The sequence below is a fragment of the Rhodopseudomonas sp. WA056 genome (assembly GCF_010906995.1).
GTDB classification, from domain to species: domain Bacteria; phylum Pseudomonadota; class Alphaproteobacteria; order Rhizobiales; family Xanthobacteraceae; genus Rhodopseudomonas; species Rhodopseudomonas palustris_G.
Map to the genome: position 1 here is coordinate 1 of NZ_QPFS01000002.1, position 56697 is coordinate 56697.

Annotated in this window: 55 protein-coding genes and 1 pseudogene (1 of these 56 only partly in view); 23 read left to right on the forward strand and 33 right to left on the reverse strand. The window is 65.8% G+C overall.

The window, feature by feature from the left end; translation table 11 throughout:
• Positions 1-78 precede the first annotated feature (78 nt).
• Entirely contained in the window at positions 79-939 is an 861-nt protein-coding gene (locus tag DU475_RS00655; RefSeq protein WP_082315541.1) for an ABC transporter ATP-binding protein, read from the reverse strand.
• A 47-nt stretch (positions 940-986) separates the two neighbouring features.
• Here DU475_RS00655 and DU475_RS00660 point away from each other — a divergent pair, with 47 nt between their 5' ends.
• On the forward strand, positions 987-1781 hold the full coding sequence (locus DU475_RS00660) for an ATP-binding cassette domain-containing protein (protein ID WP_246700200.1): 795 nt from the start codon (positions 987-989) through the stop codon (positions 1779-1781).
• Positions 1778-3325 carry an ABC transporter permease/substrate-binding protein gene (locus tag DU475_RS00665; RefSeq protein WP_164630091.1) on the forward strand — a complete coding sequence of 516 codons (1548 nt, stop codon included), beginning with the start codon at positions 1778-1780 and terminating at the stop codon, positions 3323-3325. The genes DU475_RS00660 and DU475_RS00665 overlap by 4 nt, the downstream gene beginning before the upstream one ends.
• A 21-nt stretch (positions 3326-3346) precedes the next feature.
• Here the strand turns inward: DU475_RS00665 and DU475_RS00670 are convergent, their stop codons facing one another.
• The 6 genes from DU475_RS00670 to DU475_RS00695 form a co-directional block, all read right to left on the reverse strand.
• Positions 3347-4198, reverse strand: coding sequence for an SDR family oxidoreductase (locus DU475_RS00670; protein ID WP_164630093.1), 852 nt, complete (start codon positions 4196-4198; stop codon positions 3347-3349).
• 124 nt (positions 4199-4322) lie between these two features.
• Positions 4323-5555: an ABC transporter substrate-binding protein gene (locus DU475_RS00675; RefSeq protein WP_164630095.1), complete on the reverse strand. Its 1233-nt coding sequence runs from the start codon at positions 5553-5555 to the stop codon at positions 4323-4325.
• Positions 5556-5653: 98 nt separating this feature from the next.
• A complete protein-coding gene (locus DU475_RS00680) occupies positions 5654-6388 on the reverse strand; it encodes a FadR/GntR family transcriptional regulator (protein WP_164630097.1) in 735 nt (244 codons plus the stop codon).
• A gap of 376 nt (positions 6389-6764) precedes the next feature.
• On the reverse strand, positions 6765-7784 hold the full coding sequence (ilvC, locus tag DU475_RS00685) for a ketol-acid reductoisomerase (protein ID WP_013503162.1): 1020 nt from the start codon (positions 7782-7784) through the stop codon (positions 6765-6767).
• A gap of 147 nt (positions 7785-7931) precedes the next feature.
• Positions 7932-8534, reverse strand: coding sequence for a LysE family translocator (locus tag DU475_RS00690; protein ID WP_013503163.1), 603 nt, complete (start codon positions 8532-8534; stop codon positions 7932-7934).
• 9 nt (positions 8535-8543) lie between these two features.
• Entirely contained in the window at positions 8544-9419 is an 876-nt protein-coding gene (locus tag DU475_RS00695; protein WP_164630098.1) for an EamA family transporter, read from the reverse strand.
• Positions 9420-9630: 211 nt separating this feature from the next.
• On the opposite strand from DU475_RS00695, the gene DU475_RS00700 reads away from it, so the two are divergent.
• Positions 9631-10029, forward strand: a complete 399-nt coding sequence (locus DU475_RS00700) for a host attachment family protein (RefSeq protein WP_013503165.1) — start codon at positions 9631-9633, stop codon at positions 10027-10029.
• 30 nt (positions 10030-10059) lie between these two features.
• Here the strand turns inward: DU475_RS00700 and DU475_RS00705 are convergent, their stop codons facing one another.
• From DU475_RS00705 to miaA, 5 genes are all read right to left on the reverse strand, one after another.
• Positions 10060-10428 carry a type II toxin-antitoxin system PemK/MazF family toxin gene (locus DU475_RS00705; RefSeq protein WP_164630100.1) on the reverse strand — a complete coding sequence of 123 codons (369 nt, stop codon included), beginning with the start codon at positions 10426-10428 and terminating at the stop codon, positions 10060-10062.
• Entirely contained in the window at positions 10406-10756 is a 351-nt protein-coding gene (locus DU475_RS00710) for an AbrB/MazE/SpoVT family DNA-binding domain-containing protein (RefSeq protein WP_164630102.1), read from the reverse strand. The genes DU475_RS00705 and DU475_RS00710 overlap by 23 nt, the downstream gene beginning before the upstream one ends.
• 60 nt (positions 10757-10816) lie before the next feature.
• Entirely contained in the window at positions 10817-11359 is a 543-nt protein-coding gene (gene ilvN / locus DU475_RS00715) for an acetolactate synthase small subunit (protein ID WP_013503166.1), read from the reverse strand.
• A gap of 224 nt (positions 11360-11583) precedes the next feature.
• Positions 11584-13362 (reverse strand): acetolactate synthase 3 large subunit, encoded by a 1779-nt coding sequence (locus DU475_RS00720; RefSeq protein ID WP_164630104.1) that lies wholly within the window; start codon positions 13360-13362, stop codon positions 11584-11586.
• 370 nt (positions 13363-13732) lie between these two features.
• Entirely contained in the window at positions 13733-14683 is a 951-nt protein-coding gene (gene miaA, locus DU475_RS00725; protein ID WP_164630203.1) for a tRNA (adenosine(37)-N6)-dimethylallyltransferase MiaA, read from the reverse strand.
• Here miaA and serB point away from each other — a divergent pair.
• Positions 14682-15575 carry a phosphoserine phosphatase SerB gene (gene serB / locus DU475_RS00730; protein WP_164630106.1) on the forward strand — a complete coding sequence of 298 codons (894 nt, stop codon included), beginning with the start codon at positions 14682-14684 and terminating at the stop codon, positions 15573-15575. The genes miaA and serB overlap by 2 nt on opposite strands.
• A 27-nt stretch (positions 15576-15602) precedes the next feature.
• Here serB and DU475_RS00735 read toward each other — a convergent pair whose 3' ends face one another.
• Positions 15603-16232: a hypothetical protein gene (locus DU475_RS00735; protein ID WP_205524155.1), complete on the reverse strand. Its 630-nt coding sequence runs from the start codon at positions 16230-16232 to the stop codon at positions 15603-15605.
• Between the two features lie 282 nt (positions 16233-16514).
• Between DU475_RS00735 and DU475_RS00740 the strand changes: the two genes are divergently transcribed.
• From DU475_RS00740 to DU475_RS00790, 11 genes are all read left to right on the forward strand, one after another.
• Complete coding sequence (locus DU475_RS00740) at positions 16515-18266, forward strand: ATP-binding protein (protein ID WP_013503171.1); 1752 nt, start codon at positions 16515-16517, stop codon at positions 18264-18266.
• A gap of 141 nt (positions 18267-18407) precedes the next feature.
• Positions 18408-18992: a peroxidase-related enzyme gene (locus tag DU475_RS00745; protein WP_047308508.1), complete on the forward strand. Its 585-nt coding sequence runs from the start codon at positions 18408-18410 to the stop codon at positions 18990-18992.
• Between the two features lie 36 nt (positions 18993-19028).
• Entirely contained in the window at positions 19029-19508 is a 480-nt protein-coding gene (locus tag DU475_RS00750) for an MgtC/SapB family protein (protein ID WP_164630108.1), read from the forward strand.
• A gap of 177 nt (positions 19509-19685) precedes the next feature.
• Complete coding sequence (locus tag DU475_RS00755; RefSeq protein WP_047308507.1) at positions 19686-20039, forward strand: hypothetical protein; 354 nt, start codon at positions 19686-19688, stop codon at positions 20037-20039.
• Positions 20040-20210: 171 nt separating this feature from the next.
• Complete coding sequence (locus DU475_RS00760) at positions 20211-20492, forward strand: acyl carrier protein (protein ID WP_011157577.1); 282 nt, start codon at positions 20211-20213, stop codon at positions 20490-20492.
• 27 nt (positions 20493-20519) lie between these two features.
• Complete coding sequence (locus tag DU475_RS00765) at positions 20520-20990, forward strand: 3-hydroxyacyl-ACP dehydratase FabZ family protein (RefSeq protein WP_013503175.1); 471 nt, start codon at positions 20520-20522, stop codon at positions 20988-20990.
• Positions 20983-22191, forward strand: coding sequence for a beta-ketoacyl-ACP synthase (locus DU475_RS00770; protein ID WP_164630110.1), 1209 nt, complete (start codon positions 20983-20985; stop codon positions 22189-22191). The genes DU475_RS00765 and DU475_RS00770 overlap by 8 nt, the downstream gene beginning before the upstream one ends.
• A gap of 10 nt (positions 22192-22201) precedes the next feature.
• A complete protein-coding gene (locus DU475_RS00775; RefSeq protein WP_013503177.1) occupies positions 22202-23482 on the forward strand; it encodes a beta-ketoacyl-ACP synthase in 1281 nt (426 codons plus the stop codon).
• A gap of 96 nt (positions 23483-23578) precedes the next feature.
• Complete coding sequence (locus tag DU475_RS00780) at positions 23579-24601, forward strand: zinc-binding dehydrogenase (protein ID WP_013503178.1); 1023 nt, start codon at positions 23579-23581, stop codon at positions 24599-24601.
• On the forward strand, positions 24601-25533 hold the full coding sequence (locus DU475_RS00785; RefSeq protein ID WP_164630112.1) for a lipid A biosynthesis lauroyl acyltransferase: 933 nt from the start codon (positions 24601-24603) through the stop codon (positions 25531-25533). Before DU475_RS00780 ends, DU475_RS00785 begins: the two co-directional genes overlap by 1 nt.
• A 345-nt stretch (positions 25534-25878) precedes the next feature.
• Positions 25879-27831 carry a B12-binding domain-containing radical SAM protein gene (locus tag DU475_RS00790; protein ID WP_047308503.1) on the forward strand — a complete coding sequence of 651 codons (1953 nt, stop codon included), beginning with the start codon at positions 25879-25881 and terminating at the stop codon, positions 27829-27831.
• Positions 27832-27844: 13 nt separating this feature from the next.
• Here DU475_RS00790 and DU475_RS00795 read toward each other — a convergent pair whose 3' ends face one another.
• The 9 genes and pseudogenes from DU475_RS00795 to DU475_RS00830 form a co-directional block, all read right to left on the reverse strand.
• Complete coding sequence (locus DU475_RS00795; protein WP_142882398.1) at positions 27845-28960, reverse strand: polyamine ABC transporter substrate-binding protein; 1116 nt, start codon at positions 28958-28960, stop codon at positions 27845-27847.
• A gap of 7 nt (positions 28961-28967) precedes the next feature.
• Positions 28968-30125: an aminotransferase gene (locus DU475_RS00800; RefSeq protein WP_164630114.1), complete on the reverse strand. Its 1158-nt coding sequence runs from the start codon at positions 30123-30125 to the stop codon at positions 28968-28970.
• A 22-nt stretch (positions 30126-30147) separates the two neighbouring features.
• A complete protein-coding gene (locus DU475_RS00805) occupies positions 30148-30474 on the reverse strand; it encodes a rhodanese-like domain-containing protein (protein ID WP_164630205.1) in 327 nt (108 codons plus the stop codon).
• 193 nt (positions 30475-30667) lie between these two features.
• Entirely contained in the window at positions 30668-31489 is an 822-nt protein-coding gene (locus tag DU475_RS00810; protein WP_013503184.1) for an OmpA/MotB family protein, read from the reverse strand.
• Positions 31490-31517: 28 nt separating this feature from the next.
• Positions 31518-32291 (reverse strand): motility protein A, encoded by a 774-nt coding sequence (locus DU475_RS00815; RefSeq protein WP_013503185.1) that lies wholly within the window; start codon positions 32289-32291, stop codon positions 31518-31520.
• Between the two features lie 110 nt (positions 32292-32401).
• The gene (locus DU475_RS24000) at positions 32402-32542 is read right to left on the reverse strand and encodes a hypothetical protein (protein ID WP_205524156.1); all 141 of its coding nucleotides are present in this window, start codon (positions 32540-32542) and stop codon (positions 32402-32404) included.
• A 42-nt stretch (positions 32543-32584) separates the two neighbouring features.
• Positions 32585-33463, reverse strand: coding sequence for a CDP-diacylglycerol--serine O-phosphatidyltransferase (gene pssA, locus DU475_RS00820; RefSeq protein WP_041807971.1), 879 nt, complete (start codon positions 33461-33463; stop codon positions 32585-32587).
• 75 nt (positions 33464-33538) lie between these two features.
• Positions 33539-34240 (reverse strand): annotated as a pseudogene (locus DU475_RS00825) (phosphatidylserine decarboxylase); the annotation flags it as partial.
• A 45-nt stretch (positions 34241-34285) separates the two neighbouring features.
• Positions 34286-36283: an ABCB family ABC transporter ATP-binding protein/permease gene (locus tag DU475_RS00830; protein WP_164630116.1), complete on the reverse strand. Its 1998-nt coding sequence runs from the start codon at positions 36281-36283 to the stop codon at positions 34286-34288.
• Positions 36284-36480: 197 nt separating this feature from the next.
• Here DU475_RS00830 and DU475_RS00835 point away from each other — a divergent pair, with 197 nt between their 5' ends.
• Both DU475_RS00835 and DU475_RS00840 read left to right on the forward strand, forming a co-directional pair.
• A complete protein-coding gene (locus tag DU475_RS00835; protein WP_013503189.1) occupies positions 36481-37080 on the forward strand; it encodes an LOG family protein in 600 nt (199 codons plus the stop codon).
• Positions 37081-37264: 184 nt separating this feature from the next.
• Positions 37265-39334: a c-type cytochrome gene (locus DU475_RS00840; RefSeq protein ID WP_164630117.1), complete on the forward strand. Its 2070-nt coding sequence runs from the start codon at positions 37265-37267 to the stop codon at positions 39332-39334.
• Between the two features lie 24 nt (positions 39335-39358).
• On the opposite strand, the gene DU475_RS00845 is transcribed toward DU475_RS00840, so the two are convergent.
• The 6 genes from DU475_RS00845 to cysS form a co-directional block, all read right to left on the reverse strand.
• Positions 39359-40768, reverse strand: coding sequence for an FAD-binding oxidoreductase (locus tag DU475_RS00845; protein ID WP_164630119.1), 1410 nt, complete (start codon positions 40766-40768; stop codon positions 39359-39361).
• An 11-nt stretch (positions 40769-40779) separates the two neighbouring features.
• Positions 40780-42324, reverse strand: coding sequence for an acetolactate synthase large subunit (locus tag DU475_RS00850; protein WP_164630121.1), 1545 nt, complete (start codon positions 42322-42324; stop codon positions 40780-40782).
• A 268-nt stretch (positions 42325-42592) separates the two neighbouring features.
• Entirely contained in the window at positions 42593-44191 is a 1599-nt protein-coding gene (gene cimA, locus DU475_RS00855; RefSeq protein WP_164630123.1) for a citramalate synthase, read from the reverse strand.
• A complete protein-coding gene (locus DU475_RS00860; protein WP_164630124.1) occupies positions 44188-44697 on the reverse strand; it encodes a GNAT family N-acetyltransferase in 510 nt (169 codons plus the stop codon). The genes cimA and DU475_RS00860 overlap by 4 nt, the downstream gene beginning before the upstream one ends.
• Positions 44697-44828, reverse strand: coding sequence for a hypothetical protein (locus tag DU475_RS24430; protein WP_013503195.1), 132 nt, complete (start codon positions 44826-44828; stop codon positions 44697-44699). The genes DU475_RS00860 and DU475_RS24430 overlap by 1 nt, the downstream gene beginning before the upstream one ends.
• A 383-nt stretch (positions 44829-45211) precedes the next feature.
• The gene (gene cysS / locus DU475_RS00865) at positions 45212-46603 is read right to left on the reverse strand and encodes a cysteine--tRNA ligase (protein ID WP_164630126.1); all 1392 of its coding nucleotides are present in this window, start codon (positions 46601-46603) and stop codon (positions 45212-45214) included.
• A gap of 416 nt (positions 46604-47019) precedes the next feature.
• Between cysS and DU475_RS00870 the strand changes: the two genes are divergently transcribed.
• From DU475_RS00870 to DU475_RS00880, 3 genes are all read left to right on the forward strand, one after another.
• Positions 47020-47328, forward strand: coding sequence for a hypothetical protein (locus tag DU475_RS00870; protein ID WP_164630128.1), 309 nt, complete (start codon positions 47020-47022; stop codon positions 47326-47328).
• Positions 47329-47524: 196 nt separating this feature from the next.
• Positions 47525-48691, forward strand: coding sequence for a DUF2865 domain-containing protein (locus DU475_RS00875; RefSeq protein WP_164630130.1), 1167 nt, complete (start codon positions 47525-47527; stop codon positions 48689-48691).
• Between the two features lie 97 nt (positions 48692-48788).
• A complete protein-coding gene (locus DU475_RS00880; RefSeq protein WP_164630132.1) occupies positions 48789-50123 on the forward strand; it encodes an FAD-dependent oxidoreductase in 1335 nt (444 codons plus the stop codon).
• A 24-nt stretch (positions 50124-50147) separates the two neighbouring features.
• Here DU475_RS00880 and DU475_RS00885 read toward each other — a convergent pair whose 3' ends face one another.
• On the reverse strand, positions 50148-50891 hold the full coding sequence (locus DU475_RS00885; protein ID WP_246700201.1) for a helix-turn-helix transcriptional regulator: 744 nt from the start codon (positions 50889-50891) through the stop codon (positions 50148-50150).
• Positions 50892-51087: 196 nt separating this feature from the next.
• On the opposite strand from DU475_RS00885, the gene DU475_RS00890 reads away from it, so the two are divergent.
• From DU475_RS00890 to DU475_RS00900, 3 genes are all read left to right on the forward strand, one after another.
• Complete coding sequence (locus DU475_RS00890; RefSeq protein ID WP_041807975.1) at positions 51088-51351, forward strand: antitoxin; 264 nt, start codon at positions 51088-51090, stop codon at positions 51349-51351.
• On the forward strand, positions 51348-51758 hold the full coding sequence (locus DU475_RS00895) for a type II toxin-antitoxin system VapC family toxin (RefSeq protein ID WP_013503202.1): 411 nt from the start codon (positions 51348-51350) through the stop codon (positions 51756-51758). The genes DU475_RS00890 and DU475_RS00895 overlap by 4 nt, the downstream gene beginning before the upstream one ends.
• Before the next feature lie 143 nt (positions 51759-51901).
• Entirely contained in the window at positions 51902-52477 is a 576-nt protein-coding gene (locus DU475_RS00900) for a hypothetical protein (protein WP_164630134.1), read from the forward strand.
• A gap of 24 nt (positions 52478-52501) precedes the next feature.
• Here the strand turns inward: DU475_RS00900 and DU475_RS00905 are convergent, their stop codons facing one another.
• The 4 genes from DU475_RS00905 to gor form a co-directional block, all read right to left on the reverse strand.
• Positions 52502-54259, reverse strand: coding sequence for an NAD+ synthase (locus DU475_RS00905; RefSeq protein WP_164630141.1), 1758 nt, complete (start codon positions 54257-54259; stop codon positions 52502-52504).
• Between the two features lie 46 nt (positions 54260-54305).
• Positions 54306-54659, reverse strand: coding sequence for a diacylglycerol kinase (locus tag DU475_RS00910; RefSeq protein ID WP_164630142.1), 354 nt, complete (start codon positions 54657-54659; stop codon positions 54306-54308).
• A gap of 145 nt (positions 54660-54804) precedes the next feature.
• On the reverse strand, positions 54805-56193 hold the full coding sequence (locus DU475_RS00915) for a class II 3-deoxy-7-phosphoheptulonate synthase (protein WP_011157539.1): 1389 nt from the start codon (positions 56191-56193) through the stop codon (positions 54805-54807).
• Between the two features lie 187 nt (positions 56194-56380).
• Positions 56381-56697, reverse strand: partial view of a glutathione-disulfide reductase gene (gene gor, locus DU475_RS00920; RefSeq protein ID WP_164630144.1) — the end only. It continues 1069 nt past the right edge of the window; only the last 317 of its 1386 coding nucleotides appear in the window; the start codon falls outside the window, past its right edge — the gene reads right to left on this strand; its stop codon occupies positions 56381-56383.

The window sequence follows — 56697 nt, forward strand, 5'->3', positions numbered from 1 at the left end:
ACCCCAACCCTCCCCCGCAAGCGGGAGAGGGAGCGCGCCGTGCTCGGGGCAAGTCAGCGGCCTTCAATATCAACGCCATCACGCCACCTGCCCGTACGCCTTCATCACCTGCTCGCGCAGCACGGCCCAGATCTCACGATGCAGTGCGTGGAAGTCGTGGGTCAGGCGGATTTCGAAGATGTCGCGCGGGCGCGGCAGTTCGATCCGCCAGTCGCCGACGATGCGCGACGACGGCCCCGCCGACATGATCACCACCCGGTCGGCGAGCGCGATCGCCTCTTCGAGATCGTGGGTGACGAACAGCACCGCCTTCTTGTGCGCGCTCCACAGCTCGAGCAGCAGATTGCCCATGATCTGCCGGGTCTGCGCATCGAGCGGGCCGAACGGCTCGTCCATCAGCAGGATCTTGGGATCGCGGATCAGCACCTGCGCGAGCCCGACCCGCTTGCGCTGGCCACCGGACAGCATGTGCGGATAGCGCTGCGCAAACGCACCGAGCCCGACCGTCTCCAGCCAGCCCTGGGCGCGGGCCAGCGCCTCGCTGCGCGGCGTGCCGGCGATCTCCAGTCCGATCGCGACGTTGTCGATCGCGGTCTTCCACGGAAACAGTGCATCGGCCTGAAACAGATAGCCGGCCTGCGGATTGAGGCCGTCGAGCGGCGCCCCGAAGATTCGCACCGCGCCGGCGGCGGGGCGCAGCAGCCCGGCCGCCACGTTGAGCAACGTCGACTTGCCGCAGCCGGTGGGCCCGACGATGGCAACGAATTCGCCGTCCGCGACCGTCAGCGTCGCATGCTCCACCGCCGTATAGGTCCGCGCATCGGCGAGCCGGAACGCCACCGTGGCATCCTGCAGCGCCACCGCCGCACTATCCGTCTGAATCACGCCCTCTCCCCGCTTGCCTGCTTGCTGCGACCATTCAACGCCGCGCGCCGACATGCAAGTCTGGCTTGCGCCCTGCCGTCTCCGGCAGCCATGCTGCGACCATGACGAGCGCAGCTTCGCCGATGATCGCCTTCGACAATGTCGCCAAGAGTTTCGGTGGCGGCCGGATCAAGGCGATCGACGATGTCTCGCTTTCCGTGCAGCGCGGCGAACTGCTCGCCATCGTCGGCGGCTCGGGCTCCGGCAAGACCACACTGCTGCGGCTGACGAATCGGCTGATCGACGCCGATGCCGGCGCGATTGCGATCGACGGCCGCGATATCCGCTCCGCCGATCCGATCGTGCTCCGGCGCGGCATCGGCATGGTGTTCCAGAATGGCGGGCTGTTCCCGCATCTCACCGTCGCCGGCAATATCGGCATCACGCCGAAGCTGCTGAACTGGCCGAAGGCGGAGATCGCCGCGCGCGTCGACGAATTGCTCGATCTGGTGCGGCTCGATCCGGCGCAGCATCGGGACCGGTTGCCGCACGAACTTTCCGGCGGCCAGCGCCAACGCGTCGGGGTCGCCCGCGCACTCGCAGCCAGGCCGCAGATCGTGCTGATGGACGAGCCGTTCGGCGCGCTCGATCCGCTGACCCGCGACGCCCTCGGCGAGGACTTTCGCGCGCTGCACGACCGGCTGCAGCTCACCACCGTGCTGATCACCCACGACATCACCGAAGCGCTGCTGCTGGCCGACCGGATCGCCGTGATGCATCGCGGACGACTGCTGGCGCTCGGCCCCGGAGCCGAGCTTGCGGTCAACGATCATCCCTACGTTGCGGAACTGCTCCGCACACCGCGCCGGCAGGCACTGCGGCTCGGGGCGTTGCTGCCGCGGGACGGCGCGACATGAGCCTGTTCGCCGATCCGCGCTGGCGCGACGCGCTGAGCAATCTTCCCGACTATCTCGGCGCCCATGTCCGCGTCAGCCTGGCGGCGCTCGCGCTCGGACTGATCGTCAGCCTGCCGCTGGCGATCTTCGCCCGCCATCGCCCTTTGCTCCGTGGCGCCCTGCTCGGCTTCGCCGGCATCGTGCAGACCATCCCCGGCCTCGCCCTGCTGGCGCTGTTCTATCCGCTGCTGCTGGCACTGGCGGCGCTGTCGGCGAGCACGTTCGGCGTCAGTTTCTCCGCCTTCGGTTTCCTGCCCGCGGTGCTGGCGCTAGCGCTGTATTCGATGCTGCCGGTGCTGCGCAACACCATCACCGGGCTCGACGGCATCGATCCGGCGCTGATCGAAGCGGCGCAAGGCGTCGGCATGACCGAGCGTCAGGTGCTGACCATGGTCGAGCTGCCGCTGGCTCTCCCCGTAATCATGGCCGGCATCCGTACTGCCGCGGTGTGGGTGATCGGCACCGCGACGCTGTCGACGCCGATCGGCCAGACCAGTCTCGGCAACTACATCTTCGCCGGCCTGCAGACCCAGAACTGGATTCTGGTGCTGTTCGGGTGCGCTGCCGCCGCCGTGCTGGCGCTCGCCGTCGATCAACTGCTGGCGCTGGTGGAGATCGGCCTGCGCCGCGGCAGCCGCTGGCGGATCGGTTTCGGCACCGCAGGTGTCGTCGCAATCGTGATCGCGACGCTGCTGCCGGGCGTAGCGGCGCGCACCTCTTATGTGATCGGCGCGAAGACTTTTACCGAACAATACGTCCTCGCCGCATTGCTGCAGCAGCGCCTCGAGGCCGGTGGCCTGACCGCGACGACGCGCGCCGGCCTCGGCTCCAGCGTGATCTACGACGCGCTCAGAAGCGGCGACATCGACGCCTATGTCGATTACTCCGGCACGCTGTGGGCCAATCAGTTCAAGCATCCCGGCATCGCCGCACGCGACCAGGTGCTCGCCGAACTCAAGCACGATCTCGCCAAGGACGGCGTCACGCTGCTCGGCGAGCTCGGCTTCGCCAATGCCTACGCACTGGTGATGCCGCGTGCCAAGGCCGAAGCGCTGAACATCCGCTCGATCGCCGACCTCGCCGCCCGCGCGCCACAGATGACCATCGCCGGCGACTACGAGTTCTTCTCCCGGCCGGAATGGGCCAACCTGCGCAGCGCCTACAGGCTCACGTTCAAGACCGAGCGGCAGATGCAGCCGGATTTCATGTATGCCGCGGTCGCCTCCGGCGAAGTCGACGTCATCGCCGGCTACACATCGGACGGGCTGATCGCCAAATACGACCTGGTGGTGCTCGACGATCCGCAGCAGGCGATCCCGCCCTACGACGCGGTGCTGCTGATCGCGCCGCAGCGCGCCGGCGACGCCAAACTGCGCGCGACGCTGACGCCCCTGCTCGGCCACATCGAAATCGACGCGATGCGCGCCGCTAACCTGCAGGCGGGATCAGGCGGCACGCCGGACGTGGCGGCACGCGCGTTATGGGAGCGCGTGAGGCGGAACTGATCGGCCGGGCGAGATGACGAGCTAGATCTTCGGCTTCAACCCAAGCCTTTTCGCCACGACCTTGTCGACCCACCGCGGCGGCAGCTTGGTCGAGAGCCAGAACTGCAGCGGTCCTGGGGTGACAACATCGTGCGCCTTCGGTGACGGCGCCGTCAGCGCGTCATGGACGTGCTGCGCGATCGTCTCCGGTGGCAGGCCGCTTTCGTCCATCTCCGGCAGCAGCGCGCGCAGCTTCTGCAGCGCCGGATAGAATGGCGAGTTCGCAAACCGCGACACGTCCTCCCGCTCGGCCTTGCCCCAGATCGGCGTCTTCACCGCGCCCGGCATGACCACCACGACATCGATGCCGAACAGCATCAGCTCGCGCCGCAGCCCGTCCGACAGCCCGTTCAGCGCGTACTTGGAGGCGGAGTACGCCGCCATCAGCGGATTGCCGAACTTGCCGGCGATCGACGACATCATCACGATCCGACCCGGCGCCCCGCGCAGCGACCGGTCGGTGCCGAGCAGCGGCGCAAACGCCTGGGTCGCGACGATCGGCCCGATCACATTGACCTCGAACTGGCGGCGGAATTCATCGGCGGGCAGATCCAGCACCGCCCCCGCCACCGCGATACCGGCGTTGTTGACCAGACCGGCGAGCGTTTCGCCGTCGAGCGCCGTCCGGACCTGGTCGGCCGCGGCTCGGATCGCGACCTCGTCGGTCACGTCCAGCACCAGCGGCGTGAAACCAGGCCCGAATTCGACGATCAGCCGCTCGGCATCGCTGTGCTTGCGCACGCTGCCGAACACGCGAAATCCCTTGTCCAGCAACATTTTCGCAATGGCATGGCCAATCCCGGTGGACACGCCGGTGACGACGACAGACTTCATGGCTCGCTCCGTTCGAAGGTGAGCATCCTATCACAGCAAAACGGGACCGCGTCACCGCGATCCCGTTGCTGAAAGTCGACCGGGCCTGCCGCGCGGCCGAACCGCGCGGCGCGCCGAAACGTTGTTACCGCCCCGCTTCGGCCACTTCGCCCTTGATGACGTCGCCGAAGCGCTGCCAGCGTTCGCCCTTGAAGGTCATCATCTGGAACTGATCGATCGGCGCGAAGTCGGTCGGCGAGGTGTTGACGGTGACGCCCGGCAAGAGACCGTCGAGCTGGACGCCCTTCATGCTGGCCGCCTGCTTCATCAGGTTGTCGCGGGACAGATCGTCGCCGCACATCCGAAGCGCCTGCTCCATGGTCTGGGCGATACTGTAACCGGACAGCACCGTGCTCTCCATCGCCTTGCCTTCGGGGATGTATTTCTCGACGAAGGCATGGAATTTCTTCATGCCGGGATCCTCGTTCCACTGCGGATCGGTCGGATCCTTGGCGAAGGTCGCGGACACCAGATCCTGCGCGTTATCGAGGCCGGCCGGCTTCAGCACGGTGCCGAGCGACGACGAAGCATTGGGCACGATGTGCAGCGGCTTCCAGCCGAGTTCGGCGACTTTCTTGATCGACTGCGCGGCGAACTTGCCGGTGGCGAACGAGAACAGGGTGTCGGCGCCGGACGCCTTGAGCTTGACGATCTGCGAGTCGATGGTCGGCTCGGCGACTTCGTAGCTGGCCTCGGCGACGAGCATCGACGCCGCCTTGTCACCCAGCCCTTCCTTCAGGCCGCGGATGTAGTCCTTGCCGAAATCGTCGTTCTGGTAGAGCACGCCGATCTTGGCGGTCGGCTTCTCTTTCAGAAGATACTTGGCGTAGGCGTTGGCTTCGGCATGGTAGCTCGGCAGCCAGCCCATGGTCCACGGAAACTGCTTCGGATCGTTCCAGCGCGTGGCGCCGGTGGCGAGGAACAGTTGCGGCACCTTGCGGGCGTTGAGGTACTTCTGGATCGCGACGTTCGAGGCGGTGCCGACATTGCCGACGATCGCCATCACCTCGTCGCTCTCCACCAGCTTGCGGGTCTGCTCGACCGTCTTCGGCGGCGAGTACGCGTCGTCATAGGAGATCAGGTTGATCTTGCGGCCGTTGATGCCGCCTTCCTCGTTGATCTTCTTGAAGTACGCCGCGTAGGTCTTGCCGAGGATGCCGTAGGCCGAGGCCGGACCGCTGTACGGCACGGTGTTGCCGAGCTTGATCTCGGTGTCGGTGACGCCGGCGCCGTTCTTCTTCTGAGCGAATGCGGGGGGCGCGGCCAGCATGGCGATCACGGCCGCGAATGCAGCCACGGAAGTCGTCGTCTTACGCATTTTTGATCCTTCTTCTTGCGTTTCCTCGATGCGGCTGGTGCCGCGCGAAGCTCTCCCGTTGGCCGGGGCTGTTGTGGCGCGTCGGCGACGCGCGTTGTTCAGGTCATATTCGTTTGGGTGGCGGCCGCACCGCCCTGCTCCGCGAGCGCGCGCACGTCGGCGGCGGCGGTTTCGACGTGGCGGCGCACCTGAGCAGCGGCAGCGGCTTCGTCGCGCGCTTCGATCGCAGCGACGAAAGCGCGATGATCGTCGAGCGAGCGGCGGCGGATCGCCTCGGACTCGAAGTACCGCTCCCGCCAGCGCCGGCTCATCAGCATCAGCGGCGTCAGCGTCCGCACCAGAATGCGGTTCTGGCTGGCGGCGACCAGCGCGAGATGGAAGCCAACGTCGGCCTCGGCCAGATCGCCGCCGGCTTCGATCATCGCCGCGTAGGTTTGCAGTGTTTGGTGGAGCTTGGCCAAATCACCATCGGTGCGGCGCTGACAGGCGAGCCGCAGCGCCTGCTCCTCGCAGATGATCCGGGCTTCGGTGACATCACGGGTCACTTGCGGATCGAAGGTGAGCCCGAGGTCGGCCTGTAGCACCAGCGCATCGAGCCCGCCGTCCTCGACAGCATTGCGCAGATAGATGCCGGATTTCGGCCGGCGCTCGGTGATGCGCATCGCGTCCAGCACCGCCAGCGCCTCGCGCACCGAGCTGCGCGCCACCCCGAACCGCTCCGACAGTTCCCGTTCAGACGGCAGCCGATCGCCCTTCGCCAGCCGATGATGCTGCACGAACTCCAGCGTCTTGCGGACCGTATGGGAGGTCTCGGAATTGAGCGGGGTCGTCATAACTGACCCTACCAATCTGGTCAGACCAGATCAAGCTGGCGGGCTGCGGCGGATTGCACCGGCATCAAACGAAAACGGGACCGCGTCGCCGCGATCCCGTTCTGCTCAATAGGGCCGAATTCTTGCGCCGAGCACAGCGATCTCCCTCGCCCCGCTGTTGCGGGGAGAGGGTTGGGGTGAGGGGCGACGCGGGCACGGAGTCTCGGCCGCGATGAGACGCCCCCTCACCCGGATTGCTGCGCAATCCGACCTCTCCCCGCACGCGGGGAGAGGTAACTACCCGGCTTAGTTCTTCGACTTGTCGACCAGCGCGCCCTTCTTGATCATCGAGATCGCGCTTGCGCGATCTCGCCAGAAAGAACCTGGATCAAGAAGATCAATTCTTCGACTTGTCCACCAAGGCGCCCTTCTTGATCCAGGGCATCATGTCGCGGAGCTTGGCGCCGACTTCCTCGATCGGGTGCGCGGCGAGCTTGGCGCGGGTGGCCTTGAACGAGGTCTGGTTGACCTTGTTCTCGAGCATCCAGTTGCGGGTGAAGATGCCGTTCTGGATGTCTTCCAGCACCCGCTTCATCTCCGCCTTGGTCTCGGCGGTGATGATGCGCGGACCGGTGACGTACTCGCCGTATTCCGCGGTGTTGGAGATCGAGTAGTTCATGTTGGCGATGCCGCCTTCATAGATCAGGTCGACGATCAGCTTCACTTCGTGCAGGCACTCGAAATAGGCCATTTCCGGCGCGTAGCCGGCTTCCACCAGGGTCTCGAAGCCGGCCTTGATCAGCTCGACCAGACCGCCGCACAGCACCACCTGCTCGCCGAACAGGTCGGTCTCGCATTCCTCGCGGAAGGTGGTTTCGATGATGCCGGCGCGGCCGCCGCCGATCGCCGAGGCGTACGACAGGCCGAGGTCGTGGGCGTTGCCCGAGGCGTCCTTGTGGATCGCGATCAGGCACGGCACGCCGCCGCCGCGCTGATACTCGGAGCGCACGGTGTGGCCCGGGCCCTTCGGCGCGACCATCAGCACGTCGAGGTCGGCGCGCGGCTCGATCAGGTTGAAGTGGACGTTGAGACCGTGGGCGAACAGCAGCGCCGCGCCCTGCTTCATGTTGTCGTGCAGATGCTCGCGATAGATGTCGGCCTGCAATTCGTCCGGCGTCAGCATCATCATCACGTCGGCCCACTTGGCGGCCTCGGCGACGTCCATCACCTTGAAGCCGGCGTTCTCGGCCTTCTTGGCCGAGGCCGAGCCCTTGCGCAGCGCGATCGCGACGTCCTTGACGCCCGAATCCTTCAGGTTCAGCGCGTGGGCATGGCCCTGGCTGCCATAGCCGATGACGGCGACCTTCTTGCCCTTGATCAGATTCAGATCGGCGTCGCGATCGTAGTAAACTCGCATCCTCGTTCCTCTTTCTCGGCGGCCCGTCCCGCCCGTGCTGGTGCGATCGGGCCGTCGCGGCCGACCGTTGAATTGCCGCTGGTTTCTAGGGCGATGGATGCCCGGAAACAAGCCCGCGGCGGCGAATTGTGGCCCTGCGTCGCGGCTTCATGGCTGCCGCAAGACGGGATACAGCGAGGCGACCAGCAGGGCCGCCATCACCAGATTGAAGACGCGCACCGCCTGAGGCGATTTTACCAGCGATTGCAGGGCAGTGCCGAACAGCGCCCAGGCCGCGGACGACGCGGTCCCGATCGCCAGCAGCGTCGTCGCCTGCACCGCGACGTTCCAGGGATAGGGCGCCACCGCCGAATAGGCGGTGACGGTGCCGATCGCGATCACCCACCCTTTGACGTTGACCCATTGAAATGCCGCGGCGCCCCAGAAGCTCATCGGCCGGCGCTCGACGGTGGCGTCCGGATCGGCCGGCCTGGCGAGCGCGATCACCCCGGCGAGCCAGATCAGATACGCCGCCCCGGCGTATTTGAGGATGATTTGCAGCAACGGATAGGCCGCGAACACCGCGCCGAAACCGAAGCCCATTGCGGCCACCATCACGGCGAAACCGATCGTCACGCCGGCGACGTGCGGCAGCGTCCGGCGAAAGCCGAAGGTCAGCCCGGACGACAACAGCATGATATTGTTGGGCCCAGGCGTGAACAGGGTCGCGAAGGCGAAGCCGATGAACGCGGCGAGCAGTTCGGTGGCCATCGTCGATTCTCAGGCGGTTTCAGGCAGTTCGGGCTTGGCGCGGCCGAACAACAGCATGATCGCCAGCCCGGCGACCACGATCAGCATGCCGGCCAGCCGCAGCGGGCCGAAGGTCTCCCCGAACACCAGGCTCGACGCCCCCGCCCCGATGAACGGCACCAACAATGCAAAAGGCACAACCTGCGCGGCGCTGTAGGCGTGCAACAGCCGGCCCCAGATCCAATAGCCGATGGTGGTCGAGCCGATCGACAGCGACAGCATCGCCGCCATCACCCCAGGCGACAGATGGGTCAGCTCGTGCCAGATCGCCGGCCCGCCATCCGCCACCCAGGCAGCCAACGCCAGCGGCGGCAGCGAGGCCGCGCTGATCCAGGCGAACAGGTCGAGCATCGGTACGCCCTGGGCCCGGCGCAGCAGCAGATTGGAAAAAGCGAAGGCGATCGGCGCCGTCATCGTCACTGTGAAGGCCAGAACGGTGAAATCATAACCGACGGTGAAGCAGATCAGCAGCAGCCCGCAGGCGGCGACGCCGATGCCGATCAGTTGCGCCCGGGTCGGGCGCTCGCCAAGCAGGACCGCCGCGAACGCGATGGTGAAAAGCGCCTGGCTCTGCACGATCACCGCGGTGAGTCCCGCCGGCACGCCCTGCGAAATGCCCCAGCTCTGGGTGAGATACTGCCAGACCAGCAGCAGGCTGATTCCGATCCAAACCGGGAGCGCCAGCCCCGGCCGCGGCAGCACCAGGCACGGCAGCGCCGTGATGGCGAAGCGCAGCAGATTGAGCACCGTCGGCGACATTTCGGTCAGGGCGTAGCGCGTGAACACGAAGCCAAGCCCCCAGATCAAGGCAACGAGCAGCGCAAGCACGATGTCGGCCGGCTTCATTGGGTCTCCGCCCCGAATCCGCCGGCTCGAACATGCGGCGTTGCCCGGTTCCTAACCGATCCGCTGCCGCCCGATAACCCGTGCGGCGCGCGGACCTGCATCCCGCGCAACGATGACGCAACCGAAGGGGCGGAACCAAAGAATCCGCCGACGGTTTCTTCCGCACGCGCACGCTACGTTGCGCCCATTTGCATGGAGGATCGTTCGACAGATGGCTCTCATCCCGCACAACACGCTCGTCGTCGTCGCCGATGGGCGCGGCGCCCTCCTGCTGCGAAACACCGGCAAGCCGGCCAACGTGACGCTGCGGCATGAACGCAAGTTGGAACCGACCAATCTGGAGAACGAGGGACCGTCCGGATCGCGCCCCGAGGACCAGACCCAGGCCCAGACCGACGAGGCGACCTTCGCCAAGCAGCTCAGCAACACGCTGAACAAGATGAAGCTCGACGGCGAATTCGACCAGCTCGTACTGGTCGCCGATCCGCAGACCCTCGGCCAGATCCGTCCGATTCTGCACAAGACAGTCGAGGCCTCGCTGATCCGCTCGCTGGCGAAGGACCTCACCAACCACCCGCTCGATCAGATCGCCGAGGCGATCGCGGCGTAGCGGCCGCCTGTGGCGCAAGCGTAGCCGCGGCTACAGACCGCCGCGGTAGCCGCTCAAAGTGGCTGCTTCGATGCCGAGGATGACGGCCAGCATTGTACGCACGTCTGTCATCAAGGGCGTCGGTGCTCGTTCGATTTTGCGAAACAGGCGCGACGATCCGTGAACCGCGCGTACTTGGTCGACGAGCACCATACCGCGGGTTTTCAGACCTTCAGGCAACGGCACATTGAAAGGCCAGTCACCGGCACTCGACGAAATCGGGCAAATCACCGCCCGTCCTGAGAGATCATTGTAATCGCGCGCGGTCATCACAAGAACCGGCCGGCGTTCGCCTTGCTCCGTGCCGAGAACCGGGTCGAGATCCGCCCACACGATGTCACCGGCGTCGTGAACGGGCATCGCGCTTCTCAGGCGGGACGATCCTTATCGGCGTCCCATCCGGGCCGGGCACGATGAGGCCATGTGAATAATCGTCGTCGATGATTTCGGAACCTCGGTCGCGTCCCCAATCCAACAGATCGGGCGGCTTCAGTCCACGACGTTTGATCTCGTCCAGCATTTCCGCCAGACGCCGCGCCGACGTCTTGACCGGCTTTCGCAATCGAAACCCGTCGGCTTCGAGCGTCAAATCCAGTTCGCTTCCGTCGGTCACACCGACGCTCTCGGCGGCTGTCCGCGGCAACCTCACGCCCAGACTGTTGCCCCATTTCGCGACCTTGACCTTCACGGCGGCCTCCTTCGGCTCGGATATCCAGTGTATATCCGAGCCGAAGGAATCGCCAGAGCCCTACATCCCCTCGGCGCCGCGGCCGATCGCGGCGACGCCGGTGCGCACCACTTCGACCAGGCCGAGCGGACGCATCAGTTCGATGAACTGGTTGATCTTCGACGAGTTTCCGGTGATCTCGAACACGAAGCTCTCGGTCGAGGCGTCGATCACCCGGGCCCGGAAGGCTTCGGCGAGCCGCAGCGATTCGACGCGGTGGTCGCCGGTGCCGCGCAGCTTGACCATCGCCAGCTCGCGCTCGATCGAGCGGCCGCTCAGCGTCATGTCGACGACGCGATACACCGGGACCATGCGGTCGAGCTGATTCTTGATCTGCTGGATCACCATCGGCGTGCCGGTAGTGACGATGGTGATGCGGGACAGGTGCTTCTGCGCCTCGGTCTCCGACACCGTGAGACTTTCGATGTTGTAGCCGCGGCCCGAGAACAGGCCGATCACCCGGGCCAGAACGCCGGGCTCGTTCTGCACGATCACCGACAGCGTGTGGGTCTCGTTCGGATCGTGACGCTCTTCCATGAAGTAAGCGGATGCGGGCTGGGTCATCTCAATTCCCTGTCAAACTCGGGTCCGATCGCATCGGACAATTTCGGTTGCACGCGGCGCCGCCCCACCCTCTGCCGTCATCCCCGCGAAAGCGGGGATCCAGTATTCCAGAGCTTTGCTTGAACAATACGCGCTCTGCGATACTGGGTCGCCCGGTCGAGCCGGGCGATGACGGCGGAGCAAGGGGCACCGCCGTTGGTAACAATCACCTCAGGCCGTTATCCTCACACCAGCGCCTTGCCGCCGGCGAAGGCGGCTGCGGTGGCTTCGTCGGTGGCTTCGGCCGGCAGCAGCATTTCGTTGTGCGCCTTGCCCGACGGGATCATCGGGAAGCAGTTCTCCAGCGCGGCAACGCGGCAGTCGAACAGCACCGGCTTGTTCACCTTGATCATGTCCTGGATCGCGCCGTCGAGATCCGACGGCTTGATCACCTGCATGCCGACCGCGCCGTAGGCTTCGGCGAGCTTGACGAAGTCCGGCATCGCTTCGGTGTAGGAATGCGACAGCCGGTTGCCGTGCAGGAGCTGCTGCCACTGCCGCACCATGCCCATGTACTGGTTGTTGAGGATGAAGATCTTGATCGGCAGCTCGTACTGCACCGCCGTCGCCATCTCCTGGATCGTCATCTGCACCGAGGCGTCGCCGGCGATGTCGATGACGAGGCTGCCCGGATGCGCCACCTGCACGCCGAGCGCCGCCGGCAGACCGTAGCCCATGGTGCCGAGGCCGCCGGAGGTCATCCAGCGCTTCGGCTGTTCGAAGCCGTAGAACTGCGCCGCCCACATCTGATGCTGGCCGACCTCGGTGGTGATGTAGGTGTCACGGCCGCGGGTCGCCTCGTACAGCCGCTGGATCGCGTATTGCGGCATGATGACGTCGTTGTTCTTCTTGTAGGCGAGCGAATTGCGCGCACGCCAGGTCGCGACCTGCTGCCACCACTGCTTGGTGTCGGGCTTCTTGGCCTCGGCCTTGAACACGCTCAAGAGGTCGGTCAGCACGGTGGCGACGTCGCCGATGATCGGCACGTCGACCCGGATGTTCTTGTTGATCGACGACGGATCGATGTCGATGTGGATCTTCTTGGCGTTCGGCGCGAATGCGTCGGTGCGGCCGGTGATGCGGTCGTCGAACCGCGCGCCGATGCACAGCATGACGTCGCAATCGTGCATCGTCATGTTGGCTTCGTAGGTGCCGTGCATGCCGAGCATGCCGAGCCAGTTCTTGCCCGAGGCCGGATAGGCGCCGAGGCCCATCAGCGTCGAGGTGATCGGGAAGTCGGTGACGTCGACCAGTTCGCGCAGCAGCCGCGACGCTTCGGGGCCGGAATTGACCACGCCGCCGCCGGAATAGATCACCGGCCGCTTGGCGTTCGCCAGCAGCGCCACCGCCTTGCGGATCTGAGCGGGATCGCCCTTCTTGCTCGGCACGTAGGAGACGTGGACGTCGGCCTTGCGCGGCGGATGATAGGTGCCGGTGGCGAACTGCACGTCCTTCGGCACGTCGACCACCACCGGGCCCGGACGGCCCGAGGTCGCGACGTAGAACGCCTCGTGCAGCACCTTCGGCAGATCCTCGATCCGGCGCACCAGCCAATTATGCTTGGTGCACGGCCGGGTGATGCCGACGGTGTCGCATTCCTGGAAGGCGTCGTTGCCGATCAGATGGGTCGGAACCTGACCGGTGATGCACACCAGCGGGATCGAATCCATCAGCGCGTCGGCCAGCGGCGTCACCATGTTGGTGGCGCCCGGGCCCGAGGTCACCAGCACAACGCCCGGCTTGCCGGTCGAGCGCGCATAGCCCTCGGCCGCATGGCCGGCGCCCTGCTCGTGCCGGACCAGGATGTGCTGGACGTCGGACTGCTGGAAGATCTCGTCGTAGATCGGAAGTACCGCACCGCCCGGATAGCCGAAGATGTGCTCGACACCGTGATCCTTCATCGCGCGGACGATCATCGCCGCACCGGTCATCTGGTTCGGATCGTGGCTGTTGCTGTCGCTCATGTTTAGGCTCCGGGATGCGCCTCTGGCGCTGACGTTCGGGTGGTTCGGACAAGCTCGATTCAGGAGAACCGTGTTCAGGCAATAAAAAAGGGCCCGTCGAAGGCCCTCAGCGCACCGTCCGTTCGCGGGGTGGAGTCTATCCACCCCCGGCGGTGCGCCTGGGTACGATGACGAGAAGCAGGTCGGTAATTTTGTGTCGCATGTGGCCGGCTCGGCTTCCCAAAGGTTGCGCGCGGACCATACCCCTCAAACCCTGAATGTCAAGGCGGGGAAGACCCGTACGGATCAAACCTTAGCCGGATTCCAGAGTGGTCGCGAGCGGTAATAACAGGCAGTCGGCATGCAGCAAGCAGCCGCTGAGAGGTTCGCGCTACGCGCGCCCCCGAATGACATTGTCCAGCAATGCGCCCGCCTCCTCCGGCTTCACCCACCGGAATTCCGGCAACTGATGCCGAAACCAGGTGAACTGCCGCTTGGCATAATGCCGGGTGTCGGCGGCGCCGATCGCAGCCACCTCGTCCAAACCGATCTCGCCGCGCAGATGCCGGATCAACGCCGGCACGCCGTGCGCCTTCATCGCCGGCAGCAACGGGTCGAGCCGGCGTTCGGCCAGCGCTGAAACCTCATCCAGCGCGCCGGCCTGCAGCATCGTGGCAAATCGGGAGTCGATGCGCTCGTACAGCGCCTCGCGATCCGGAGCCAGAAATACCGCCGCCACCTCGTCGGCAGGCAGCAGCGGCGGCGACGCTTGCCGGTGCCAGTCGGTCAATGGCCGACCGGTCGCCAGCACGACCTCCAGCGCGCGGGCGATTCGCGTCCGGTCAGCCGGCGCCAGCCGCGCTGCCGCCTCCGGATCATGACGCGCCAGCTCTGCATGCAGCGCCAATACCCCGTCCCGGTCGAGCCGCAGCCGCACCGCGTCGCGGACCTCGGCCGGCACCGGCGGCACCGCCGACAGTCCCCGTGTCAGCGCCTTGAAATAGAGGCCGGTGCCGCCGATCAGGATCGGCAGCAGTCCGGCAGAGCGCGCCTCCGCCAGCGCCGCAGCGGCCGCCTCGACATAGGCTCCGGCAGAGAAATTCACCGCGGCATCGACCGTGCCATAAAGAAGGTGCGGCACCAGCGCCTCCTCGTCCGGCGTCGGCCGGGCGGTGATGATCCGGAGGTCGCGATACACCTGCATCGAGTCGGTGTTGATCACGGCACCGCCACTCGCCTCGGCCAGCCTTAGCGCCAAGGCCGACTTGCCGCTGGCGGTCGGCCCTGCGATAAGCACGGCCGCCGGCCGCCGGCCGCGCCGTTCCGGACCCTCCGCTGTCATGTCGCTCGTCGCCACGCTCATCTGCAATCCGAACAATCCCGCGCTGGATTCGACCGTGATCGAGGGAGCGCGTGCGGTGCTGCCCCAGCCCAACGAAGCCGTCTGGCTGCACGACGAGATCGCCGCCGACATCTTCTTCGCGAGCCCCGAAGATCCCCTGGTGCTGGCCGACCGGCTGCGCGCCGCGCGCGGCGACCTGCCGGTCGATGTCGTGGTGCAGCCTGCCGCGACCCGGCGCAAGAAGCTTTTTCTCGCCGACATGGATTCGACCATGATCGGCCAGGAATGCATCGACGAGCTGGCCGGCTTCGTCGGGCTGAAGGACCACGTCGCCGCCATCACCGAGCGGGCGATGCGGGGCGAGATCGAGTTCGAGCCGGCGCTGCGCGAGCGTGTCGCACTACTGAAGGGACTGCCGCTCGAAGTGATCGGTCAGGTCCTCGACACCCGGATCACGCTGACGCCCGGCGGCCGTGCGGTGGTGCAGACGATGCGCAAGCATGGCGCCTATACCTGCCTCGTCTCCGGCGGCTTCACCCAGTTCACCCAAGTGGTCGCCGAGCGGCTCGGCTTTGCCGAACACCGCGCCAATGAGCTGCTGAACCAGGATGGCAAGCTGACCGGAACCGTCGCCGAGCCGATTCTGGGCCGCGACGCCAAGCTGGCGACCCTGCTGGAACTGCGCGAAGCCGACGATCTCGATGCGATCGACACCCTGGTGGTCGGCGACGGCGCCAACGATCTCGGCATGATCCAGGCCGCCGGGCTCGGCATCGCCTACCATGCCAAGCCGGCGGTCGCCGCCGCCGCGCACGGCCGCATCGACCATGGCGACCTGACCGCCCTGCTCTATGCACAAGGCTATCGCCGCGATGAGTTCGTCGGCGACTGACCTCGCTTGCCCAGCTTCTGCCGACGCCTACGGCAGCAGCTCGCGGCGATAGTGCTCGCGGAGTTCGGCCAGAACGACGCCTGAAGCCGTCATCACTGCGTGGATGTGGAGCACGAAGGCCTGCGGCGGTGAGAACCCGCGCGTCCGTGCAAGCCGCGCCAGAATCTCTTCGTCATCGAAGCGGTCGCAAGCGATATCGTCGGTGCGGAGCACAGTGGTGGTGACCCGCTTGGGTCGCAGGGCCGCCACCACGGCACCGTAAGGCCGCAGACCATCGGCAACAGCGTCCCGCATCGCGGGCGGCAGCCGCTCCGGAATATACCAGTTCTCGGCCTCCGACAGAACGCGATCGCCCCAATGCAGCCAGACGCGGCGGCGCCGCAGCGTCTCGCCGTCCCTGGGCCGCAACGGACCGTCGTAATCATCCGCAGGCATTGTCTCGTCGCCCAGCAGCGTGATCGCGACCGACTCTGCATTGCATGGATGATGGCATCTGCACCATGCGATCAGCGCCGTGGTTGCGGTGTCATGATCGTGCAGGACCTTCAGAAACTCGTCGACGCAGGTCACAAACTCGGCTCGAATCCAGAACGCACATGCGGCATGCCAGACAGCAGCACGTGCCCCGGTATCGGTCCGTAGGGACGATTCCGCCATTCGCCGATCCTCCAATACGGCATCATGTCCTCCCGCCGGGCCGGCACCATTCGGTCGTCGTCCTTCCGATCATCGTCAACAGCGCGTTAATCCCGATCACGCGAGCGTCGTTCAAATGACGTACATTGTCGCGCGCGATTACCTCAAAACGCCGCTCAAACGACTTCGCACACACGAAATTCGACCCATCGTCGAAAGGCCCAGCGCCGCTCACTTAACAGTTTCTCCAGCAACGCTGCCCATAGTCGCCCGCGACAATCCCTCATCCGTGAGTTGCGAGACATGGCAGAAGCTGTTGCTCAGGCGCCGTTCGGCAAGGTGATCTCGGTGCGCGGCTCAGGTGCGCGCGTCGGGCTGCTGCCGTCGAGTCGGCTGACGCCGTCCGCGGTTCGCGCCACCGTCGGGCGCTTCGTCAGCATCCGCACCGCAAGCTCGACCATCATCGCAATGATCACGGAGGTGTCGAGCGAGAATCTCGCCGATGCCGATGGGTACATCGCAATCGCCTCGGTCGATTTGCTCGGCGAGATTTTGCCCGGCCCGGTGCGTGCCAAATTCCAGCGGGGCGTCACCAACTACCCGACGATCGGCGACGGGGTCGAGCCGATATCCAGCGAAGACCTGCGCATCGTCTACGCGCCGACCGGCTCCGACCAGATCGACGTCGGCACGCTGCAGCAGGACCCGTCGGTGATCGCTTATGTCGACATCGAAGAAATGCTGTCGAAGCACTTTGCGGTGCTCGGCTCGACCGGCGTCGGCAAATCGACCGGCGTGTCGCTTCTGCTCAACGAGATCCTGAAGTCGCGGCCGTCGCTGCGCATCTTCCTGCTCGACGTCCACAACGAATACGGCCGCTGCTTCGGCGATCGCGCGCTGGTGCTGAACCCGCGCAATCTGAAGCTGCCGTTCTGGCTGTTCAATTTCGAGGAGATCGTCGACGTGCTGTTCGCCGGCCGCCCCGGCGTCCCCGAAGAGCTCGACATCCTCGCCGAGGTGATCCCGATCGCCAAGGGCCTCTATGTCCAATACACCAGCACCGATCGGCTCGGCCTGAAGCGGGTCGATCCGAAGTCGATCGGCTACACCGCCGACACCCCGGTGCCGTATCGCCTCGTCGACCTGATCTCGCAGATCGACGAGCGCATGGGCAAGCTGGAAAACCGCTCTTCGCGCATCATCTATCACAAGCTGATCTCGCGGATCGAAACGGTGCGCAACGATCCGCGCTACGCCTTCATGTTCGACAACGCCAATGTCGGCGGCGACACCATGGCGGAAGTGATCAGCCATCTGTTCCGCCTGCCGGCCAACGGCAAGCCGATGACCATCATGCAGCTCGCCGGGTTCCCGGCCGAAGTCGTCGACTCGGTGGTGTCGGTACTGTGCCGGATGGCGTTCGACTTCGGACTGTGGAGCGACGGCGTGTCGCCGCTGCTATTTGTATGCGAAGAAGCGCACCGCTACGCCGCCGCCGACCGCGCCATCGGCTTCGGTCCGACCCGCAAGGCGGTATCGCGCATCGCCAAGGAGGGCCGCAAATACGGCGTGTATCTCGGCCTCGTCACCCAGCGCCCGGCCGAGCTCGACGCCACCATCCTGTCGCAATGCAATACGCTGTTCGCGATGCGGCTCGCCAACGATCGCGACCAGTCGCTGTTACGCTCGGCGGTGTCGGACGCCGCCGCCAATCTGCTGTCGTTCGTGCCCTCGCTCGGCACCCGCGAAGTGCTGGCGTTCGGCGAAGGCGTCGCGCTGCCGACCCGGCTGCGCTTCAAGGAAGTGCCGGCGCATCAACTGCCGCGCAGCGAGGCCGCGATCTCCACCGTGCCGTCGGGCGCCGCCGGCAGCGACATGCACTTCGTCAGCGCAGTGCTGGAACGCTGGCGTGGGGCAACCTCGCATCGCGACGTGCCCAATGATCCGGGCTTCACCGAGCGACCGCTGGCACGCGCCGTGGATGCGCCGATGCTGCAACCCTCGCTCGGCCTCGACCCCGACCGCTTCTCGCTGCTGAAGAAGCCGCTGCGCTGAGAGTCCGAGATTTCAACCTGCGGAATAACAGCATCGCAATTCGGTTCGTGACCGCGCCACAGCATCGCTGGCGCTTTACGGTGCGCGCGTGGTTCGCCTAGAGTTTCGTCCGGCGCATGCCGCGCCTGTGCGGAACCTTCGATGACCACCTCTCCTGCCGTCTCCCGCTTTCCCGTCCCGTCGCTCGAGCAGATGCCCGACGACATTCGCACCCGCATCGTCGGTGTGCAGGAAAAGTCCGGCTTCGTGCCGAACGTGTTCTTGGCCCTGGCGGCGCGCCCCGACGAGTTCCGGGCCTTCTTCGCTTATCACGACGCGCTGATGGAGAAGGACAGCGGGCTCAGCAAGGCCGAGCGCGAAATGATCGTGGTCGCGACCTCGGCGGCCAATCAGTGCCAGTATTGTGTGATCGCGCACGGCGCGATCCTTCGTATCCGCGCCAAGAACCCGCAGATCGCCGACCAGATCGCAGTCAACTACCGAAAAGCCGATATCTCGCCGCGGCAGAAGGCGATGCTCGACTTCGCAATGAAGGTGAGCCGTTCCGCCGAGACCGTCGGCGATGCCGACTTCGACACCCTGAAGGCCCATGGCTTCAACGACGACGACGTCTGGGACATCACCGCCGTCGCGGCGTTCTTCGCGCTGTCGAACCGGATGGCCAACGTCACCGCGATGCGGCCGAACGACGAATTCTACCTGATGGGGCGGCTGCCGAAGCCGTAGCGCGCCGCTCCATGTCGAGACGGGAGGAACCTCGCTTTGCTGCCTTGGTGGGAGATCCTGCTACGTCTCGGCATTGCGGCGCTCGCCGGCGGGCTGATCGGCCTCAACCGCGACCTCAAGAACAAGCCGATCGGAATGCGAACGCTGGCGCTGGTGGCGCTGGCTTCGGCGATGCTGGTCGCCCACGCCGATCATTCGGCGGCGAGTGATCAACTGTCCGATCCGGCCAGCCGGGTGATTCAGGGCATTCTCACCGGCATCGGCTTCCTCGGTGCCGGCGTGATCATGCGCAGCGGCAACCGGCTGGAGATCCACGGGCTCACCACGGCGGCCTGTACCTGGCTGGCGGCGGGCATCGGCATCGTTTGCGGCGCCGGGCAATGGCTGATCGTCGGGGTGGCGCTAGTGATCACTTTCGTCGTGCTGATCGGCGGACATCCGACCGAACGCGTGCTGCACCATCTGCTCGGGGGCCGGAAGGACGAACGCAGCAGCGGCGCAGCTCCCGAAGATTGAATGCCGCAGTGCAACACGAGGTCGCGGACCAGGGTGAGATCGGCTCGTTCGGGAGGCCGGCAGCGACAGCCGAATGGATATCGTACATCCGGTCTATTGCGGAGTTTTCGCGGCGTCGTATCCTTACTAGGATGATGGGGTCGAACCCGTTCCGGGCGACGGCTGGGACCGGCAGCGATGAAGAATCAGCGCATCACCCTCCCCGATGACGATCACCGCGTGCTGCAATTCCGACTACGGGATGCGGCGCGTTTACCGACGACCGAGGACGGCGGCGCGCCCACCGCGACCATCCTGCCGTTCCGACGCGACCTGCCGCAGGTCGACCACCTCCCGGAGACCGACGGCGCAGACCAAGCCCCGAGCGATTTCCGTCATCGCATGCTGACCAACATCGCCGCCCTCGTCCTCACCGCCGGGCTGGTGCTGGCCGGAATATGGCTGGCCACGAGCATCGCGGAGATGCGGCGGACCCAGGATTGCCTGTTGATGGGACGGCACGACTGTGCGGTGATTACGGCCCCGCGCTAGGCGATTCGCCGACAGCCTCGATCCGGATGTCGGGACCCGCGCGCCGGCCACGAATTGACCTGCCATTGAACTCGGGCCGACGCTCCGTTATACGGGCAATCGACTGTCACCATGATGACGGCTGAAGCCGCCGTAAATCGGCCATTTCCGACATAATATCAAAGGCTTAAAATGACTTCCACATTCGATCGGGTGGCCACCATCATCGCGGAAACCTGCGACATTCCGCGCGAAACGATCACCCCGGAAAGCCACGCGATCGACGACCTCGGGATCGACAGCCTCGATTTCCTCGACATCGCGTTCGCGATCGACAAGGCGTTCGGTATCAAGCTGCCGCTCGAGAAGTGGACCCAGGAGGTCAACGACGGCAAGGCGACCACTGAGCAGTATTTCGTTCTCAAGAATCTCGCCGCCCGCATCGACGAACTGGTTGCCGCCAAGGGCGCGTAGTGGCGCGGTTCAGAAGCCGCCCACGCCATGAACCTTGAATATTTCCACCTGATCGACCGCATCGCCGAGCTTCGCCTCGCCGACCGCAGCATCACGGTCGAGGCACGGGTGCCCGAGACCAGCACGATCTTCGAAGGCCACTTTCCCGGCTATCCGCTGATGCCGGGCGTGCTGCTGATCGAGACCATGGCCCAGAGCTCGGGCTGGCTCTTGATTGCGCTGATGCAGTTTCAGCGCATGCCGTTCCTGGCCGCGGTCAAGGAAGCCAAGATGCGCAGCTTCGTGACGCCTGGCGAGACGCTGTCGATCGACGTCTCGGTGGTGCACGAAGGCTCCGGCTTCACCATGACCGCAGCGAAGATCAAGAGCGGCGGCAAGCTGGCGTGCGATGCAACGCTGACCTTCCGCCACGTCCCGTTTCCGCATCCCGATCTGCGTGGGCATATGGAAGCGATGGCGAAGCAAATCGGATTTCCGGAGCAGATGATCCATGGCTGACACCACCACGTCCCGCGCCGAACCGATCGAAGCCTGGATAACCGGCATCGGCCTCGCCAGCTCGCTGGCCGAGGGGCTCGACGCCCATTGGGATGCGCTGACCGAGCGCCGCGTCAACGTCGATACCAGCGGTTTTGCGCCCTACGTCGTGCCCCCGCTGGCCCCGCTCAGCTTCGACAAGCAGATCCCCAAGAAGGGCGATCAGCGCCAGATGGAATCTTGGCAGCGGATCGGCACCTATGCGGCCGGACTCGCGCTCGACTCGGCGGGCCTCAAGGGCAACACCGCCATCCTGTCGCGGATGGATATGATCGTCGCCGCCGGCGGCGGCGAACGTGATCTTGCGGTCGACTCCGCGGTGCTCAACGCCGAGGGCTACGGCACCGTGCCGCCCGGCGCGCTCAACGAGCGCCTCATGAACGACCTGCGCCCCACGCTGTTCCTCGCACAGCTCTCCAATCTGCTCGCCGGCAACATCGCGATCGTGCACGGCGTCACCGGCTCGTCCCGCACTTTCATGGGCGAAGAGGAAGCCGGCGTCGACGCTGCGCGGATTGCGCTGGCGCGGATCGCGGCCGGCCAGAGCGACATCGCGCTGATCGGCGCCGCCCAGAATGGCGAGCGCAAAGACCTGCTGATGCTGTACGAGTTCGGCGACTTCAATCTGAAGGACCACTACGCGCCGGTGTTCGCGCGCGGTCCCAAGGGCGGCTTCGCGCTCGGCTCGGGCGCGGCGTTCCTGGTGATCGAGTCGAAGTCACATGCCGAAGCGCGCGGCGCAAAGCCGTATGCGCGGCTGAAGAACGTCGTCGCCGACCAGTCGCGCCGCCGCAACGCCGGCGACGTCACCACGTCGCTGGAAAAGCTGTGGACTGAGCTCGGCCCGGGCGACGGCGCGACCGCGATCATCACCGGTGCGACCGGCGCCGAGCCGGTGACCGCTGAGGAAACCGCGTTCCTGCGCAATCACGCCAACGCGCCGGTGCGCGGCACCGCGACGCCGTTCGGCCACGTGATGGAGGCGCAATTCCCGCTCGGCATCGCGCTCGCGGCGTTGTCACTGTCGCGCGGCGCGCTGTATCCGCCGAACGACCCGACCGGGCTCGAAGTTGAAATGGGTACCACCCCCGACCAGATAGTCGTGATCGGGGCGGGCCACTGGCGCGGCGAAGGCATGGCGCTGGTCGAAGCCGTTCGGTAAGGGGGACGCAATGACCGTGACGCGGGACAAATTCGGCAGGCCGATCGTGGTCGTCACCGGCATGGGCGTGGTCACCTCGCTCGGCGCCGGCAAGACCGACAACTGGGCCAAGCTCACCGCCGGCGAATCCGGCATCCGCACCATCACCCGCTTTCCGATCGACGGGCTGAAGAGCACGATGGCCGGCACCGTGGACTTCGTCCCGGTCGAGCCGTTCTCCTCGGTCGTGCTCGGCGAGAAGCTCGCCGACCTCGCCACCGAAGAGGCGATCGCGCAGTCGGGCATCGGCCGTAAAGGCGACTTCCCCGGCCCGCTGTTTCTCGCGGTCGCGCCGGTCGAGCTGGAATGGCTGCCGCGCCAGGAGCTGGCGCGCGCCACCGGCGCCAACACCGCGATCGACTACGACGCCCTGCTCCGCGTCAGCGGCGGCGGCGCGTTCTCGCAATATCATCGGCGCTTCCTGTTCGGCTCGGTCGCCGATCATCTCGCCGACACCTTCGGCACCAAGGGCTCGCCGATCTCGCTGTCGACCGCCTGCGCCTCGGGCGCGAGCGCGATTCAGCTCGGCGTCGAAGCGATCCGGCGCGGCGAAGCCGATGCGGCGCTGTGCGTCGCGACCGACGGCTCGGTCAACGCCGAAGCGCTGATCCGGTTCTCGCTGCTATCGGCGCTGTCGACCCAGAATGATCCGCCGCAGGCCGCATCCAAGCCGTTCGCCAAGAACCGCGACGGCTTCGTGATGGCCGAAGGCGCCGGCGCGCTGGTGCTGGAGAGCTACGAGTCGGCGGTGGCGCGCGGCGCCCCGATCCTCGGCGTCATCGCAGGCTGTGGCGAACTCGCCGACAATTTCCACCGCACCCGCTCGAGCCCGGACGGCAAGCCGATCATCGGCTGCATCAACAAGACGCTGGCCGATGCCGGGATGAGCGTCGACCAGATCGACTACATCAATGCGCACGGCACCGGCACGCCAGAGAACGACAAGATGGAGTATCACGGCATCTCCAGCGTGTTCGGCGACCGCGCCGGATCGATCCCGGTATCCTCGAACAAATCGATGGTCGGTCACACATTGTCGGCCGCCGGTGCGGTCGAGGCGATCTTTTCGCTGCTGACGCTGGAGCATCAGCGGATTCCGCCCACCATCAACTACGACGTGCCGGATCCGGCGATCCCGCTGGATGTGGTGCCCAATCAGGCCCGCGACGCCCGCGTCACCGCGGTGATGTCGAACTCGTTCGGGTTCGGCGGCCAGAACGCCTCGCTGATCCTGACCCGCGAACCGGCGTAGTCGCCTGCGAGTCGCAGTTCCGGCCGCCGCGGTTGACGCCGCGGCCGCCAGCGGCGATACGCAGGGCGCAAGCCTCCAACCGTTCGGACGAACCCCATGCGCGCGCTCACCCTCGTTGCCGACCGCAATCTCGTGGTCGCCGACCTGCCGTCCCCCCCGCCCCCGGCGGCTGGCGAGGTGCAGGTCCGCATCGCCGCGGTGGCGCTGAACCACATCGACGTGTGGGGCTATCGCGGCATGGCCTTCGTCAAGCGCAAGCTGCCGATCGTGGTCGGTGCCGAGGCCTCCGGCACGATCGAAGCGGTCGGTGACGGCGTCACGGCGTTCAAGCCCGGGCAGAAGGTCGTGATGTACGGGGCGCTGACCTGCGGCCACTGCAAGGCGTGCCAGGAAGGCCGCGACAATCTCTGCGAAAACGTCGGCGGCCTGATCGGCTTCCATGTCGACGGCTTCGCGCGCGAGCTGATGAATATCGCGGCGCGGCTGGTGATCCCGGTGCCGGACGGCGTCGACCTGCGCGACGCCGCCTGCGCGCCGATCGCGTTCTCGACCGTGCAGCACATGCTGTTCGACAATGCCAAGCTGCAGCCCGGCGAGACCGTGCTGGTGCACGCTGGCGGCTCCGGCATCGGCACCGTGGCGATCATGATGGCGAAGGCGATCGGCTGCACGGTGATCACCACCGTCGGCGACGATTCCAAGATCGAAGGCGTCAAGAAGCTCGGCGCCGATCACGTCATCAACTATCGCCAGGACCGCTTCGAGCACGAGTGCCGCAAGATCACCAAGAAGAAGGGTGTCGACGTGGTATTCGAACACGTCGGCGCCGACACCTTCAACGGCTCGCTGCTCAGCCTGAAGCGCGGCGGCCGGCTGGTGACCTGCGGCTCGACCTCCGGCCCGACCACCACCCTCAACCTGATGCAGTTGTTCCAGCAGCAGTACAAAATCTTCGGCTCGTTCGGCGCGACGATGAAGAACATCGCCGAAAGCCTCGACAAGATGGCGGCCGGCATGCTGCCGGTGATCGACACCGAGGTGCCGCTCGACGACGTCGGCGCCGCACTGAAGCGGATGGAAAGCCGTCAGGTGTTCGGCAAGATCATCGTCCGGTTCTGATGAAGGTCGCCCTGTATCGCGCCAAGCTGCGCGCCCAGCGCGCGGCCAAGGACGTCGTCGGCAAGATCGTCGGGCCGGTGGCGATCGGCGCGCTGCATCTGGCGCGGAAGTTCGATCCCGACAAGAGCGCCCGGCTGTTCGGCGCGATCGCCCGCAGGTTCGGCCCTCGCCTGCCCGAGCAGAAGATCGGCCGCGACAATCTCACCGCAGCATTTCCCGAGAAATCTCCCGCAGAAATCGAAACGATCCTCGCCGGCGTCTGGGACAATCTCGGCCGCGCCGCGGCGGAATTCGCGCATCTGGATTCGGTGTGGGACTATGATGTCGAGCATCCCGAGCGCAGCCGCATCGAGGTGACGGGGCGATCGCTCGAACTGTTCGAAAAGCTGCGCGACGACGGCAAGCCGGCGCTGATCTTCGCCAGCCATCTCGGCAATTGGGAGCTGGCGGCGGTCGCAGCCGTCGCGCACGGTCTGGACACCGCGGTGCTGTATCGCCGCCCGAACATTGAGGCCGCCGACCGCATCGTCGAAGAAATCCGCTCGGTGAAAATGGGGCAGCTCGTCGCCGCCGGATCGAGCGCGCCGTTCAAGCTGGCCAAGGCGCTGCAGGACGGCAAGCACGTCGGGATGCTGATTGATCAACACTTCACCAAGGGCGTCGACGTCACCTTCTTCGGCCGCACCGCAAAGGCCAACCCGCTGCTCGCAAAGCTGCTGCGGCAGATCGAATGCCCGCTGCACGGCGCCCGCGTCATCCGTCTCCCCGACGGCCGTTTCCGCGCCGAGCTGACCGAAGAGATCCAGCCGGTCCGCGATGCCGACGGCCGGATCGACATTCAGGGCACGATGCAGGCGTGCACCTCGGTGATCGAAAGCTGGATCCGCGAAACGCCCGAGCAATGGCTGTGGCTGCACCGCCGTTGGCGGTAACGAACTGCGTAGTCGGCCCCTATTGCCACCGGCAACCTGCTGCCCCCGAAATCCGCTTAGTTAGCACCTTCGCTGCACCATGCCGGTCTTGTTCCGGTTAGCACGTCTGATCGAGACGATTGCGACATCGACATTCTGGGCCGCAACGGCGTGGCCATCACGACTCGTTTGCACTGTCGCTCGTTTCCTTGATCCAAATTGCTCGCGCGCCCAAGCCCCCGATCCCCCGAGGACCGGCGGAGCCGAAACTGCTGCGGCCGGCGGTCAGCTTGACCCATCCGGGTATTAACCTCACAGTGCCGCCTGCAAATCACTTTGCGCCGTCGACCTGGATCGAGAGGATACATGGAACTTCCAAGGCGAGCCCGTGGTGATGAACTCCTGGTTCCCGGTAAGATGGCGGCGCTACGATCGCGGCTGCGCGGGCTCTCCGGGCGGCATGACCTGACGACGGTCATCGTCAACGCCTTCGATCATCGAACCAGGGTGCTCCCCTTCATTCTCGCCGATACCCGGATGGCTCCGGGCGGTGTGCGAGCGATCGGTTCGGCACTGGTGGATGTCGGCTTCGACAAGACACGAATAGTGCTCCAGCAATGGAACCGGAACTTCAGCCCGCTGCAGATGCGGCTCGATGGCCGGATTCCGGATCTGTTCCTAGTCTCCAGTATGCACCTGCATTCGGCCGAATGTGATCGGCTGATCCGGGAGGCCTGCCAGATCGCCCCCGACAAACGGCCGCTGATCATGGTCGGCGGCCCTCGCATTCGCTACGAGCCCTGGCATGTATTCGGCGGTGACCGGAACGCGTCTTGGGCCGCCGACGTCGCGGTCACAGGCGAGGAATACGTGTTCCTCGAACTGCTCGACGTTCTCCTGTCGATGCGCAGCTCCGGCGAATCGATGCGCTCGGTCTTTCTACGCGCACGCGACAGCGGCGCTCTCGACGAGGTACCGGGGATCGTCTATGCGCGCACGGCCGCGCGGAACGGACCGATCGAGGAACTGGTCGACACCGGCGTGCAGCGCCTGCTCGGCGATCTCGACGAGCTTCCCGATCCGGTGCACGGCTACAAGCTGCTGGAGGCCCCGAGCAACAGCGCCACGCTGGCGAGCCAGGCGCTGCCGGCCAATCGGGTCAAACGATACAGCCCGATCGCCGGCATCGTGATGACTGCCGGCTGCAAGTTCAGGTGTTCGTACTGTCCGATCCCGGCCTACAACCAGTCGCAGTTCCGCGCCAAGAGCGGCGAGCGCATCGCCGAGGAGATCGGGCAGATCGCCAGCACCTTCGGCATCTATCACTTCTTCGGCGCCGACGATAATTTCTTCAACGACACCAAACGCACGCTCGATATCGCCGGAACACTGGCGCGGAAACGGTCGGAAAGACCGTTCTGTAAAGTACGCATCGGCACCGAGGTCACGGTCCATGACACCGTCGGGATGCGCGATCACTTGCCGCTGATCCGCGACGCGGGGTTCGCCGCGGTATGGCTCGGTGTCGAGGACATGACCGCGACACTGGTGAAGAAAGCACAGGACAAGGACAAGACCCAGCTCGCTTTCCGCCTGCTGCGCGAGAACAACATCCTGCCGATGCCGATGATGATGCACCACGACAGCCAGCCGCTGGTGACGTGGGGATCGAACTACGGCCTGATCAATCAGATCAGGCTGCTGCGCAAGGCCGGCTCGATCACCACCCAGGTGATGATGTTGACCCCCGCCCCCGGGTCGAAGTGGTACGAGAACGTGTTCGAATCCGGCATGGCGTTCAGCCGCGCCGGCGACATCAAGGTCGAACCGCACATCATGGACGGCAACTACGTGGTCGCGTCGAAGCACGCCCGGCCGTGGATGAAGCAGCTCAATCTGCTGCTCGCCTACACCTACTTCTTCAACCCGGTCCGTTTCCTGAGTGCGCTGGTGTTCTCGAAATCGGCCGACGTGTTCTCCAGCGCCGAAACCCGTCCCGCCCACGAGGTCGCGCATTTCTCGCCCGCCAAGCGGATGCGGCGGCGGGCGTGGCTGAGATTCCGCGCCCACATCGTCGACGCCGGCGCGCAGATCTACGGCATGATCGGGCTGGCCCACACCTATCGGCGAACCGCGGGATGGGCGTGGCGGCTGCTCCGCAACGACATCGAGCGGCACGACCGCGCCCCGGTCAGCCCGATCCCGATGCGGGGCGTCGGCCAAAGGCGGTCGGATCACGCGCTGCCGGGAACGGTCGACCTCAGGGATCTCGAACCGGCCGGCGGCGCCGAACCGGTGCGGAAGGTGGCGAACCTCTGATCGGACGGGCCGCTCAGCGACCCGTCTTCACCCGGGTCCACAGCCGGTTGATGGTGCGCTGCGTTGCGGGATCGCGCGCGGTGATTACGAACAGCCGCGCCAGCGTCGCATCGTCCGGATAGATCGCCTTGTCGTTCAGCACCCGCGGATTGATGAACTCCCGGCTCGCCTTGTTGCCGTTGGCGTAGGACAGAAAATCCGAGTTCCGCGCCGCGATGTCCGGCCGATACAGGAAGTTGATCAGTTCGTGCGCTTCAGCGGCGTTCTTGGCGTCTGCCGGGATTGCCAGATTGTCGAAGAACATCTGCGCGCCCTCCTTGGGGATCGCGTAGCCGATCTCGACTCCGTTGTGAGCTTCGGCAGCGCGCGACTGCGCCTGCTTGATGTCGCCGGACCAAGCCACCACCAGGCAGATCTCTCCGGTCGCCAGCGCGTTCAGATACTCCGAAGAGTGAAACTTGCGGACCGACGGCTGCACCTTGCCGACCACCTCGGCCGCCTTCTCGAGATCGTCCTTGTTGGTGGAATTCGGGTCGCGGCCGAGATAGGTCAGCGCCGCGGGCAGAATGTCGTCGGCGGAATCCAGCATATGGACGCCGCACTCCTTGAACTTGGCCAGGTTCTCCGGCTTGAAGACCGCCTCCCAACTGTCGATCACGGCGCCCTCGCCGAGAATCCGCTTCACTGCGGCGACGTTGTAGCCGATGCCGGTGGTGCCCCACATGTAGTTGACGGCGAACTGATTGCCGGGGTCGTACAGCGCCAGCTTGCCGGTGACGAAATCCCAAGCGTTCTTCAGGTTTGGCAGCTTCGATTTGTCGAGCTTCTGGAACACGCCGGCGGTGATCTGACGCTGCAGGAAGTACGCGGTCGGCACCACGACATCGTAGCCCGACTTGCCGGCGAGCAGCTTGGTCTCCAGCGTCTCGTTGGCGTCGAAAGTGTCGTACACCACCTTAATGCCGGTCTCGCGGGTGAAGTCATCCAGGACGCCCGGCGCGACGTAGTTAGACCAGTTGTAGAAATTGACGGTGCGGTCCTGCGCCCGGCCAGGCAACGTGAGCGACACCGACAGAGCGATCCCCGCGCCCAGTGTCAGCACTCGCCGCCGCATCGTATCCCGCATCATGACATCCCTAGCGCCCGTGAACCGCATCCGACAGGCGCTCGAGGGCGGTGTCGAGCGTCCGATCGTTCTTGGCGAAACAGAACCGTACCACCGAAGTGACCGGCTCTTCCTCGTAGAACGCCGACACCGGGATCGCCGCGACCTTGTAATCGGTGACGATCCGCTTGCAGAACGCCTCGTCGGTCTCGTTGAGGCCGAGCGGCGACAAATCGACGGTGAGGAAATAGGTTCCCTGCGAGCGGATCACCGGAAAGCCGATGCTGGACAGCCCCTGCGCCAGCCGGTCTCGGCTGCGGGCGAGATCCTTGCGCATCCCCAGGAAGTAATCGTCGCTCTTGCCGAGACCGTAGGCGACGGCGACCTGCAGGTTCGGTGCGGTCGTGAACGCCAGGAACTGATGCACCTTGGCGGCGACCCGCAGTAGCTTCGGTGCGGCGCAGACGAAGCCGACTTTCCAGCCGGTGAGCGAGAAGATCTTGCCGGCCGAGCCGATCTTGATGGTGCGGTCGCGCATCCCGGGGATGGTGATCAGCGGAATGTGGCTGAGGCCGTCGAAAGTGACGTGCTCCCACACCTCGTCGCAGATCGCCACCGCGTCGAACTCCTGGCAGAACCGCGCCAGAAATTCGAGATCTTCGCGCGGATACACCACCGCGGCCGGGTTCAGCGGGTTGTTGAAGACGATCGCCTTGGTCTTGGCGTTGAACACCCGCCGCAGCGATTCCTCGGTGATTCGCCAATGCGGCGGCTCAAGCCGGACCAGGCGCGGAATCCCGCCAGCCTGGCGGATGATCGGAAGATAGGAATCGTACACCGGCTGAAACACGATGACTTCGTCGCCGGGCTCGACCACCGACAGGATGGCGCTCGCCAGCGCTTCCGTGGCGCCCGAGGTCACCATCACCTCGGTCATCGGATCGAGCTGGACGCCGTGCCAATGCGCGTAGTGCGTCGAGATCGCCTGGCGCAGCTCCGGCAGCCCCATCATCGACGGGTATTGGTTATAGCCGTTCAGCACAGCGTCGGCGGCGGTGCGACGGATGTCCTCCGGCCCCGGATCGTCGGGGAAGCCCTGCCCGAGATTAATCGCGTCGTTGTCGCGCGCGAGCTGCGACATCGCTTCGAACACGGTGACCGGCAGATCGGCGAAGACCTTGTTGCTCATCGGACGGACGTCATGATGCGGATCAACGGCCCGGCTTGGTCGGCAGACCGGCCGCCTTCCAGCCCAGGATGCCACCGGCCAGATGCCGGGTGTAGGGCAGCCCGGCAGACTGAGCGGCCAGCGACGCCGTCACCGAGCGTTTGCCGGAGCGGCAGGCGAACACCACCTGCTTGCCGTTTGGCTCAGGTATCGCCTTGGGGTCGAACGTCGACAGCGGTGCAACTACGGCGTCGGGATAGGCTTCCGCGGCGACCTCGTTCGGCTCCCGGACATCGACCAGCAGATAACGTCCTTCGGCGACGCCCTGCTGAACGTCCTGCGCCGTCAAATCTTCAACCTGGCCCACCACTCTCAGTTCTCCCGCGATCGCACTGCCCGGATCGATGAGCGCAACAACGAGCACCATGCTCGGCAACTGCGCCGCAAGGGTTGCGCCTAGCGTGAGGAAAATCAAGCTCCGCAGCGGGTTGGTGGTCATCTTCGCTGGATAAGCGAACCCGCGACGAAAATCATCGCCGATTTCGTCGCAGGCCAAACGGCCGCTACGGCTTCATGCCGGGCGGCAGTGCCGGGCTCTCGCGCATCAGCGTGATCGTCACCCGGCGGTTGGCGGCGATCGAAGGGTCTTCGGGGAACAACGGCTGGCTGTCCGACTTGCCGGTCACGGCGAAGATATGCGAGCCCGGCAACCCTTCCCGCTCGAGGATCTGGCGAACCGAATTGGCGCGGTCGGAGGACAGGTCCCAGCCGTTGTAGTCGCTGCGTTCCGGCAACAGGCCGGACGAGGTGTGACCGACGATCGAGATCCGCAGCGGCGTGGCACGCAGCGGCACGGCAAGACGTTGCAGCAGCAGGCGGGTGCGCTCGAACGGCACCCGGGAGCCGTCGGCGAACATCGAGCGGCCGTCCTGATCCATGATCTCGAGGTTGAGCCCCTGCTTGGTCTCCTCGAACATGATGTTCTTCGACAGTTCGGCGATTTCCGGCATGTTCTGGAGTGCCTGCCGCAGCGACGCGGAGGCCAGCGCGAACTCGCGATCCTCCTTGGTGTTGATGCCTTCGTCGCGCGTCACCTCGCCGGGCGACGGCTTGGCAGTCGACAGCTCCGGATTGACGTGTTCGGTATTCTTGACCTTGCCGCGGGTGGGCAGCCCGTCGTTTTCGATGATGCCGGAATAGCGCGCGTCGGACTGCACGCCGAACGCCTCGCGCATCGAGCCGGCGACGATCTTCAGTTTCTGCGTATCCTGGGTCGAAAACGCCACCAGCATGACGAAGAACGCCAGAAGCAACGCCATCAGGTCGGCGAACGTCACGAACCAGCCGTGACCGCCGTGTGCCTCCTCGCGCTTCTTCTTGGCCATCGCTCGCTATCCGGGATGCTTCGGCCGATTAAGCTGGGACGCTCTCGTTCTCTTCATGTCGATGCTTTTCAGGGAGATAGGCAAGCAGCATCTCTCTGACCAGCGTCGGGCTCTTGGAGTCACGGATCATCAGAATGCCGTCGATGATCAGCGTTCGATTGGTTTCCTCGTCGACCAGCTTGCCGTGCAGCTTGTCGGCGATCGGCAGACAGATCAGGTTCGCCACCACGGCGCCGTACAAGGTCGCGAGCAGCGCCACCGCCATGAACGGGCCGAGCTTGGACGGATCGGACATGTTGGAAAACATCTGCACCATGCCGAGCAACGTGCCGATCATGCCGAACGCCGGCGCGCAGTCGCCGATCGCCCGATAGATCTTCGAGCCTTCGTTGAGGTGCAGCAGGAAGTTGTCGCGGTCGCGCTCGAGATTGTCGCGAATGAACTCGATGTCGTAGCCGTCAGCGACGTAGCGGATGCCCTTGGCGAGGAACGGATCGTCGGCCTCGACCTTTTCCAGTCCCACGGGCCCCGACTTGCGGGCGATCTCGGCGATGTTGGCGAGTTCGTCGACCAGGTCACGTGCCGACAGATTGCTCATCGTGAACGCAAACTTCGCGCCGAGCGGAAGGCCGTGCAGCATCGCCGACAGCGGAAAGCGGATGAGCGTCGCAGCGAACGAACCACCGAAGATAACAATGACCGCATGGATGTCGTAAAACATCCCGAAATTGCCGCCCATCAGAATGAGCGAAGACACGACGGCAGCGCCCGCGGCCAGGCCCAGGAGTGTGGCGAGATCCATTCTTGTACTCCGACACGCACACGCACGCGCCGGCCCGCGCCGGCGGCGGCGCAGCGAATTCTGTGCTGCGCCGGCTCACCGTAAGCAGCCGCCATTAAAGACGCGTAAAGTTAACCGGGCGCTGGCGTGATTGCCGCCGCGGTAACCATGGCGCGCGGCAACGAGCTATTCACTTCTTCGGCGGCGCCCTGGTTATTCTCCGAGGCCGGAGGCACCGATGGCTGCGCCGACGGCGCGGTGCTGATCACCATGGCCGCGGGTTCTCCCGGCGGCTCACGCGCGCGGCGAACGCTTCAGTTCAGCCGCGCCGGCCGGTCGTCATCGCGTGGCACCGGGTCGTTGACCACCAGGGTCGGCTTTTGGCCGCCTCCCGAGGGGACATCAGCCTTGGCGGTCTGCGCGGCCGCGTTGCGCTGATGATCGCGATACGACCGCCAGCCGACCGGCAGGCTGAGCAGATAGAGCACAGAGCATGCCGACAGGATGTGCCACGGGTAGCCGATCAAAAGCGCGACAAACAGCACCACTGATACGAATACCGGCAGCACCATCTCGGGCGCCACCCGCAGCCGCACCGCCTTGCCCGAGAACACCGGCAACCGCGACACCATCAGGAACGCAATCAGGAGCGTATAGACGGCCGTCAGGACCGCAGGCGGGGTCGGAGCGCCGAGGAAGCCCATATAGACCGGCAGCAACACGGTGATCGCGCCGGCCGGCGCCGGCACCCCGGTGAAGAAATTAGCGGCGAAGGCCGGCTTGTTGGGATCGTCCATGGTGGCGTTGAAACGCGCCAGACGCAGCCCCCCGCTGATCGCGAACACCATCGCGGCGATCCAGCCGACATTGTTGAGGTCGTGGAGCTGCCAAAAATACAGGATCAGGCCGGGCGCGACGCCGAAATTGACGAAATCGGCCAGACTGTCGAGCTCGGCGCCGAATTTCGACTGGCCCTTGATCATCCGGGCGACCCGGCCGTCGATGCCGTCGAGCACGGCCGCGAACACGATGGCGGCGACCGCCAGCTCCATCCGGCCCTCGGTCGCCAGCCGGATCGCGGTCAGACCGGCGCAGATCGCCAGCAGGGTAATGACATTCGGCACCAGCAGGCGGACCGGGATCGGCCCGAACCTGCGCCGCGGCGTCTCAGGGGAATTCAGATCGAAAGGCATCGGTTTCGCTCTCGTCTCGGAACCACCATCCTGATCGGCCATCATGGCATCCTTCGGGCCAGTCCTGCGCGATCTTCAATCGGTCCGGAACGTCCGGCCGGCGTCGCTGCCCTTGAGGTCGGCCAGCACGGTTTCGCCGGCGAACGCGGTCTGCCCTTCGGCGACCAGCGGCTTGGTGCCCTCGGGCAGATAGACGTCGAGCCGCGAGCCGAACCGGATCAGGCCGAATCGCTCGCCGGCAACCAGAGGCTGCCCCTCGCGAACGAACGACACGATCCGCCGGGCGACCAGCCCGGCAATCTGGATCACGCCGATCTGGCCGTGTTCGGTGGAGAGCACCATCGAATTGCGCTCGTTGTCTTCGCTGGCCTTGTCCAGTTCGGCGTTCACGAACTTGCCCGGCGAATACACGATCCGCTCGATCCGGCCGGCCACCGGGCTGCGGTTCACGTGGCAGTTGAACACGCTCATGAAGATCGAGACCCGCGGCAGCGGCTTGGCGCCGAGACCCAGCTCCGGCGGCGGGATGATATCGACCACCATCGACACCCGGCCATCGGCCGGCGATACCACCAGCCCGTCGCGGACCGGGGTCGTGCGCGCCGGATCGCGGAAGAAATAGGCGCACCAGATCGTCAGCACGGTGCCGATCCAGCCGAGCGGCGACCAGATCCAGAACAGAATGAGGGTCGCCAGAGCGAAGCCGCCGACGAACGGATAGCCCTCCCGGTGAATCGGCGGGATCTGGGCGCGGACGGAATTGACGATGGACATCGGAGGTCCCCTAACTTCGAAAGCCTTTTGGCGGGCGCTGCAACACGATTACTCCGCCGCGGCAGAACTTGCCAGATCATCGTCGGGCTTGGTCCGCCGGACGGACGAATCCGGAGGAAGGTCCTCCGTCTCCTGTTGACGAATCGGCGGCTGTTCATCGCCGATCAGTGCCAGCCGCTCGCGCGCTTCCTCGGCCTCACGCTGCCTGTTCCACATGCTGGCGTACAGTCCGCCCGCGGCGAGCAATTGCGTGTGGGTGCCGCGTTCGGCGATCCGGCCCTGGTCGAGCACAATGATCTCGTCGGCGCTGACGATGGTCGACAGACGGTGCGCAATCACCAGCGAGGTGCGGTTTTGTGCCACACGCTCCAGCTCGCCCTGAATTTCGTGCTCGGTATGACTGTCGAGCGCCGAGGTCGCCTCGTCCAGCACCAGAATCGGCGGCGCTTTGAGAACGGTTCGCGCGATCGCCACACGTTGCTTCTCGCCACCGGACAATTTCAGGCCGCGCTCGCCGACCTCGGTGTCGTAACCTTTCGGCGACGCCTTGATGAAGGCATCGATCTGCGCGGTCTTGGCAGCCTCCTCCACCTCGGCGTCGGTGGCGTCCCAGCGGCCATAGCGGATGTTGTAGCGGATGGTGTCGTTGAACAGCACGGTGTCCTGCGGCACCATGCCGATCGCGGAGCGCAGCGAGGTCTGGGTGACGTCGCGGATGTCCTGACCGTCGATCGTAATCCGGCCGCCAGAGACGTCGTACAGCCGGAACAGCAGCCGCGAGATCGTCGACTTGCCGGCCCCCGAGGGTCCGACGATCGCCACGGTCTTGCCGGCCGGGACTTCGAAATTGAGGCCCTTCAGGATCGGCCGCGACGGATCGTAGGCGAACCGCACGTCCTCGAACCGAACGGTGCCGGCTTCGACCGCGAGCGGCTTGGCACCGGCACGATCCTCGACCTCCGGCTTGCGCGACAGCACCGCGAACATCTTCTCGATATCGATGATCGCCTGCTTGATCTCGCGATACACCATGCCCATGAAGTTCAGCGGCTGATAGAGCTGAAGCATCATCGCGTTGATCATCACGAAGTCGCCGACCGTGTTGGTGCCGTTGCGCACTCCGGAGGCGCACATCAGCATCGTCGCCGTCAGCCCGAAGGTGAAGATCACCGCCTGCCCCGCATTGAGCACCGCGAGGGACGTGTAGGTCGAAACGCTGGCGTCTTCGTAGTGCCGCATCGACTTGTCGTAGCGCTTCGCCTCGCGCTCCTCGGCGCCGAAATACTTCACCGTCTCGTAGTTGAGCAGCGAGTCGATCGCCTTCTGGTTGGCGTCGCTGTCGGAATCGTTCATGCGGCGGCGGATGCCGATCCGCCACTCGGTCGCCTTGTAGGTGTACAGCATGTAGAACACCACGGTGACCATCACGGTCGCGACGTAGCGCCAGTCGAACTGCCACAGCAGCACCGCCATCACCAGCGACAGCTCGATGATCGTCGGCACCAGTTGCAGGATCACCATCCTGACGATTACTTCGATGCCGAGCCGGCCGCGCTCCAGTACCCGCGTCAGCCCGCCGGTCTTGCGCTCGAGGTGAAACCGCAGCGACAGATCGTGCATGTGCACGAAGGTGCGATAGGCAAGTTTGCGGACCGCATGCATCGCCACCTTGGCGAACACGCCGTCGCGCCATTGCGTCAGCACCACCATCAGCGCCCGCACCAGGCCGTAGCTCGCGGTCAGCGCCAGCGGCGACGCGACCAGCCACAGCGTCCAGTTCGACGGCTCGATCGGCGCGGTATCGGCGCCGGTCAGCGCGTCGATCGCCCATTTGAACGTGAACGGCACCACCAGCGTCGCCGCCTTGGCGACGATCAGCAGCACGATCGACCACACCACCCGCATCTTCAGGTCCGAGCGGTCGCCGGGCCAGATATACGGCCACAAATGCAGCAGCGTGCCGCCGAGCGTCGCCTTCTGCGCCGTCGCGTCTTCCGGAATCGCGACAGGAGAGCCGCTGCTCGAATGCGAGTGAGGGTGAGCCATCAACAAGTGCCTGAGAAAAGTCCGAGGGCCGAATCCGGACTGGCGACCAAAGTGGTCCGCCGAGTCCGCCTGTCATATAGTGTTTCGTCTTCGCGGTGCACCCTGAAGCGGCGATTCTTTACGACATAACAGACTGTTGCAGGGACATGGCGGCGCCCCGTCTTGACGCTGTCATCGCACGGTGCCACATCCGCCCCATGAGCGAGATCAAGACCGTCTGCGTCTATTGCGGCTCCGGGCCCGGCAGCAATCCCCGTTTTCTCGAAGCCGCCACCGCATTCGGCAAGGAACTCGCCGACCATGGCGTCGGGCTGGTTTACGGCGGTGGCGCAATCGGGCTGATGGGCGCGGTGGCCACTTCGGTGCTCGATCACGGAGGCTCGGTCACCGGCATCATCCCCGGTTTCCTCAGCGCCAAGGAGATCGCGCTCGACCGCGTCTCCGAGCTGATCGTCACCGAGGACATGCACGAGCGCAAGCGGCTGATGTTCGAGCGCTCCGACGCCTTCGTGGCGCTCCCGGGCGGTATCGGCACGCTGGAAGAACTGGTCGAGCAGATGACGTGGCAGCAACTCGGCCGCCACACCAAGCCGATCCTGATCGCCGACATCGACGGCTTCTGGCAGCCGCTGCTGGAGTTGCTGGCGCACATGCGCGCCACCGCTTTCATCCGACCGTCGCTCTCGGTCGAAATTCTGAAAGCCAACGAAGTTGCCGAGATTCTGCCGATGCTGCGAGCCGCAGCGGCGCCCACGCCTGCGCGCGCGATGCCGCGTGAGATCGCCGAGAGGCTGTAGGCCGCAAGCGCCCTGCTGCTGTCGAGCTGCCGCTCACGATATCGGCTCGGGTACCAGGCCACTCGTAACGAGATACCTCACACCTTTCCGACAAACCGTTGCGATCTAAGGAGTCGGCCCGAGTTGAGGCGAGGCGGCGACGCGCCTAGCGTCGCACCGCAACAAACCTTGAATCGAGTCTGACATGTCCCATCCCCGCGGCGGCACCGCCAAGACCCTGGCTTTTCTCGCCGCCTCGGCGCTGATCGTGATCGGAGGTGCGGCGCTGTGGATGATCCAGCCGCCCGCCATCGACGCCAGGCTCGAGGCGGTCGCGGTCAAGGCCGATCCCGATCTGATCAAGCGCGGCGAATACATCGCGCAGGCCGGCGACTGCGTCGCCTGTCACACCGCCCCCGGCGGCACGCCGATGGCGGGCGGCCTCAAGCTCGACACGCCGTTCGGCAGCCTGTGGTCGACCAACATCACGCCCGATCGCGACACCGGCATCGGCAACTGGTCGTTCGGCGAGTTCGACCGCGCGATGCGCAAGGGCGTCGCCGCGGACGGGCACAATCTGTATCCGGCGATGCCGTATCCGTCCTACGCCAAGATCAGCAGCGACGACATGGTGGCGCTGTGGGCGTATCTGACCAAGGGCCTCGCGCCGGTGGCACAGGCCAATCGCGCGCCGGAAATGAGCTTCCCGTTCAACATGCGGATCGGGCTGGCGTTCTGGAACGTCGCCTTCCTCGATACGTCGCCGTTCAAGCCCGAGCCGAACCAGGACGCCGTGTGGAATCGCGGCGCGTATCTGGTCCAGAGCCTCGGTCATTGCGGCGCCTGCCACACCCCGCGCGGCATCGCCTTCCAGGAGAAGGCGATGAGCGACGCCGGACCGAACGGGCGCGATTATCTCGCCGGCGCCAAGGTCGAACATTGGAATGCGCTGAACCTGCGCGGGCTGTGGACCGTGCCTGACACCGTTCAGATGCTGAAGACCGGTCAGAACCGCTTCGCCACTGCGGCCGGCGGCATGACCGACGTGATCCGGCATTCGACCCAGCACATGACCGATCAGGATCTCACCGCGATCGCCACCTATCTGAAGGCGCTGCCGACCGACCGGCCGGCGCCGGCGGTCGCCGTGGCCGAAGTGCCGGCCTCCACCTACACCACACCCGGCGGACTCGGTTACACGCAATTCTGCGCCGATTGCCATCGCGGCGACGGCGCCGGGGTTCCCGGCGTGTTTCCGCCGCTCGCCGGCAACCCGACGATCGCGGCGAATGATCCGGCGACGCTGGTACACATCACCCTCACCGGCTGGAAGACGACTCCGACCGCGGCGTATCCGCGGGTGTGGACGATGCCGTCCTTCGCCCGCCTCGCCGATCGCGAGATCGCCGACATCCTGAGCTTCGTGCGCGCAAGCTGGGGCGGCGGCGGCGGCGCCGTCACCGTCGCGGAGATCGCAGCCGCGCGAGCCGCGCTCGATCCCAAGATCGACACCTCGCGGTTCGAGACGCCGCGGATCGCCGATATCCTGTCGCAGCCGAACGCCGAGCAGTTGGTGCGCGGGATGCGGCTCAACGCCGAGACCCACACGCTGCTGCCCAACCATGTCGGCAACGATCTGAATTGCAGCTCGTGCCATCTCAACGCCGGCACCGTCGCCGACGGCAGTCCGTATGTCGGCGTCGCGGCGTTCTTCCCGAGCTATGCGCCGCGTGCCGGCCGCGTCATCACGCTGGAGGACCGCATCAACGGCTGCTTCCTGCGCTCGATGAACGGCAAGCCGCTGCCGGTCGACGGTCCCGACATGAAGGCGATGGTGGCGTATTTCGACTGGATGCAGGGCTCGACCAAGCCGCAAGACAAGGTGCCGGGCCGCGGCGTCGGCAAGGTGGATCAGTCGCTGGTGCCCAATCTCGACAACGGCAAGGAGATCTACGTCGCCCGCTGCGCCGTTTGTCACGGCAACGATGGCGAAGGGCTGAAGGACGCAGCCGGTCGCGTGGTGTATCCGCCGCTGTGGGGACCGCGCTCGTTCAATATCGGCGCCGGCATGGCCCGGACCTACACGGCGGCCGCCTTCGTCAAGCGCAACATGCCGATCGCCAGCCACGACAAATTCCCGCTCGGCCAGGGTGAATTGACCGACCAGGAAGCGATCGACGTCGCCGCCTATTTCAGCCAGATGGACCGGCCCGACTTCGCCGGCAAGGTCAAGGACTGGCCGAAGGATCCGAAGCCGAAGGACGCGCGCTACTGATCGCCGCGACCGCTACGCGTCCCGTCATCGTGCCCCGAGCGTCGGCCCGGGGTCGAAGATCTTGCCGGGGTTGAGAATGCCCTTGGGGTCGAGAGCCTGCTTCAGCGTGCGCATCAGTGCGATCTCGTTGGCGCTGCGGCTGACATAGAGATACGGCTTCTTTTCCAGGCCGATGCCGTGCTCGGCCGAGACCGAGCCGTTACAGGCGGCGAGCGGCCGGTACACCAAGGCTTCGACCTTGGGCCGCAGCGCGAGATACTCCATCGGCTTGACCTGCACGACGACGTGCAGATTGCCGTCGCCGAGATGACCGAAGATCCACAGCCGGTGATCTCCGATCTCGCTGTCCAGCGTCTCGCGTAAGGTGTCGGCATAGCCTTCCATCGCGGCGATCGGCAGCGAGACGTCGAACACGATCGGCATGCCGCCCTGCAGCACTTGACCGACATCGTCGCGGAGCGCCCAGAACGAGCGGCAATCCTCTTCCGATTGCGCGATCGCAGCGTCGGCGATCAGCCCGGATTCCAGCGCCGCCTCCATTGCCGCGGTGAAGCGCTGGCCGTCCAGTTCCTGATCGGAGCCTTGGCTTTCGACCAGCACGTAGTAGGCGTGGTCCTGCCCGATCGGCGGCCGCCCCTTGGCGGGCGGGCTGGTGACCAGCCGGTAGAACGACTGCCACATCACCTCGAACGCCGACAGCGTGCCGCCGAGGGCGCGGTCGCAGTGCTTCAGGAACTTCGCCACCGCATCGAAGCTGTCGAGACCGACGAACGCCATGTTGGTGGCGAGCGGCTTTTCGCGCAGCCGCAGCACCAGCCGCGTGATCACGCCGAGCGTACCTTCCGAGCCGATGAACAACTGCTTCAGATCGTAGCCGGCGTTGTTCTTGATCAGATGGTTGAGCGACGACAGCACGGTGCCGTCGGCGAGCACCACTTCGAGGCCGAGGATCATCTCGCGTGTCATGCCGTAGCGGATCACACGGTTGCCGCCGGCATTGGTGGCGGCATTGCCGCCGAGCGTGGCGGTGCCACGCGAGCCGAGATCGAGCGGAAACGCCAGATCGTGTTTGTCGACCTCGTCCTGCAGCGCCTGCAGCGGCACGCCGGCCTGCACCACGGCGGTGCGCTGCTTCGGATCGATCTCCTCGATCGTCCGCATCCGCTCCAGCGACAGAATCACTTCGCTGGGCTCGGCATCGGCGCCGTGAACGAGGCCGGTCAGGCCGCCGTGGGTGACGACGTGAACACCATTGGCGTGGCACCAGCGCAGGATCTCCGACACCTGCTGCGTCGAGGTCGGCCGCACCAGCGCCGCGGCCTTCAGCGTATCGAACCGATAGGTGCCGGCGGAGCGCTTCGACAGCTCGGCGGCCTCGAGCACGCCGCCGTCGCCGACGATGGTCCGGAGTGTGCCGACGATATCCTGGGTCATCGGCCGCTCCCTCAGATCAAGGCTTCGATCAGCCGCGGACCGCGCTGGCTCATCGCCGAAGCGTATTGCGCGGAGAATTCCTCGGCGGTGGTGGCGCGGCTGGTTTCGACGCCGAGACCTTCGGCGATCTTCATCCAGTTCATTTCCGGATTGTGCAGATCGAGCATCGACAGCGCATTGGCGCCGGCGCCGGAGGCACCGACCCGCTGCAGCTCGATGTTGAGGATCGCGTAGGAGCGATTGGCGTAGATCACCACGGTGACATCGAGCTTTTCGCGCGCCATCGTCCACAGCGCCTGCATGGTGTACGCGGCGCCGCCGTCGCCGTGCGGACACACCACTTTGCGATCCGGCGCCGCGATCGCCGCGCCGATCGCCAGCGGCAGCCCCTGCCCGATCGAGCCGCCGGTCAGCGGCAGATGGGTGTGCGGCCGCGCCTTCGGCAGGATCATCTGGAACGGCAGCCCGGAGGTGTTGGCTTCCTCGGCGTAGATCGCGTGGTCGGGCGTCAGATGCGCAATCGCCTGCGCGACGCCGAGCGAATTGAGCTTGCCCTTCGGAAGATCGGGCAACACGAGCTGAGTCCGAGCCGCGGGCTCGGCCGGCGCGTCGACCGCGGCGGCGAGATCCTTCACCGCCTGCGCGCCATCTTCATGCGGCTGCGCCAGATAGTCGATCAGGCAACCGTCCGGCGCGCCCCAGCTCGGCTTGCCCGGATAGGCGAAGAACGACACCGGCGGCTTGGAGCCGACCAGGATCAGTTGCTCGACGTCCTTGAGGAACGCGGTGATCTGCTCCGAGAAATACGGGATACGCTCGAGTGGGACGCGGCCGGCACCGAGTTCGGTCTGCGGCGCGAAGGTGTCGCACAGCAGCCGGACCCCGGTCTTGGCCGCGACCCGTCCGGCCGCCTCCAGCGCATCGCCGAGCAGCGCCGATCCGCGCAGCAGCAGCGCAGACTTCTTGCCGTTTGAGAGCAGCTTGGCGATTGCCTCGACGGTGTCGGCCGCAACCTTGGCCGGGCCGATCTCCGGCAGCTTGTGCGCTGCGCGCGCCGCCGGATTCCAGGCGACGTCCGCCGGCATGATCAGCGTGGCGATGCCGCCCGGCGCCGCGCAAGCCGCCTGCACCGCGCGCGCGGTATCGCTCGCCACCGCCCCGGCGCTCTTGGATTCATGGATCCAGCTCGACACCGGCCGCGCGAAGCCGGCGATGTCGGAGGTCAGCGGCGCGTCGTATTGCAGGTGATAGGCGGCGTGGTCTCCGACGATGTTGACGATCGGCGTCGCGGCGCGGCGGGCGTTGTGCAGATTGGCAAGGCCGTTGGCGAGGCCGGGGCCGAGATGCAGCAGGTTCACCGCCGGCTTGCCGGCGATCCGGCCGTAGCCGTCGGCGGCGCCGGTGACCACGCCTTCGAACAGGCACAGTACCGGCCGCATCCCGCTGACCGAATCCAGCGCCGCGACGAAGTGCATTTCCGAGGTGCCTGGATTGGCGAAACACACCTCGACGCCGCAATTCACCAGCGTCCGCACCACCGACTGTGCGCCGTTCATTCCCTCACCCACCACGCGTCTTCCCCCTGCGGCCGGCGTCGACTGCGCCGGGCTATGATCTGTTTGGGGGATATGTTGTCAGTGGGATGCGGAGATGACAACCGCCAGGACAAAATTGTGTCGGCGGTCATGACCGGAAGCGGAGCCGACGAAGCAATTCAGAGCCCTGGCACTGGGCCTTGGATTGCCTCGCCTTCGGCTCGCAATGACGGGGAAAGGTACCTAATTCCCAGTCGACGTTATTCAGGCGGACAGCACCGCTTCGGCATCACACCGGCGCGTTCGACTGCACCAGCTTGTAGACGACCGAATCCATCAGCGCCTGGAACGACGCGTCGATGATGTTCGGCGACACGCCGATCGTGGTCCAGCGCCGGCCGTCCTCGTCCTCGCTCTCGATCAGCACCCGAGTGACGGCCTCGGTGCCGCCATTGAGGATACGGACGCGGTAATCGACCAGCTTCAGGCCCTCGATGTACTTCTGGTACTTGCCGAGATCCTTGCGCAGCGCGACGTCGAGCGCGTTGACCGGGCCGTTGCCTTCGGCGGCCGAGATCAGCGTCTCGCCGTCGACCTCGACCTTGATCACCGCCATCGCCACGGTGACGCGCTGGCCGTGCGAGTTGTAGCGCTGCTCGACATTGACGTCGAACTTATCGACCCGGAAGAACTCCGGCACGGTGGCGAGCGTGCTGCGCGCGAGCAGATCGAACGAGGCGTTGGCGGACTCGTAAGCGTAGCCGGCCGCCTCTCGTTCCTTCAGCTTCTCGACCAGACGCGACAGCCGCGGATCGTCGCGATCGAACTGGATATTGGTGCGCGCCAGCTCGGCCAGCACGTTGGACTTGCCGGCCTGATCCGACACCAGCACCTTGCGATGATTGCCGACCGACTCCGGCGGCACATGCTCGTAGGTCTGCGGATCCTTCAGCACCGCCGAGGCGTGGATGCCGGTCTTGGTGACGAAGGCGCTGCCGCCGACATAAGGCGCGTGCGGATTGGGGGCGCGGTCGAGGATGTTGTCGAGCGCGCGCGACACCTGCACCAGGCTCGCCAGCTTGTCGTCGGAAACGCCGATCTCGAACTTGTCGGCGAATTCTTTTTTCAGCTTCAGCGTCGGGATCATCGAAACCAGATTGGCGTTGCCGCAGCGCTCGCCGAGGCCGTTCAGCGTGCCCTGGATCTGCCGCGCACCGGCCCGCACCGCGGCGAACGAATTCGCCACCGCCTGCTCGGTGTCGTTATGGGCATGGATGCCGACATGCGCGCCGGGGATGTGCTTGACCACTTCGCCGACGATCGCCTCGACCTCGTCCGGCATGGTGCCGCCGTTGGTGTCGCACAGCACCACCCAGCGGGCGCCGGACTCATACGCCGCCTTGGCGCATTGCAGCGCGAACTCCGGATTGGCCTTGTAGCCGTCGAAGAAATGCTCGCAATCGACCAGCACCTCGCGGCCTTTTTCCTTGGCCAGCGAAACGCTGTCGCGGATCGAGGCGATGTTCTCCTCGTTGGTGGTCTCCAGCGCGACCCGGACCTGATACTCCGACGACTTGGCGACGAAGCAGATCGCATCCGCCTTCGCATCCAGCAGCATCGCGATGCCGGGATCGTTCGAGGCCGAGCGGCCGGGCCGCCGGGTCATGCCGAACGCCGCGAAGGTGGCGCGTTCGAGGTTCTGCTCGGCACCGAAGAAATCGGTATCGAGCGGATTGGCGCCGGGGTAGCCGCCTTCGACATAGTCGATGCCGAGATCGTCGAGCAGCGAGGCGATCAGCTTCTTGTCGTGCAAGGTGAAGTCGACGCCGTTGGTCTGGGCGCCGTCGCGCAGCGTGGTGTCGTACAGATAGAGACGTTCGCGGCTCATGAGGAGGCTCCGGGCGCGGCGGAATCCGCCAGCGATTTGGTCATCGTGGTGTTGGCGAGCCATTCGCCATTGATCGAGACGGTGTTGCGCTGCTTGGCGACGTAGCCACGCTTGGCGAAGAATTCGGCGGCATTGTCGCTGGCGTCGACGGTGAGGATCAGCGTGCCGCGTGCGCCGGCGAGCTTTTCCAGCGCATCGATCAGCGTCGCGCCGACACCGCGGCCGACGTAGTCGGGATGCACGAACAGCATGTCGATATGGTCGGCTCCCTTCAGCGAAGCGAAGCCGACCGGCACACCCTGCAGCGTCGCGATCAGCGTGAGCTGGCCGGCGAGACGCGCGGCGAATTTCGCGTCGTCGTCGGCCGCCGAGGCCCAGGCCTCCTGCTGCTCCTCGCTGTAGTCGTCCGCGGTGAGCTGCTCGACCGCCGCCACGAAGATCGCCGCGGTGACCGCCGCGTCCTCGGGCAGATACGGCCGCAGCGCCGGTCTTGCGCTGGTGCTCATCACCAGAACCCGTACAGCTTGAGCACCAGCGCCGTGGCGCCGCCGAGCAGCACGATCTTCAGCGCGATGTAGTACAGCCAGTGCTTCGGAAACGGCGTATCAGGCCGCCCGGTCGGCTTCTGCTCAGTCATCGCGCGATCTCCGTTGATAGTCTTGCTGCGACTGCAGTCACGCTCGTCATTCCGGGATGCGCTGCGCCAGCAGCGCAGACCCGGAATCCCGAGGTTGTGGCGACGAGATTCCGGGTTCGCCCGCTGCGCGGGCGCCCCGGAATGACGCGGTGAGGCACTGCATCGCCACACACCGACGTCATGCGCAAGCAGGCCAAGCCTGCGGAGCCGAAGCCCCTTCGGCGCGGCGAAGGCCCTCGCATCCATCGCAAGCACGCCAAGCGCCGTCATTCCGGGATGCGCTGCGCCAGCAGCGCAGACCCGGAATCCCGAGGTTGTGGCGACGAGATTCCGGGTTCGCCCGCTGCGCGGGCGCCCCGGAATGACGGGGTAAGACCTGCCACTCACCGCGCCAGCTCCCACGTCGTCACCGGCTTGCCGTTCTCGTCCTTGCCGTCCTTCAGCACCACGCCCATCGCGGCGAGTTCGTCGCGGATGCGGTCGGACTCTTTCCAGTCCTTGTTGGCACGGGCGGCAGTGCGGGCTTCGATCAGCGACTTCGCGGTCGCATCGAGATCGACCGGAGCGCGGACCACCGGATTGATCCCCAACAACTGCATCGCACCGCGGAGCTCGTCCGTCTTGCCGGCACGGCGCAGCGCGTGCAGCTCGGCAATCATCTTCGGCGTGTTGAGGTCGTCGGTCAGCGCGGCGATCACTTCGTCGCAACGTGCGGGCGTCGCATCCTTGGTGAACTCCGACCAGTCGAGGATCGCCTTCTCCGCCTCGTGCAGCGCGTCCACGGTCCAATCAATCGGCTGCCGATAATGCGTCTTCAGCATTGCGAGCCGCAGCGTCGCGCCATCCCACGACCGTCCGCCGAACTTCTCCGTCGCCAGCAGCTCCCTGATCGTGATGAAGTTGCCGAGGCTCTTCGACATCTTCTCGCCTTCGACCTGCAGGAAGCCGTTGTGCATCCAGGTTTGCGCCATCCGCTCGGTGTGGAAGGCGCAGCAGCTTTGCGCCACTTCGTTCTCGTGGTGCGGGAAGACCAGATCGATGCCGCCGCCATGGATGTCGAAGGTCTCGCCGAGGTGCTTCCACGACATCGCCGAGCACTCGATGTGCCAGCCGGGGCGGCCCGGCATGGCGATGCCGGCCGGCGACGGCCACGACGGCTCGCCGGGCTTCGACGGCTTCCACAGCACGAAGTCGGTGGCGTCGCGCTTGTACGGCGCGACATCGACGCGGGCGCCGGCGATCATCTCGTCGAGCGAGCGGTTGGCGAGCGATCCGTAGCGCGGCAGCACGCCGTTGGCGGCGTTCATCGCGCTCGGAGAGAACAGCACGTGGTCCTGCTCGACATAGGCGAAGCCGCCGGCGACCAGCTTTTCGATGATGCTGCGCATCTCGCCGATATGCTCGGTGGCGCGCGGCTCGACGGTCGGCCGCAGGCAGCCGAGCGCATCGACGTCGTCGTGGAATTGCCGCTCGGTCTGCTCGGTGACCTTGCGGATCGCCTCGTTCAGCGGCAGACCGGGATAGTCGCGCGCGGCGCGGTCGTTGATCTTGTCGTCGACGTCGGTGATGTTACGGACATATTTGACGTGGCCCTCGCCATAGAGATGGCGCAGCAGCCGGAACAGCACGTCGAACACGATCACCGGCCGGGCATTGCCGATATGGGCGAAGTCGTAGACCGTCGGGCCGCAGACATACATCCGCACATTGGCCGGATCGATCGGCGCGAAGGCGCGCTTCTCCTTCGTCAGCGTGTCGTAAAGGCGCAATTCCATGGATACCCGTCCCCTGCGGCCGGGCGTCCAGTGCTCTCGATAGGAGAAAAGACGGCCTCAGCCAGCGTGTCAGCTAGCTAATAATCTCGCAGCGAATGCAAATGGCGAGGAAACCGTTCATCGCCGCACCATGGCGACCGGCCTTAAATCCGTCAAGTCCGTCGATCGCCGGAGGACGTTGTTCTTTCCGGCCTGTTGTTCTTTCCGGCCCTCAGTGCGGCGCCCGCGCCCGCACCAATGGTCGTGCCCCGCTTTCCGGGGGGTCATCGCCGCCGCCCCGCTCCCGAGAACCGCCCGCTCCGGCCGATCTTGGCCATGATCGGCGTCCGGCCCACGATACCGCCACCATGGTTAACGTTTTTTAACCCTTTTCAGGGTACGGACGGGGGTCATCCTCTCGTTCCTGGTGCTGCACCATGAAACTGATACCTGCCTTCCTTGCCGGCGCGGCGCTGCTTGCGACGTCGGCGGCTTATGCCGACAGCCGGGTGTTCATCGTCGCCAACCAGCCGGACGGCTACGGCATCGACCTGTGCCTCGCCCGCAGCGAAAAATGCGGCGCCCCGGCGGCGGCGGCGTATTGCCAGTCCCGTGAATTCGCCCAGGCGGTCGCCTATCGCCGGGTCGACCCGGACGAAATCACCGGCGCAGTGCCGAAAACGAACGGCTCGGCCTGCGCCCAGGGCGTCTGCAACGAATACGTCGCAATCACCTGCCAACGCTGACCGCGTCCCGACCGGCCGGCTGCCGGTGGCGGCTTCGCCACAGAGACGCCCCGGAAACGACGTGACCCTGCCGAAAGAAGCGGCTAAGAACCGGGCGTCGCCGCGGGCTCAACGGGAGCTTTCCGCGGCCCGATCGTGCGAATTTGTCGAGGTGATTCGGCGGATCGCCGACGTCATCCCCCGTTCGGATTGCTGAATGCCCGACATGTTCGACTCCGCGACTCGTTTCCGCATGTTCGCCGGCGCTGTCGCACTCGCCGCATCGACGCTGTCTTCCGCCGCGCTCGCCCAGCAGGGCTATCCGCCCCCGTCCGGCTACAACTCGCCGGGCTATCAGCAGGCGCCGCCCGCCGGCGCGCAGGGCGGCCAGCTCAACCCGCTCTGTCCGCGGCTGGAAGCACAGCTCGCCTCGATCGACCGCGGCAGCATGGATCCGGCCCGCTCCGACCAGATCCGGCGCTTCGAAGACGCCGCCGCCCGCCAGCAGGCCGAGCTCGACCGCGTCGGCATGCAGGCCAAGCGGATGGGCTGCGAAAGCTCCGGATTCTTCTCGCTGTTCAGCGGCCAGTCGGCGCAATGCGGTCCGGTCAACAACCAGATCCAGCAGATGCGCGGCAATCTCGACCAGATCAACTCGTCGCTGGAGCGGCTGCGCAGCGGCGGCCCCGGCGGCAACGATCGCGAAAGCCAACGCCGCGCGGTGATCCAGGCGCTGGCGCAGAACAATTGTGGCCCGCAATATGCCGCGGCCGCGCAGCAGAGTGGTGGCCTGTTCAACAATCTGTTCCAGGGCGGCAACACCGCAGCACCGGGCATGCCGGGCACGGACTACGGTAGCACCGAGGGCGGCACGTTCCGCACCGTCTGCGTCCGCACCTGCGACGGCTATTATTTCCCGATCTCGTTCGCCACGGTGCCGAGCCGGTTCGGCGACGACGAGAGAACCTGCAAGAGCCTGTGCCCCGCCTCCGAGGCGTCGCTGTACGCGTATCGCAACCCCGGCCAAGACATGAATCAGGCGGTGTCGATCAACGGCCAGCCCTACACCTCGCTGCCGAACGCGTTCCGCTATCGCCAGGAATTTAATCCGTCTTGTAGCTGCAAGCAGGCGAACCAGACCTGGGCCGACGCGATGAAGGGCGTCGACGACCGCTCGGCCGCCGAGCACGGCGACATCATCGTCACAGAAGAGAGCGCCAAGAAGCTGTCGGCGCCGCCGGCGCAGCGCACCTCGGCCAAGGGCGGCAAGGCCGCGCCCGCGACCGCGTCCAATCAGCCGGATCCGGGCGCCCCCGCGACCGATCCGAGCAAGATCCGCACCGTCGGTCCGAAATTCTACCAGACCCCGCCGAGTGCGCAGTAGGCCGCGATCAGCGCCGCCTCATAGCCCATCGGAGCTATAGCCTGCCCCGACCGTCCTCCCCTAGCCTTTCGCATCGCGTTGCGGCTCGGGAGGACAGATGCGGATCATCGTGGTGGGCGGCGGCATCGCCGGCATGGGCGCGGCGGATCGGCTGCGTGAAGCCGGCCACGACATCGTCCTGCTCGAACAGGACACCGAAGCCGGCGGCCGCTGCCGCTCAGTGCAATGGCACGGCGTCTGGGCCGTCACCGGCGCGTTCGCCTTCCTCGGCGCCGAGACCAATCTGACCGACCTCGCCCGCAAGCTCGGCATCGATCAGCCCGATGGCATGGTCGACCTCACCGCCGCTCATCAATGGAACGTGCTGGTCGAGCGCAAGCGAACCGTGGCGTTCGGCGCCTTCGACCTGATCAGCGCCGCGAAGCATCCGGCGATTCCACTGCTCGAAAAAGCCAAGCTGCTGGCGACGCTGCCGAAGCTGGCGCAGGTGGCGGTGGCCGGCGATCCGCACGACATCACCACCGCCGCGGCGCTCGACGACGTCAACGCCTGCGAATACTTCCGACGGTTCTCGCCGACCTTCGTCGATTACTTCCTGGAGCCCTGCGTGGCGATGTTCTGCGGCTACGGCGCGGACGACTACTCGCTCGCCTGGACGGCGTGGAGCACCGCCGGAAGACTGTCCTGGTCCGGCGACCAGATCTGGAGCTTCAAGGAACGCGGCGCCGGGCGGATCACCTTCGAGCTCGGCCGCAGCCTCGCCGCCGACCCCAGGGTCGAGGTCCGGCTCGGCTGCCACGCGGCCGAGGTCCGGCATCACGCAAGCGGCGTCGAGGTCGACGTCGTCGCCCAAGGCCGCGCCGAAACTGTCCGCGGCGACGCGGTGGTGATGGCGGTGCCCGGCAACAAGGTGGCGGCGCTGATGCCGGCGCTGGACGCCGAGCGGCACGCGTTCTTCGACGCGATCGACTATGCGGGCCATCACATCGTCTACTATCTGCTCGACCGCCCCAAGGGCGATCTGCTCGACACCTACGTGCTGCCCGCCGCCGACGGCTTCCGCCGCACCGGCAATCTCCGCTTCACCGACATGGGCAACGGCACCACTTTCGCGCATTCGCAGTGGAAGGATTGGGGCTGCCGCCAGCACGCCGGCGCCAGCGCCGCGGAGTTGCTGACGATCGCCTGGGCCGACGTCGTCGACGCGCTGCCGCAGCTCGCCGAAACGCGCGTCATCGACAGCTTCATCTCCCAGCAGCCCGACGCGATCTGCAAGCGGCCGAAGGGCTACATCGGCAAGCTGCGCCGCTTCCGCGATCTCGGCCCGCTGCCGCGGGTGGCGTTCTGCGGCGACTATCTCACCAACAGCACGGTCGGACAGGCGCACTGGTCGGGATTGACGGCCGCACAGGAGCTGATGGCGCGGATCTGAGCGAACGCCCGCAGCGCGCGGCGATCAGCGCGGCTCACCGGACCGCGCATTCCACAGCGCGCTCAGCTCGGTGCGATTTCGCACGCCGGCCTTTTGCAGCACCGCGCGCATCTGGTTCTTGATCGTCCACGGGCTGGTGGCCAGCATCCGGGCGATCGATTTGTTGGAATGGCCGGCCGAAGCCAGCGCCGCGACCTCGCGCTCGCGCGGCGTCAACGCATACAGCGGATCGTTGCCGGCACAGAGCGGCACCGTCGCCGCGCCGCTCGCGATGACGCCATGATACGCCATCTCCAATAGCGGCAGTAGCGCCATCGCCAGCCCGCGGTCACGCTCGTCGAAATCGCCGTGCCCGGCGTCGCGCACCAGACTGAGCGCGCCGACGATGCGGTTCTGCCCGCGCAGCGCCATGATCAGCACGAAACCGGAGCCGCTGCCCGTCAGCAGCGGCTCGCCGGGGAGCGCCGCGCGGCGGGCCGCCGGCAGCAGTTCCGACAACCGCACCACGCCGTTGTCCGACGCTTCCCGATCGAGCCAATCCCGGATCGGATCGCGCGCCCTCACCTCGGCGCAATAGTGCGCCTGGCACCACGCCGGCCAGTTGACGAAGTACATGTCGCCCGGCCGCCCGCACCGCCGATCGGCCAGCACCGCACGCGACGCCCCGAACACCGGCCGCAGCGACAACATAGCCGCCTCGGCGAACGCCGCCGGCGTAGCGCGGTGAAGCAGATCGGGGGCGATGGCGGTCGGGACAGGAATCGTCATGCGCGGCTCGCTGGGATCGGAAGGCGTGGCGGTCCCGATCGCGGGGCGACGGCGCCTTCTGGTGGCGATACGCCTATCAAATCGGCTGCCGGCCAACGGGGCAAGCCAGCTCTCGAAGACCGCCAGCCAGCCCCCTTCCCCAACGCTCCTCGCGAAGATATATATCATGATATATATCAGAGACCCGGAGGCGACCATGACGTCCCGAACCGCCAAGATTTTCACGACCGGCCGCAGCCAGGCCGTCAGGCTCCCCGCGGAGTTTCGCTTCGAAGGCAGCGAGGTTTTCGTGCGCCGCGACCAGAAGACGGGTGATGTCATCCTGTCCCGCAAGCCGGACTCCTGGGACGGTCTGCTGGAGCTCCACAAGACAACAGCAGTGCCTGACGACTTCATGGGGCCGCCCGACCGCACCCAGCCGCCGCAGGATCGCGATCCGTTCGAAGGCTGGACCGAATGAGCGGCTGGATGCTGGATACCAATGTCGCCAGCCATGTCATCAGAGGCGATAAGCGCGAGATCATCGAGCGACTGGTCGCGCTGCCCATCTCGGACGTCGTGATCTCGTCGATCACCGAAGCCGAACTCCTCTACGGCCTCGCTAAGCGAGGCTATCCCACTGCGCTGTCCGAACGGGTTCGCGAATTCCTGCTCCGAGTCGACGTCCTGCCCTGGGATCACGAGGTGACCAAGACCTACGCCGAGCTACGCGCCGCCTGCGAAGCCAAAGGCGTCACGCTCTCTCCTCTCGACATGATGATCGCAGCTCATGCTGCCGCGACAGACGCGACGCTAGTGACGCGAGACAAGGCTTTCAGCCGCGTGCCTTCGCCCTTACGGATCGAGGATTGGGCGGAGATGAATTGAATATCTAGCTGTCCAGCCGACGTGGAATAAATTCTGGGACTGGCGGCGGCGACCAAGCCTTCGGATTCCGTTTCATTCAGACCACGGCGCTACATACTCTAAAGACAATTTAGCTACTTGAAATGTTGAAACTCGGAGCCGCCATGCTCGACAAGCCTGAACTTGAAAGGCGCGCCAAGCTCATCGTAACTGAGTGCGATGGGATTCAACCCATCTTCATCGCGTTTTACATTGAAGCCATTTACTACGCAGCCGAGCGAGCCGAAGTTGCCTTTGCAAACTTTGCCGAAGGCGCAAAATTGGCGCAATCCGCGTCAGCCACCGTAGCGAGCGCACAAGAAGCATTAGGCCATGCGGCCGCTCTTTCGCGGTTTTTCTTCCCTGTCGAGAAAAAGGCGCTTCCAAGAGCGAGAGGCGCTCGACTGCGGCAACTCTTCGCAGTTAGGAACAACTCGCCGCTACAGAATCGCGAGCTTCGCAACGCCATAGAACACTTCGACGAGCGGCTGGACGAATATCTGCTAGGCGATATTGCCGGCTACATCCTTCCTAGCCCAATGGTCGAAGACTCCGACTTTGCTGACGAAACTCTTGGTCACGTCTTTCGATTGGTCGACCCGAAAACAAAGACATTCGTCCTTCTCGGAAAGAAATATCCATTCGGTCCTATGCACGATGAAATCACTCGTATTGCAGAACTCTCCCGGGCAATGCGATGACCTATTCGTCCATTAACAAGACAATCAACCCTCGAACGCCTCGCTCGACGCCCGCCCAGCCTTCGTCACCAGCGTCTCGTCCGGTGCCGGCAGCGCTTCGGCCTTGTCGCGAAAACGGTTGGTGATCGGGTAGCGGCGGTCGCGGCCGAAGTTCTTGCGGGTGACCTTGACGCCCGGCGCCGCTTGGCGCCGCTTGTACTCCGCGATGTTCAGGAGGCGGTCGATCCGGACGACGGTGTCCTTGTCGAAGCCTTCGGCGACGATGCTGGCGAGCGGCTCTTCGCGTTCGACCAGCCGCTGCAGGATGGCGTCGAGCACGTCGTAGGGCGGCAGCGAATCCTGGTCGGTCTGGTTTTCGCGCAGCTCCGCGGTCGGCGGGCGGATGATGATGCTCTCGGGGATTACCTCGCCGTCCGGGCCGAGCGCGTCGTGCGGCTTCCAGCGGTTGCGCAAGGACGACAGCCGGAACACCTGGGTCTTGTAGATGTCCTTGATCGGGTTGAAACCGCCGTTCATGTCGCCGTACAGCGTGGCGTAGCCGACGCTCATCTCCGACTTGTTGCCGGTGGTCACCACCATGGCGCCGGTCTTGTTGGAGATCGCCATCAACAGCGTGCCGCGGGTGCGCGCCTGCAGGTTCTCCTCGGTGATGTCGCGCGCGAGGCCTGCGAACGGCTTCGCCAGGATCGCCTCGAAGCCTTCGACAGCTTGCGCGATCGGCAACACCTCGTAGCCGAAGCCGAGCGCGCCCGCGAGACGGCCGGCGTCGTCGAGCGAGACTTGCGCGGTGTAGCGGAACGGCAGCATCACGCCGCGGACCTTGCCCGCGCCGAGCGCGTCGACCGCGATCGCCGCGCACAGCGCCGAGTCGATGCCGCCGGAAATCCCGAGCAGCACGCCGGGAAAGCCGTTCTTGCGGACGTAGTCGCGCAGACCCAGCACGCAGGCTGCGTAGTCGGCCTCGTCGCCTTCGAGCACCGGCGCCACCGGGCCGTCGCAGCGCCAGCCCGCCGCGCCCCTCACGAAGTTCAGCGTGGTAATGCTCTCGACGAAGCCGGGCAACTGAGCGGCCAGCGTGCGATCGGCGTTGAGCACGAAGGACGCGCCGTCGAACACCAGTTCGTCCTGGCCGCCGACCTGATTGAGATACACCAGCGGCAGATCGCTCTCGGTGACGCGCGCCACCGATACCGACATCCGCAGATCGGTCTTGCCGCCTGCGTAAGGCGAGCCGTTGGGGACGATCAGGATCTCGGCGCCGGTCTCGGCCAGACACTCGACGACGTTCTCGTACTCGTCGGATTCCTCCAGCCAGGTGTCCTCGCAGATCGGCACTCCGATCCGGACGCCGCGGATCGTCATCGGACCCGCAACGGGTCCGCGGGAAAATACCCGCTTTTCGTCGAACACGCCGTAGTTCGGCAAATTGACCTTGAACCGGAGCGCGGCGATGCGGCCGCCGTCGAGCAGCGCGCAGGCATTGTAGAGCTTGCCGCCATCGACCCAGGGCGAGCCTATCAACATCGCCGGTCCGCCATCGGCGGTCTCGCGCGCCAGTTCCTCGATGGCGGCGCGGCAGGCGGCCTGGAACGCCGGCTTCAGCACCAGATCTTCCGGCGGATAGCCGGCGATGAACAGTTCCGGATAGACGATGAGATCGGCGCCATCGGCGGCGGCCTGCCGGCGCGCGGCGCGGGCCTTGTCGGCATTTCCGGCGATATCGCCGACCGTCGGGTTGAGCTGGGCGAGCGAAATCGTCAGGCGGGCGAGATTTTCGGTCATCGTCGAGATGTAGCCGCAGCCCGCGGCCTCCGCAATCGGCGCCGCGTCAGAGCAGCCCGAGCCGCTCGGCCAGCGCAAACAGCCAGAACAGGCCGGCGATTCCCAGCGCGACGCCGACCGCGGCCGAGCCCATGTCCTTGACCCGGCCGATCTGGAGGTCGTGTTCGGTGGTGAGACGATCGGCGAGCTTTTCGATCGCGGTGTTGAGCAGTTCGACCACGATCACCAGCGCGACCACCGCGACCAGTTCGACGCGCCGCGCCGCCGTGGTACCGATCAGCCAGGCGGCGGGCACGGCGAGCACCAGCGCGACCAGTTCCTCGCGGATCGCCTGCTCGGAGCGGATCGCGAATTTCAGCCCGCGCCACGAATTGATCGTCGCCCGCCAGAACCTCAGCACCTGACCCAAAGCCCCTATGTGTCGCACGCCCGCGCTTGTCGCGGGCATCCACGTCTTGAGAAGCCATCACGTCTTGAGAGGCCATGCCTGTGAAGGCGTGGATGGCCGGGACGAGCCCGGCCATGACGACGTAGAGAAGGTGGTGCTACAACCCGGCCGCCGCCTGCAGCGGGCTGGCCTTGCCGGCGCGGCCCTGCTTCAGCAGATCCGCGATCAGGAACGCCATGTCGATCGACTGCTCGGCGTTGAGCCGCGGATCGCAGGCGGTGTGATAGCGGTTGTTGAGGTCTTCGTCGGTGATGGCGCGGGCGCCGCCGAGGCACTCGGTGACGTTCTGGCCGGTCATCTCCAGATGCACGCCGCCGGCATGCGTCCCCTCCGCGGCGTGGACCGCGAAGAACGAGCGGACTTCCGACAGGATGCGGTCGAACGGTCGGGTCTTGTAGCCGGAGTTCGACGTGATGGTGTTGCCGTGCATCGGATCGCACGACCAGACCACGGTGCGGCCCTCGCGCTTGACGGCGCGGACCATCGCCGGGAGGTGCTCGCCGATCTTCTCATGGCCGAAACGGCCGATCAGCGTCAGCCGGCCCGGCTCGTTGTCGGGATTGAGGATGTCGATCAGCTTGAGCAGCTCGTCGGTCTTCAGCGACGGACCGCACTTCAGGCCGATCGGATTCTTGATGCCGCGGAAATACTCGACATGGGCGTGGTCGAGCTGGCGGGTGCGATCGCCGATCCACAGCATGTGGCCGGAGGTCGCGTACCAGTCGCCGGTGGTGGAGTCGACGCGGGTCATCGCCTGCTCGTAGCCGAGCAGCAGCGCCTCGTGGCTGGTGTAGAAGTCCGTGGTGCCGAGCGAGGAATCGACCGCGAAAGTGAGGCCGCAGGCGCGCATGAAATCGAGCGCGCCGGAGACGCGGTCGGCCAGATCCGCATAGGCCTTCGACTGCGGACTGTCGCTGACCGACTGCAGCATCCAGCTATGCACGTTCTCGACGCTGGCGTAGCCGCCCTTGGCGAAGGCGCGCAGCAGGTTCAGCGTCGCGGCCGACTGCCGGTACGCTTCGATCTGCCGGCGCGGATCGGGCACCCGGGCTTCCTCGGTGAAGGCGACGTCGTTGATGATGTCGCCGCGATAGCTCGGCAGCTCGACGCCGTCGCGCTTCTCGACCGGGGCCGAGCGCGGCTTGGCGAACTGGCCGGCGATCCGGCCGACCTTCACCACCGGCGAGGCGCCCGCATAGGTCAGCACGATCGCCATCTGCAGGAAGACGCGGAACAGGTCGCGGATGTTGTTGGCGCCGTGCTCGGCGAAGCTCTCGGCGCAGTCGCCACCCTGGAGCAGGAAAGCATCGCCGGCCGCCACGGTGGCCAGCGCCTTCTTCAGGTTGCGCGCTTCGCCCGCAAACACCAGCGGCGGAAAGCTCGCGAGCTGCGCCTCGACATCCGCCAGCGCCTTCGCGTCGGGATATTGCGGCATCTGCTGCACCGGCTTGGCGCGCCAGCTATCGGGTGTCCAGCGTTCGGACATAGGCCACTCCTGAAGAAACAAGCCGCTAGTTAAAAACGGGTCGCGGCGGGCGCGTTATACACAGCCGCCCTGCCAACCGCTAGTTGGAAATCCGCTCAAGACTACAACCCCTTGCGGCAAAAGCCTAATTCGTTGGCGCGGCGGCCGCGCCCGAACTGTCGGCGGGCCGCCGGAACGCCGCGACCGGCTATTCGGCCGCCTCGCGCAGGTAGCGCGCGGTCCGGTTGCGCATCGTCACCAGCTCCTCGGCAGCGGTGGGATGCAGCGCCATGGTGGCGTCGAAATCAGCCTTGGTGGCCTTCATCCGGATCGCGATCGCGATCACCTGCACCAGTTCGGCGGCCTCCGGGCCGACGATATGGCAGCCGAGCACGCGGTCGGTGGTGCCGTCGACGATCAGCTTCATCAGGATGCGCGACTGGCTGCCCGACATCGTCCCCTTCATCGGACGGAAATCGGCCTTGTAGATGTCGACCACAGCATGGGCCGCCCGCGCCTGCGCTT

Coding starts and splice junctions, on each gene's coding strand:
- DU475_RS00845 (WP_164630119.1), bottom strand. CDS start 40,768: ATGACCCAGGATATCGTCGGCACACTCCGGACCATCGTCGGCGACGGC.
- DU475_RS00890 (WP_041807975.1), top strand. CDS start 51,088: ATGACGTCCCGAACCGCCAAGATTTTCACGACCGGCCGCAGCCAGGCC.
- DU475_RS00770 (WP_164630110.1), top strand. CDS start 20,983: ATGGCTGACACCACCACGTCCCGCGCCGAACCGATCGAAGCCTGGATA.
- DU475_RS00790 (WP_047308503.1), top strand. CDS start 25,879: ATGGAACTTCCAAGGCGAGCCCGTGGTGATGAACTCCTGGTTCCCGGT.
- DU475_RS00835 (WP_013503189.1), top strand. CDS start 36,481: ATGAGCGAGATCAAGACCGTCTGCGTCTATTGCGGCTCCGGGCCCGGC.
- DU475_RS00810 (WP_013503184.1), bottom strand. CDS start 31,489: ATGGCCAAGAAGAAGCGCGAGGAGGCACACGGCGGTCACGGCTGGTTC.
- DU475_RS00775 (WP_013503177.1), top strand. CDS start 22,202: ATGACCGTGACGCGGGACAAATTCGGCAGGCCGATCGTGGTCGTCACC.
- DU475_RS00860 (WP_164630124.1), bottom strand. CDS start 44,697: ATGAGCACCAGCGCAAGACCGGCGCTGCGGCCGTATCTGCCCGAGGAC.
- pssA (WP_041807971.1), bottom strand. CDS start 33,463: ATGCCTTTCGATCTGAATTCCCCTGAGACGCCGCGGCGCAGGTTCGGG.
- cysS (WP_164630126.1), bottom strand. CDS start 46,603: ATGGAATTGCGCCTTTACGACACGCTGACGAAGGAGAAGCGCGCCTTC.
- DU475_RS00745 (WP_047308508.1), top strand. CDS start 18,408: ATGACCACCTCTCCTGCCGTCTCCCGCTTTCCCGTCCCGTCGCTCGAG.
- DU475_RS00695 (WP_164630098.1), bottom strand. CDS start 9,419: ATGAAGCCGGCCGACATCGTGCTTGCGCTGCTCGTTGCCTTGATCTGG.
- DU475_RS00885 (WP_246700201.1), bottom strand. CDS start 50,891: ATGACGATTCCTGTCCCGACCGCCATCGCCCCCGATCTGCTTCACCGC.
- DU475_RS00780 (WP_013503178.1), top strand. CDS start 23,579: ATGCGCGCGCTCACCCTCGTTGCCGACCGCAATCTCGTGGTCGCCGAC.
- DU475_RS00880 (WP_164630132.1), top strand. CDS start 48,789: ATGCGGATCATCGTGGTGGGCGGCGGCATCGCCGGCATGGGCGCGGCG.
- DU475_RS00840 (WP_164630117.1), top strand. CDS start 37,265: ATGTCCCATCCCCGCGGCGGCACCGCCAAGACCCTGGCTTTTCTCGCC.
- DU475_RS00665 (WP_164630091.1), top strand. CDS start 1,778: ATGAGCCTGTTCGCCGATCCGCGCTGGCGCGACGCGCTGAGCAATCTT.
- DU475_RS00795 (WP_142882398.1), bottom strand. CDS start 28,960: ATGATGCGGGATACGATGCGGCGGCGAGTGCTGACACTGGGCGCGGGG.
- DU475_RS00660 (WP_246700200.1), top strand. CDS start 987: ATGACGAGCGCAGCTTCGCCGATGATCGCCTTCGACAATGTCGCCAAG.
- DU475_RS00735 (WP_205524155.1), bottom strand. CDS start 16,232: ATGGCGGAATCGTCCCTACGGACCGATACCGGGGCACGTGCTGCTGTC.
- DU475_RS00870 (WP_164630128.1), top strand. CDS start 47,020: ATGAAACTGATACCTGCCTTCCTTGCCGGCGCGGCGCTGCTTGCGACG.
- DU475_RS24000 (WP_205524156.1), bottom strand. CDS start 32,542: ATGGTGATCAGCACCGCGCCGTCGGCGCAGCCATCGGTGCCTCCGGCC.
- serB (WP_164630106.1), top strand. CDS start 14,682: ATGTCGCTCGTCGCCACGCTCATCTGCAATCCGAACAATCCCGCGCTG.
- DU475_RS00675 (WP_164630095.1), bottom strand. CDS start 5,555: ATGCGTAAGACGACGACTTCCGTGGCTGCATTCGCGGCCGTGATCGCC.
- DU475_RS00740 (WP_013503171.1), top strand. CDS start 16,515: ATGGCAGAAGCTGTTGCTCAGGCGCCGTTCGGCAAGGTGATCTCGGTG.
- DU475_RS00815 (WP_013503185.1), bottom strand. CDS start 32,291: ATGGATCTCGCCACACTCCTGGGCCTGGCCGCGGGCGCTGCCGTCGTG.
- DU475_RS00680 (WP_164630097.1), bottom strand. CDS start 6,388: ATGACGACCCCGCTCAATTCCGAGACCTCCCATACGGTCCGCAAGACG.
- DU475_RS00895 (WP_013503202.1), top strand. CDS start 51,348: ATGAGCGGCTGGATGCTGGATACCAATGTCGCCAGCCATGTCATCAGA.
- DU475_RS00690 (WP_013503163.1), bottom strand. CDS start 8,534: ATGGCCACCGAACTGCTCGCCGCGTTCATCGGCTTCGCCTTCGCGACC.
- DU475_RS00670 (WP_164630093.1), bottom strand. CDS start 4,198: ATGAAGTCTGTCGTCGTCACCGGCGTGTCCACCGGGATTGGCCATGCC.
- DU475_RS00700 (WP_013503165.1), top strand. CDS start 9,631: ATGGCTCTCATCCCGCACAACACGCTCGTCGTCGTCGCCGATGGGCGC.
- DU475_RS00705 (WP_164630100.1), bottom strand. CDS start 10,428: ATGCCCGTTCACGACGCCGGTGACATCGTGTGGGCGGATCTCGACCCG.
- DU475_RS00755 (WP_047308507.1), top strand. CDS start 19,686: ATGAAGAATCAGCGCATCACCCTCCCCGATGACGATCACCGCGTGCTG.
- DU475_RS24430 (WP_013503195.1), bottom strand. CDS start 44,828: ATGACTGAGCAGAAGCCGACCGGGCGGCCTGATACGCCGTTTCCGAAG.
- cimA (WP_164630123.1), bottom strand. CDS start 44,191: ATGAGCCGCGAACGTCTCTATCTGTACGACACCACGCTGCGCGACGGC.
- DU475_RS00655 (WP_082315541.1), bottom strand. CDS start 939: ATGTCGGCGCGCGGCGTTGAATGGTCGCAGCAAGCAGGCAAGCGGGGA.
- ilvN (WP_013503166.1), bottom strand. CDS start 11,359: ATGACCCAGCCCGCATCCGCTTACTTCATGGAAGAGCGTCACGATCCG.
- DU475_RS00905 (WP_164630141.1), bottom strand. CDS start 54,259: ATGACCGAAAATCTCGCCCGCCTGACGATTTCGCTCGCCCAGCTCAAC.
- DU475_RS00830 (WP_164630116.1), bottom strand. CDS start 36,283: ATGGCTCACCCTCACTCGCATTCGAGCAGCGGCTCTCCTGTCGCGATT.
- ilvC (WP_013503162.1), bottom strand. CDS start 7,784: ATGCGAGTTTACTACGATCGCGACGCCGATCTGAATCTGATCAAGGGC.
- DU475_RS00765 (WP_013503175.1), top strand. CDS start 20,520: ATGAACCTTGAATATTTCCACCTGATCGACCGCATCGCCGAGCTTCGC.
- DU475_RS00785 (WP_164630112.1), top strand. CDS start 24,601: ATGAAGGTCGCCCTGTATCGCGCCAAGCTGCGCGCCCAGCGCGCGGCC.
- miaA (WP_164630203.1), bottom strand. CDS start 14,683: ATGACAGCGGAGGGTCCGGAACGGCGCGGCCGGCGGCCGGCGGCCGTG.
- DU475_RS00875 (WP_164630130.1), top strand. CDS start 47,525: ATGCCCGACATGTTCGACTCCGCGACTCGTTTCCGCATGTTCGCCGGC.
- DU475_RS00915 (WP_011157539.1), bottom strand. CDS start 56,193: ATGTCCGAACGCTGGACACCCGATAGCTGGCGCGCCAAGCCGGTGCAG.
- DU475_RS00850 (WP_164630121.1), bottom strand. CDS start 42,324: ATGAACGGCGCACAGTCGGTGGTGCGGACGCTGGTGAATTGCGGCGTC.
- DU475_RS00900 (WP_164630134.1), top strand. CDS start 51,902: ATGCTCGACAAGCCTGAACTTGAAAGGCGCGCCAAGCTCATCGTAACT.
- DU475_RS00720 (WP_164630104.1), bottom strand. CDS start 13,362: ATGAGCGACAGCAACAGCCACGATCCGAACCAGATGACCGGTGCGGCG.
- DU475_RS00760 (WP_011157577.1), top strand. CDS start 20,211: ATGACTTCCACATTCGATCGGGTGGCCACCATCATCGCGGAAACCTGC.
- DU475_RS00800 (WP_164630114.1), bottom strand. CDS start 30,125: ATGAGCAACAAGGTCTTCGCCGATCTGCCGGTCACCGTGTTCGAAGCG.